The following is a 57,467-nucleotide window of genomic DNA, read 5'->3' on the forward strand; positions in this document are numbered from 1 at the left end:
GCGCTGCGCCGACGCCCTGCGCGTCCTCGGCCGGGCCGGCGAGGGCGCGGCGGCCGAGGACTTCGGTTTCCTCGGTCTGCTCCTTGCCGACGCGCGGGACGTCGACGGTTTCGTACGGAGCACGCTCGGGCCCGTCGCCGACTACGACGAACGGCGCGGGACCGGGCTGCTGCACACGCTGGACGCGTACTTCGAGAGCGGCATGAGCCCGGCCCGTACGAAGGACGAGCTGCACGTCCACGTCAACACCGTCGCGCAACGCCTCGACCGCGTCACCCGCCTGCTGGGCCCTGACTGGCAGACGCCCGGCCGCGCCCTGGAGCTCCAGCTCGCGCTGCGCCTGCGTCGGCTGTCGTCGTCACCTCGGCCAGATCGCGGCCCCGGGTCTCCTTCGCCAGGGACACCGCGACCAGCGTGATGACCACCGCCCCGAGGACGTAGAGCGAGACCGGCACCGAGCTGCCGTAGCCGGCCAGCAGCGCCGTCGCGATCAGCGGGGCCGGGGCGCCGGCGGCCACCGACGCGAACTGCGCGCCGATCGAGGCACCGGAGTAACGCATCCGGGTCGCGAACATCTCGGAGAAGAAGGCCGCCTGGGGCGCGTACATGGCTCCGTGGAAGACCAGGCCGACCGTCACGGCCAGCACCAGCGCCCCGAAGCTCTTGGTGTCGATGATCGCGAAGAACGGGAAGGCCCACAGCCCGACGCCCGCCGCGCCGATCAGATAGACCGGCTTGCGGCCGATACGGTCCGAGAGCGCGCCCCAGGCGGGGATCACCGCGAAGTGCACGGCCGAGGCGATCAGCACCGCGTTCAGCGCGGTCTGCTTGCCCAGGGCGGCGTGCTCGGTCGCGTACACGAGCACGAAGGCGGTGATGACGTAGTAGCTGATGTTCTCGGCCATCCGGGCGCCCATGGCGACCAGCACGTCCCGCCAGTGGTCGCGCAGCACGGCCAGCAGCGGCAGCCGTTCGACCGTGTCCGTCGTGGCCCTGCGCTCCTCGGCCTTGGCCAGCGCCGCCTTGAACACGGGCGACTCGTCGACCGACAGCCGGATCCACAGCCCGACCACCACCAGAACGCCCGACAGCAGGAACGGAATCCGCCACCCCCACGCCGTGAACTGCGCGTCCGACAGCAGCGCCGTCAGCGCCGACAGCACCCCCGTCGCCAGCAACTGCCCGGCCGGCGCTCCCGTCTGCGGCCATGACGCCCAGAAGCCGCGCCTGCGTGCGTCCCCGTGCTCGGACACCAGCAGCACCGCGCCGCCCCACTCGCCGCCGAGGGCGAAGCCCTGCACGAGCCGCAGAGTTGTCAGCAGCACCGGCGCGGCGGCGCCCACCGTGGCATGGGTGGGCAGCAGGCCGATGCAGAAGGTCGCGCCGCCCATCAGCAGCAGGCTCAGCACGAGCAGCCTCTTGCGGCCCAGCCGGTCGCCGAAGTGGCCGAAGACCAGCGCCCCGACGGGCCGCGCGGCGAAGCCGACCGCGTAGGTCAGGAAGGACAGCAGCGTCCCCACCAGCGGGTCCGAGTCCGGGAAGAACAGCTTGTTGAAGACGAGGGCGGCGGCGGACCCGTAGAGGAAGAAGTCGTACCACTCCACGGTGGTGCCGATGAGGCTTGCGGCGACAATGCGCCGTAGGGAGGCGGTGGTTGGGGGAGTACCGGTCGATGCTGTCATGGCGGTCACTTCCGGGCGGGGACGGATTCCTTGTGGGTGCTGCCACACCGTAGGAAGGTCCCGGTCGCTGACCCATGTGGTGAACCACCATATTTCGGGGCCGGGTTGTCCTCGCTGCCCCCAGGTGCGGCGGACATCGACGCGGGAGTGCGCAATCCCGGCGGATCTGTTCGGATCTGTCGGTAAGGACTCTTGACAGTTTATTGGTCTAGTCCAATCATGGGGGTCTCGCCGACCGCCATCAGGCGAGCCCTGCGTTTTCTGTCCTTGCCTGCGCTTTTCCCTGTGGGAGCCTTGATGAGACGATCCGTAACCCTCCGCGCGACGCTGGCCGCCGCGGTCGCCACCGCCGTATCCGCCGGGCTGGTCATGCTCGCCGGAGGCGGGGCGCACGCCGCGACGCCGGCGCACGCGCACCCCGTGAGACCCATGCCGGAGCATGTGGTGGCGCCGTACTTCGAGGCGTGGACCGGCGAGAGCCCGGCCGAGCTCGCCGCGCAGTCCGGCAACAAGTACCTGACGATGGCCTTTCTCCAGACGGCGGCGGCGGGTTCCTGTACCGCGTACTGGAACGGCGACGCCACGCAGCCCATCTCCCAGGGCACGTTCGGCGACGACATAGCTACCATCCAGGCCCGCGGCGGCAACGTCATACCGTCGTTCGGCGGCTACAGCGCGGACACCACCGGCACCGAGCTCGCCGACAGCTGCACGAGCGTCGACGCGATCGCGAAGGTCTACGAGAGCCTGGTCACGACCTATGGTGTGGCCCGGATCGACCTCGACATCGAGGCCGACTCCATCAACAACACCGCCGGCGTCGACCGCCGCAACAAGGCGATCGCGCAGGTGCAGCGCTGGGCCCACCACACCGGCCGCAAGGTCCAGTTCTCCTACACCCTGCCGACGTTCGCGACCGGCCTCGCCCCCAGCGGCGTGGCCCTGCTGCAGAACGCCGTCGACAACGGCGCCCAGGTGGACGTCGTCAACATCATGACCTTCGACTACTGGGACGGTGCCACCCACGACATGGCGGCCGACACCAAGACCGCCGCCACCGGGCTGCACGACCAACTGGCCGCGCTCTACCCGTCGCAGAGCTCCCAGCGGCTGTGGGGCAGGATCGGCGTCACCGAGATGCCCGGCATCGACGACTTCGGCCCGGAAGAGACCTTCACCACCCAGGACGCCGTCACGGTGGAGAAGTGGGCCGCCTCGCGGGGGATCGACACCCTCTCCTTCTGGGCCCTCCAGCGCGACAACGGAAGCTGCGTCGGCACCAAGGGCGCCGGCGCCTGCTCGGGCGTCGCGCAGGACACCTGGTACTTCAGCCACACCTTCGCGCCGTTCGGCCGCGGGCACCGCGGGTAACCCCACCGGTTGCGGGGCGAGGTGGCCTCTCGTTCCCTTGATGCAGACAGCGACTCCGCACCTGCGGCAGGTGCCGGCGCATTGAGGAGACACCGATGACCGCCCCGAGCAACCCCGTCGTCCGCGCTCTGGTGGATGCCGTCAACCACGGCGACCGCGCCGCCTTCATGGACCTGCTCGCGCCCGACGCGGTGCTCACCGACGACGGCAGCAGGCGGGCCCTGGAGGACTGGGTCGACCGGGAGATCTTCACCACGAACGGCCGTATGACCGTCCAGGGCGAGGACCCGGACGGCCTGAACCTGACCGTCCGGTACGGCAACGACACCTGGGGTGACATGAACACCCGCTGGCATTTCGAGGTCGCCGGAGGTCGTGTCAGCCGTATCGACACCGGCCAGGCCTGACCGTCCGGCCGTCCCCCCCGACCGCCCGGCTCCCGCCTCCGCCCCCTGCCCGGGGCGGGGGCGGATGTCCTTGGGTCAGGGCGTGGGAATGCCACCAGGGCGGACGGGGCGTCCGAAGCGAACGGGGACGCCGGGGGAGTACAGCACGCTCACGGGCTCGCCGGCCGGCGCGGGCAGGCCGGCCGCCGCGACGAGGTTCTCGTCGCACTCGACCAGAGAGGCCCGGTGAAGGGGCCAGCGCGGATGGGTGTTCGGCAGGTACATCGGCCGGCCGAAGAAGGTGTTGTGCATGCCCCAGCGGGCGGTCAGGAAGTGTTCCAGCTCGGTCGGATCGCCGACGCGCTCGCCCACCCGTACGGTGATCCGGCTGTACGCCCCGCGCGGCCCGGGCCGGCGTCGCGTGCTGGTGTACGTGATGGTGTCGTCGCCGCCGTTCCGGATGGCCATCCGGGACCACGCGTACGGCAGCCGGAAGGCGGCCCGGGCGACCGCCACCGGGATCAGCCGGGAGGCGTCGAGGGAGCGGAAGACGACACCACGCCGTCCGTGGGCGTCCACCGAGTAGAGGCGGACGTTGGTCTCGGGGAAGGTGCCCAGGTAGGGGACCCCGGGGAGGCGGAACCAGCCCACGCGGTGCATACGGAAGGCGACCAGCCCCACGTACGTGACCCCGTCGAGGGTGTCGGGCACGGCCCCGGGCGGCAGCAGCGGCGCCACGTCCGCCGGGTCGACGGCCCAGTGCAGGAAGGCCAGGTCGAGCCACGACTGGGTGAGCAGCGGGTTCGCCGTACGACCGGGTGGGTCGGCCGTTATCGGCTCCGGGGCGGGCGGCGTGCGGGTCACGCAGCCAGCATCGCAGACCCACCGCCGCCACCCCGGAGAGGGCCTATGCGGCCAGCGTCTCCACGGACACCGTCCACAGCCGCGCGGCCGCCTCGGGGTCGAGGGCGTACGCCGCGACTCCCCGACGGCGCAGGCCGGGCTCGGCCGGCTCCGCTTCCCGGCAGTCCTCGAAATAGCGGCCGTGGACGCCTTCGAGCAGCGGCGAGGTGGCGACCAGCACCGACGTGGCGGCGCCCTGCTCGGGCGTCTTCCACTGCATGCCGCCGCCGACTGCCTGGGCGCGCAGCCGGGCAAGCTCCTCCTCGCTGACGTACCGCTGAAGGTTGGTGCGGATCCCGCCGGGCATCAGCGCGTTGACGGTGATGCCGTCATCCGCCCAGCGCTTGCCGGCCTCGACCGCGAAGAGGACGTTGGCCGTCTTGGACTGCCCGTACGCGGCCCACGGCTCGTACGCGCGCTCGCGGAAGTGGATGTCCTCGAAGACAACCGGTGAGCGCAGGTGTGCGCTGGAGCTGACCGACACCACGCGGGCGCCACCCGCCGCCGCGAGGGCGGGGTGGAGGCCGGTGGCCAGGGCGAAGTGGCCGAGGTGGTTGGTGGCGAACTGGAGTTCCCAGCCCTGCGGCGTACGCATCTCGGGGGATGCCATCACGCCGGCGTTGTTGACCAGGATGTGCAGCGGGCCGTCCCACGCGGCGGTGAACGCCGCGACGGACGCCTGGTCGGCGAGGTCCAGCGGGGCGACCAGCACCTGCTTGTTGCCGGTGGTCGCGGTGATGTCCTCGGCGGTGCGGTGGCCCGCGTCGAGGTTGCGGACCGCCAGGGTGACCTCGGCGCCGGCCCCGGCGAGGGCGCGGGCGGTCTCGACACCGATGCCGGACGCGCCGCCGGTCACGATGACGCGGCGGCCGGTGAGGTCGATGCCGTCCACGACCTCGGCGGCGGTGGATTCGGCGGAGAAGGGGGTGGTGATGGGGGTGTGCGCGGTCATGAGTACTTTCCGTCCTCGCTCGGCGATGCGGAGCGGGAGGCCCGGCCGGTACGATACGAAACGGAGGAACCTCCACTACGGTGGAACTGTAACCGGAGGCTCCTCCGATTAGCAAGTCGTGACGGACGAAGGAGTCATCGTGTCGGCCCCCCGTGCCCGCCCGCTTCGCGCAGACGCGCAGCGCAACCGTGACCGGCTGCTCGCCGCCGCCGTGCGCGCGCTTTCCCAGGACGGCACGGACGTGACGCTCGAGGCGATCGCCAAGGACGCGGGTGTCGGCATCGGCACGCTCTACCGCCACTTCCCGACGCGCGAGGCACTCGTCGAGGCGACGTACCGCAACGAGCTCGCCAAGCTGTGCGACGCTGCCGACGACCTGTTGCGGGCCATGCCGCCCGACGAGGCGACGCGCGCCTGGATGGACCGGTTCGTCGACTACATGACGACCAAGCGCGACCTCGCCGACGCGCTGCGCGCGGTCATCGCCTCCGGCGGAAATCCGTTCGCGCACAGCCGCGACCGGCTGACCGCCGCGATCACCGCGCTGCTGCGGGCCGGCGCCGAGGCGGGGAGCATACGGGCGGACGTCGAGCCCGGCGACGTGCTCACCAGCCTCAGCGGTATCTCCCTCGCTGCCGGCGAGCCCACGCAGCGCGAGCAGGCCGGCCGACTTCTCGACCTGCTGATGGACGGCCTGCGCTATCGCGGGCTCGGTTAGCCTGAACGCACAATGAATCGTTTGACGACGTCAGCGGGTGCTTTCGAGCTCACCCGATTTCCCGAGGACCCCCGTGACAGGCTGCGCGCCTGGGACGCCGCCGACGAGTACCTGCTGCGGCACCTGGAGTCCGAACCCGCCGACCTGTCGGGCACCCTGGTCGTGGTGGGCGACCGCTGGGGCGCGCTGGCCACCGCGCTCGCCGCGCACCGGCCCGTACAGATCACCGACTCGTACCTCACCCAGCAGGCGACCCGCGCCAATCTGTGGCGGAGCGGGGCCGATCCGGACGCCGTACGGCTGCTGTCGGCCAGGGACGCGCCGCCCGACCGGATCGACGTGCTGCTGGTCCGCGTACCGAAGAGCCTCGCCCTGCTCGAGGACCAACTGCACCGCCTCGCGCCCGGGATCCACCCGGGCACGCTGGTGGTCGGCGCGGGCATGGTCAAGGAGATCCACACCTCGACGCTGAAGCTGTTCGAGCGGATCCTCGGCCCGACCCGGACCTCGCTGGCCGAGAAGAAGGCGCGGCTCGTCTTCTGCACGCCCGACCCCCGGCTCGCCCGGACCGGCAGCCCGTGGCCGCTCAGCTACGCGCTGCCCGACGGCATCGGCGCGGTCTCCGGCCGGACCGTCACCAACCACGCCGGCATCTTCTGCGCCGAACGCCTCGACATCGGCACCCGCTTCTTCCTGCGCCACCTGCCGGACCGCGAAGGCCCGGACCGCGTCGTCGACCTGGGCTGCGGCAACGGGGTGGTCGGCACGGCCGCCGCGCTGGCCAACCCGGAGGCGGAGGTGACCTTCGTCGACGAGTCGTACCAGGCGGTGGCATCCGCGGAGGCCACCTTCCGTACGAACGCCGGAGCCGGCGCCAAGGCCGAGTTCCTGGTCGGCGACGGCCTGTCCGGCGTCCCGGCCGGGACCGCGGACCTGGTGCTGAACAACCCGCCCTTCCACACCCACCAGGCCACCACCGACGCGACCGCCTGGCGCATGTTCACCGGCGCCCGCGACGCACTGCGCCCCGGCGGCGAACTCTGGGTCATCGGCAACCGGCACCTCGGCTACCACCTGAAGCTGCGCCGGCTCTTCGGCGGCTGCGAGGTCGTCGCGAGCGACCCGAAGTTCGTCATCCTGCGCGCCGTCAAGGCCTGACCGGCGGCGCCCCCACCGAGCGCTTGCCCGGCTTCCGCTCCGTGAGGGTAGGGATGCCCGCGCGGGCGGCGGCCTTGTCGAGGGAGCGCAGGGCCAGCAGAAGGAAGGCGATGTCGTCGATCAGGATCGGGTCCGGCAGCAGATCGACCGGGCAGACCAGATAGACGATCGCCGCCCAGAAGGCCAGCTTGCCCTGTGCCGGGACACCGGCATCGGTCAGCAAACGGCGGGTGCGGACCAGCCGTACGCACAGCCGCACTGCGACCACGACCATGACGGCGGCCACCACCGCGGCGAACGCGACGAGCAGCCAGACCTCATTGTTCCCGCCCATGTCCCCGAGCCCCGATCCCAGATTTCCGATTCCCGATCACGCCTTGCGGTAGGAGTACGCCTCTTCGGCGGCGGCCACCACCGCGTCCATCCCGGCCCCGGCCGAGGCGGTGACCAGGGCGGCCACCGCGCCCTCCACGAAGGGGGCGTCGACCAGCCGGGTGCCGGGCGGCAGTTCGTCCTCGTCGGACAGCAGGGCCTTGACCGTCAGGACCGAGCTGCCCAGGTCGGCCAGTACGGCCACCCCGTCGCCCCGGTCCACGGAGCGGGCGGCCTTGACGATCGCCTCGGCGTCCGTGCCGAGGCCGCCGTCCGGTGTGCCTCCGGCCGCCGCGACCGGGGCGACGTCGCCGCCGCCGGTGAGCCCGACCGCGAGCTGGGCGACCGACTCGGCGACGGCCGCGCTGTGCGACACCAGCACCACGCCGACCGTCATCCGGTGCCTCCCGCCGCGGACTCCTCCGCCGTGTCGGCCAGCACGCCGAGCAGCAGCGCGGACGAGGTCGCCCCCGGGTCCTGGTGCCCGATGCTGCGCTCGCCCAGATAGCTGGCCCGGCCCTTGCGGGCCTGGAGCGGTACGGTCGCCAGCGCGCCCTCCTGCGCGGCGATCCGGGCGGCGGCCAGCGCCTCGGTGAGCCCCGCGCCCTTGTCCAGGGCGAAGGACAGCGCCTCCACGGCCGGCACGAGCGCGTCCAGCATCGTCTTGTCGCCCGGCGCGGCACCGCCCAGCTGCGCGACCCCGTCGACGCCCGCCTTCAGGGCGTCCCGCAGCTGCTCGGGAGTGGCCCGGGCGGAGTCGCCGAGCGCCTTGCCGGCCCTGCGCAGCAGCGTTCCGTACAGCGGGCCGGAAGCGCCGCCGACGGTGCTGATGAGCTGCCGCCCGGTCTGGACGAGCACGTCACCGGGAGTCTCCGGCGGCTCCTTCTCGATGGCGCCGCGGGCGGCGGTGAAGCCGCGACGCATGTTGGCACCGTGGTCGGCGTCACCGATGGGGGAGTCGAGTTCGGTCAACTGGTCCGCCTCGCGGTCGATGACGGCGGCAGCGGCCGTGAGCCAGCGGCGGAAGAAGGCCGCGTCGATCACGGGGCCCGGTGACGGTTCTTCGCTCATGGATTGTTTCCTCTCCGGTTACGCTCCGGTCAGTCCGGGTCAGGCGCCCCAGCGCAGTCCGGCCGTGACGACCGGTGCGTCCCACAGCCGCAGCAGTTCCTCGTCGACCTGGCACAGCGTCACCGACGCGCCGGCCATGTCGAGCGAGGTGACGTAGTTGCCGACCAGCGTGCGGGCCACGGCGACATCGCGCTGCGCGAGCACCCGGTGCACCTCGGCCGCGAAGCCGTACAGCTCCAGCAGCGGGGTCGCCCCCATGCCGTTGACCAGCGCCAGTACGGGAAGCTGCGGCCGCAGATCCTCCAGGACGGCGTCGACCGCGACCTCGGCGATCTCGCCGGCCGTCATCATCGCCCGCCGCTCCCGGCCCGGCTCGCCGTGGATGCCGATCCCCAGCTCCAGCTCCCCGGCCGGCAGATCGAAGGTCGGGCTTCCCTTGGCCGGCGTACTGCTGGCGCTCAGCGCCACGCCGAAGCTGCGCGACGACTCGTTGACGTGCCGCGCGATCGACTGCACCCGCTCCAGCGGCGCGCCCTCCTCGGCGGCGGCACCTGCGAGCTTCTCCACGAACAGCGTGCCCCCGGTGCCGCGCCGGCCGGCCGTGTAGAGGCTGTCGGTCACCGCGACGTCGTCATTGACCAGGACCTTCGCGACCTGGATGCCCTCGTCCTCGGCCAGCTCGGCGGCCATGTCGAAGTTGAGGACGTCGCCGGTGTAGTTCTTCACGATGAACAGCACGCCCGCGCCGCTGTCCACGGCTGCCGCCGCCCGCACCATCTGATCCGGCACAGGAGAGGTGAAAACCTCGCCGGGGCACGCCGCGTCGAGCATCCCGCGCCCGACGAAACCGCCGTGCAACGGCTCATGCCCCGACCCGCCGCCCGACACGAGCCCGACCTTCCCCGGAACCGGCGCGTCCCTCCGTACGATCACCCGGTTCTCGACGTCCACCGTCAGCTCCGGATGGGCGACCGCCATACCCCGCAGAGCGTCGGCGACCACGGTTTCCGGCACATTGATCAACATCTTCATGAGGACCTCCGTCCGAGGTGGCGGCTGCCGTCCCGTACCTGTCATAGCCGAGCGTATGCCGCCGGAGGCTCGTGGACGACCCACACGGGGCGTCCCGGCTGTGGGCGTGGGGCGGCCCGGGCGCCGGACGGACCCGGAGAAGTGGATCGGGGAGTGGATCCGGGAGATATCTGCGCCGAAATCCTGGATAGGGGAATAATCACCATTCCGGGCGCCCGTCACTTCTGTCCCGCATTAACGTGCGGCAGACATCTACATTTAACATGCGCTCCGACGACGGGCTTTCGCGTGTCACGACCGTGATCACCGGATGAACTCTGCGGGCGATCTACCAAGGTGCGGTCTGTTTTGTCGTCGTGGTGCGCCGTGATCAGTATTGTTGGTTGTTTTCGGTCCGCCCGAAGCGCCGTCCGGACCGGGTGATACTGCCCTGCCGGCGTTCGTTCTGTATTCAACCAGGCCGGGGCCTGGTTGACCGGTGGGTAACTGCGTCGCTACTTTCGTGAACGCCGCTCTTTCGGAAATCGGTTCGATCGGGAATCCGGAGCGTTACATCGCTGTGGCGTGCCCGAATTTCTGCCTTCTGCGCCATTGATTCTCTCGGAGAGTACATGACGTCCGCTGCGGACTTACGCGAATTGGTCATCGGCATCAGCCCCTTCAATGAACCGGACGCCCGGCTCGCCTCGGCGGTAAGCCGTGCCGGAGGGTTCGGAGTGCTCGACCTGGGCACCGGGGACGGGCAGGCCCGGGAGGCGCTGGAGCACATGCGGCGCTGGGTCGCGGACGCGCCCTACGGAGTACGGGTGACCGCGGGCTGCCGGCTCGCGCCGGCCGACCTCGACGCGGGCACGCCCGCCGACGCCGGGAGCGGCCCGCACACCGTGGTGCTCGGAGCGGACGCGCCCTGGCAGGTCGGCGAAGTCGCCGACCGCTACCGGGTGCTGGCCGAGGCGACCGACCTGGACGAGGCGCTGGCCGCCATACGGGACGGGGCGCACGGCATCGTCGCCCGGGGCAGCGAGAGCGGGGGCCGGGTCGGTGAACTCGGCACCTTCGTCCTCCTCCAGCAGTTGCTTGCCGACCCCGGCGTATCCGTCCCGGTCTGGGCCTGCGGTGGCATCGGGCCGCATACGGCGGCCGCCGCCATCGCCGGCGGGGCGGCCGGGGTCGTCCTGGACACCCAACTGGCGCTGCTCGCCGAATCCGGGCTCCCGGAGGAGGCCGCCGCCGCGATCCGCTCCATGGACGGCTCGGAGACCGTCGTCATCGGCGGCCACCGCGTGCTGCACCGCCGCGGCCCCGGACCCGGCGCCGCGCTGCCGCCGGACCCGTCGCCGGACGCCGTCGCCGCGCTGCTGGGCGTACGTGACCTGCGCGCCCGGCTGCTGCCGGTGGGCCAGGACGGCTTCCTCGCCGCCCGGTTCGCCGAGCGCCTGCACGACGTCGGCGGGGTCGTGCGAGGCGTGACCGACGCCGTCCGGGAGGCGGTCCGGGACGACTCCGCCGCCTCGGCGCTGCTGCCCGGATCGGCGCTGAGCCGCGCCCTGGGCACCCGGCTGCCGGTCGCGCAGGGGCCGATGACCAGGGTCAGCGACCAGGCGGGGTTCGCCGCCGCGGTGGCCGAGGAGGGCGCGCTGCCGTTCATCGCCCTGGCGCTGGCCGGGCGGGAACAGGCGCGGGCCGTACTGGAGGAGACCGGGGCCGCGCTGGCCGGGCGGCCGTGGGGTGTCGGGGTGCTCGGCTTCGCGCCCGAGGAGATCAGGAACGACCAGCTCGAAGCCGTACGGGAACTCCGCCCCACCCACGCGATCATCGCGGGCGGACGGCCGTCGCAGGCCGAGGCGCTGGAGCGGGACGGGATCAGCACCTTCCTGCACGTCCCCTCGCCCGGGCTGCTCCGCCAGTTCCTTCAGGCCGGTGCCCGGCGGTTCGTCTTCGAGGGCTCCGAGTGCGGCGGACATGTCGGCCCGCGTGGCAGCTTCCCGCTCTGGGAGGCCCAACTCGCGGTGATCGAGGACTTCTTGGAGAGCGCGGAGGGCGGCAAGGACGACGACACGGCGGGCCGGATCGAGATCTTCTTCGCCGGCGGCGTCCATGACGAACGGTCCGCCGCGATGGTCGCCGCGCTCGCCGCACCGCTGACCCGGCGCGGCTGCGCCGTCGGCGTCCTGATGGGCACCGCCTACCTCTTCACCGAGGAGGCGGTGGAACGCGGCGCCGTACGGCCGCTCTTCCAGAGGCAGGTGCTGGCCGCGCGGCGCACCGCGCTGCTGGAGACCGCCCCCGGCCACGCCACCCGGTGCGTGCCCAGCCCCTTCACCGAAAGCTACCGGGCCACCAAGGAACGGCTCCGGGCCGAGGGAGTGCCGGACCGGCGGCTCTGGGAGGAACTGGAGCGGCTCAACGTCGGCCGGCTGCGGATCGCCAGCAAGGGCGTCGAGCGCGGAGCCGGCGGTGAGCTGCAGCCGGTTGGGGAGGAACGGCAGTTCGAGGTTGGCATGTTCATGGCTGGTGAGGTCGTGGTGCTGCGCTCGGCCACCACGACCATCGCCGCCCTGCACCACTGCGTCGCCCCCGCCGCCGCGGACTTCCTCGCCGCCCGCTCGGCCGAACTCCGCGAGCGGCTGGGAGCCGGCCCGGCCGCACGGTCCGCCGAGCCGCCGGCCCCCGAGCCGCTGGACGTGGCGGTGGTCGGCATGGCCTGCATGTTCCCGCAGGCGCCCGACCTCGCCTCCTTCTGGGCCAATGTGCTGGGCGGCGTCGACGCCGTCACGGAGGTCCCCGCAGCGCGATGGGATCCCGCCGTCCACTACACCCCGGACGCGGCGAACAGCGCCTCGGTCTCCAAGTGGGGCGGATTCCTGCCCGAAATCCCCTTCGACCCGCTGAGCTACGGCATCCCGCCCGCCTCACTCGGCAGCATCGAACCGGTGCAACTGCTCGCCCTGGAAGCCGCCCGCCGCGCCCTCGAGGACGCCGGGTACGGGGGCCACGGCGGTAGCGGCCCGGGCGGTGGCGGCAAGGGCGGTAGCGGCAGGGGCGGGAAGAGCTTCGACCGCTCCCGTACGTCCGTCGTCTTCGGCGCCGAGGCGGGCAGCGACCTGTCCAACGCCCAGACGCTGCGCGCCGTGCTGCCGTCCTACTTCGGGACCGTTCCGGAGGGCCTGGCGCAGCAGCTGCCCGCGCTCACCGAGGACTCCTTCCCCGGCATGCTCTCCAACGTCATCTCCGGCCGGATCGCCAACCGGCTCGACCTCGGCGGCGCCAACTACACCGTGGACGCCGCCTGCGCCTCGTCGCTGGCCGCGGTCGACGTGGCCTGCAAGGAACTGGTGACCGGCACCAGCGACCTCGTCCTGTGCGGCGGCGCCGACCTGCACAACGGGATCAACGACTACGTGCTCTTCTCCTCGGTCCACGCCCTCTCCCCGACCGGCCGGTCGCGCGCCTTCGACGGGTCGGCGGACGGCATCGCGCTCGGTGAGGGCGTCGCCTGCGTGGTGCTCAAGCGGCTCGCCGACGCCGAACGGGACGGCGACCGCATCTACGGCGTCATCAAGGGCGTGGGCAGCTCCAGCGACGGGCGGTCCCTCGGCCTGACCGCGCCGCGCCCCGAGGGCCAGCGGTCCGCCCTGGAGCGCGCCTACCGCAACGCCCGCGTCTCACCCGCCGACGTCGGCTTGGTCGAGGCACACGGCACCGGCACGGTCGTCGGCGACCGCACCGAACTGACCATCCTCAGCGAGACGTTCACCGCCGCCGGAGCCGAACCCGGCGGCTGCGCACTCGGCTCCGTCAAGTCCCAGATCGGGCACACCAAGTGCGCAGCGGGCCTGGCCGGCCTGGTCAAGACGGTGCTGGCGCTGTACACCGGGGTCAAGCCGCCGACCCTCCACCTCAAACTGCCGAACTCCGCCTGGAAGGCGGACAGCAGCCCCTTCGCCTTCCACTCCGAGGCCCGCCCCTGGGCGGCGCCGCCCGCCGAACGGATCGCCGGACTCAGCGCCTTCGGCTTCGGCGGCACCAACTTCCACCTGGTGGTGGCCGCCCACGACGGCGGCGCCCCGCCGGCCCAGGGCCTGGACGCCTGGCCCGCCGAACTGTTCACCTTCCGCGGCGCCAACCGCGCGGCAGCGGTGCGCGAGGTCGAGGAGACGCTCAAGCTGGCCGCGGCCAATGACGCCGCCGGGCGCCCCTGGCGACTGCGCGACCTGGCGCTGGCCGCCGCACGCCGCTCCGGCACCAGCCACGAGCCCGTGCGGGCAGCGGTCGTCGCCGAGGACCTGGGCTCCCTGACCGGACAGCTGCGCCGGGTGCTGGCGGGCGAGCACGATCCCACCGCAGGCATCCACCTCGCCGACGATTCTGACGAGACGTCACGTGCGGGCCAGGTCGCCTTCCTCTTCCCCGGCCAGGGCAGCCAACGCCCCGGCATGTTCGCGGACCTCTTCGTCGCCTTCCCCACCCTGCACCGCTATCTCGAACTCGGCGGCGACCACGCGGACACCCTCTACCCGCCGACCGCCTTCGACACCGACGGCAAGGCCGAACAGCAGGCCCGGATCACCGACACCCGGGTGGCCCAGCCCGCCCTCGGCATCGTCGGCATGGCCGCGCACACCCTGCTCACCGCCGCGGGCATACGCCCCGACATGGCCGCCGGACACAGCTACGGAGAACTCGTCGCGCTCTGCGCCGCCGGCGCCGTCGACCCCCGCACCCTGCTGGAACTCAGCACCGAGCGCGCGGCCGCGATCCTGGAGGCCGCCGCCACGGCCGGTACGGACCCGGGCACCATGGCCGCCGTCGCGGCCGCAGCCGAGGACGTCGAACGCGCCCTGCGGGACGCCGGACTCGACGGCCAGGTCGTCGTCGCCAACCGCAACTCGCCCAAGCAGACCGTCGTCTCCGGGCCCCTGGAGGCGGTGGAATCCGCCGTACGCATGCTGCGGGAATCCGGGTACGGCGCCAAACGGATCCCGGTGGCCTGCGCCTTCCACAGCCCCCTGGTCGCCGACGCGGGCGTCCGGTTCGCCAAGGCCCTGGCCGAACGCCCCGTCCGCACACCCGAGTTCCCCGTCTGGGCCAACCGCACCGCCGCCCCGTACGCCCCCGAACCGGACGGGCTGCGCACGGAGCTCGCCGCCCAGATCGGCGCACCCGTCCGGTTCATGGAGCAGATCGAGGCCATGTACGCGGCGGGCGCCCGGGTCTTCGTCGAGGTCGGCCCCGGCACGGTGCTCACCCGGCTGACCGAGGCGATCCTCGGCGACCGCCCGCACCGCGCGGTCGCCTTCGAGGGCCGCCGCCGGGACGGCGCCGGGGTGCCCGCCTTCCTCGACACCCTCGCCCAACTGGCCGTCGCCGGGCTGCCGGTGCGCACCGGCTGGCTGTTCCGTGGCCGCGACGCCGTGGACGTCGGCCGCACCGCACCGCCCAAGCGGGCCGGCTGGACGGTCGACGGCCAACTGGTCAGAACCGCTGCCGGTGAACTACTTCCCGGTGCGCTGGCACCGGCCCGACGTGTTGTGGAGGCGACTGTGACCGGTACCGTCAACAACCAGGACGCCTTGATCTCGGAGTTCCTGAGAACCAGCCGCGAGATGGTCGCCGCCCAACGCGACGTGCTCCTCAGCTACTTCGGCGGCGCGGTGGCCCCGGTCTCGCCGCAGGCGCTGCCCGCACCGGTGCCGACAGACGTAGCCGCCATCGCGCAGGTTCCCGCGGCGCCCCTGCCGGTCGCCGCGCCTGTTGCTCTGCCGGTCGCTGCGCCGGTCGCCGCGCCGGCGGCGGTCACCGGGGACGACGTGCTGTTGATGGTGTCGCAGATCATCAGTGAACGTACGGGCTATCCGGTCGACATGATCGAGCCGGATCTCGATCTCGAGGCGGATCTGAGTATCGACTCGATCAAGCGGGCCGAGATCGCCGGTGAGTTGGCGCAACGACTGGGCATTGCCGGTGGCGCGGCGGCCCTGGCCGACGAGGAGCTGGAGGAGCTCGCCAAGGCCCGAACGGCCGCGGCCGTCACCGCCTGGCTGACCGGACGGATCGCGCCCACCGAGGCACCGGTCGCCCAGGCCGTCCCGGCCGACCCGGCGGCGACAGCGACCGTCCGGCAGCAGCCGGTCGTCGTGACCGGTGTGGCCCCGAAACGGCTTCAGCTGCGGCCGGTACCGCTCGGCGAGCCGGACACCGCCGACCCGTCGGCCGTGCTGGCGGGCAAGCGCATCGCCCTCCTCGGAGACGCGGACGGCGCCGTCGCAGCCCTGTCGGCCCGGCTCGCCGGACACGGCGCCGAGACCGTGGCCCTGGGCGCAGGGCACCGGCTGGCCGAGGGGGACGGCCCGGTGGACGGGGTGATCCTGCTCGATCCGCTGGCCGGTTCCGGCGACCGCGTGCTGCCGGCTGCCTTTCCCGTGCTCCAGGCCGCCCTGGGCCGCGCCCCGCGCTGGCTGCTGGCGGCACGGCGCAGCGACCCGCTCGACGCCCGCCCGGCGGGGCTGCATGGGCTGTTCCGTACGGTGGCCAGGGAGTACCCGGAGACCGTGGCGCGGGTCGTGGACTTCGCCGTAGCGGAGGCCGGTGACGCGGACGCCGTCGCCGAGGCACTGGTCGGTGAGCTGCTCGCCCCGGACGCCGCCCCCGTGGTGCTGCGTACCGCGGCCGGCCGGCAGGGGCTGGACCTGGTGGAGGCGGCGCTCGGGGGCCTCGCCGCCTCGGGTGCGGGGCCGGCGGGCGACGGTGCGGCGGAGGCCGCCGCCATCGGCCTCGACCGGGACTCCGTGGTCGTCCTGGTCGGCGGGGCGCGGGGCATCACCGCGCGGTTCGCCGGCGCGCTCGCCTCGGCCGCCCGCTGCCGCATCGAACTGCTCGGCCGAACCCCCGAGGCCGACGGACCGGAGGACCCGGCCACCGCCGCGGCGCAGGACGAGACGGCCCTGCGCGCCGCGCTCGCCGCCCGCGGCGGCCGCACGCCCGCAGAGATCCAGCGGGAGACGGCCCTGATCCTGGCGCAGCGCGAAGTGGCCACCACCATCGAGCGGTTGACCGGTCTCGGCAGCCAGGTGCGCTACCGCTCGGTCGACTTCCGCGAGCCCGACGCGGTGCTCCAGGCGGTGAAGGAGATCCACGCCGAGCACGGGCGGCTGGACGGCGTCGTCTACGCGGCGGGCGTCATCGAGGACCGCCTGATCCAGGAGAAGTCGACCGAGTCCTTCCAGCGGGTCTTCGGTACGAAGGCGGACGGCGCGAGCGCCCTGCTGGACGCCCTGGAAGAGCTGGAACTGCCCGGTGGCCCCGGCTTCGCCGTCCTCTTCGGCAGCATCTCCGCCGTGCTCGGCAACCGCGGCCAGTCCGACTACGCCTCGGCCAACGACGCGCTCGAAGTCCTCGGCGCGCGCTGGCAGGCCCGCACCGGCCGCCGGGCCCTCACCGTGCACTGGGGCCCCTGGGCGCCGACCGGGACGTATGGCGGCGGCATGGTCACCCCGGAGCTCGGCCGCGAGTACGCCCGGCGCGGCATCAAGCTCATCGACCCCGAGGAGGGCACCCTCGCCCTGCTGCGCGAACTCGCGTACGGCGACGAGTCGGCAGGCGCCGTTGTCTACACGGCCTCGGGCTGGTGACCGCGCCCGTGACCGCTACCGGCGGACAGCAGTCTCCGGTCGCCATCGTCGGGATGGCCGTGCTGCTGCCCGGCGCTCCCGGACTGGAGGCCTACTGGCGGAACCTGACGGCCGGTACGGACGCCGTCACCGACGTCCCGGCGGGGCGGTGGGACGCCGACTACTACCACCCCCGGCCGGACGGCGCCGGCGGTCCGGCCGCCCCCGACCGGGTGTACTGCCGGCGGGGCGGATTCGTCGACGAGCTCGCCGAGGTGGACGTCACCCGGTACGGAATCATGCCCTCCTCGGTGTCCGGCACCGAGCCCGACCAGCTGATCGCCCTCAAGGTGGCCGCCGCCGCCATCGCCGACGCGGGCGGCGAGGAACGGCTGCCCGACCGGCACCGGGTCGGCGTCGTCCTGGGCCGGGGCGGCTACCTCACCCCCGGGCTCGTACGGCTCGACCAGCGGGTCCGTACCGCCCACCAACTCGTCCGCACCCTGGGCGAACTGCTGCCCGACCTCGGCGCCGACCAACTGGACCGAGTCCGGGCCGCCTTCACCGACCGGCTCGGCCCCGACCGCCCCGAGACGGCCATCGGGCTGGTGCCCAACCTCGCCGCCTCACGGGTGGCCAACCGGCTCGACCTGCGCGGCCCCGCCTACACCGTGGACGCCGCCTGCGCGTCGTCACTCGTCGCCGTCGACCAGGCGGTCGCGGAACTGGCCTCGGGCCGCTGCGACCTGATGCTCGCGGGCGGGGTGCACCACTGCCACGACATCACCCTGTGGAGCGTCTTCTCGCAGCTCGGCGCGCTGTCCCCGAGCCAGCGCATCCGGCCCTTCCACCGGCACGCGGACGGCATCCTGATCGGCGAGGGCACCGGCGTCGTGGCGCTCAAACGGCTGGCCGACGCCGAGCGCGACGAGGACCGGATCTACGCCGTCATCCGTGGCACCGGCGTGGCCAGCGACGGCCGCACCGCCGCCCTGGCCAGCCCGGACCCCGGGGGCCAGACCCGCGCCGTACGACAGGCGTGGCAGGCGGCCGGCCTCGACCCGCGTGAACCCGGGTCGATCGGGCTGCTGGAGGCCCACGGCACCGCCACCCCCGCCGGTGACACGGCCGAACTGGCTACCCTGGCCGAGGTGTTCGGTTCCGCCGGTGACGCCGTCGTCGGGTCCGTCAAATCCATGATCGGCCACACCATGCCGACCGCGGGCGTGGCCGGGCTGGTCAAGGCCGCCCTGGCGGTCCACCACGGCATACTGCTGCCCACCCTCCACTGCGACGACCCGCACCCGGCGCTGGCGGCGACCCGGTTCCGTACGATCGACCAGGCGGCGCCCTGGGACGGGCCGGTGCGCCGGGCGGCGGTGAACGCCTTCGGTTTCGGCGGCATCAACGCCCATGTGGTGCTGGAGCAGGCGCCGTCGGCGGTTCCGGCCGTGCGCAGAGCCACGGTGACCGAGCCGGAACGCGTCCTGGCCCTGGCCGCCGACACCCCGGAGCGGCTCGCCGAACTGCTCGCGGCGGACGACTCCGAGGTGCTGGCCAGGGCGACCGGCGGCACCAACGGCACCGGCCGCACCCGGCTCGGCATCGTCGACCCGACGGCGAAGCGACTGGCGCTGGCCCGGCGCATGGTGGCCAAGGGCCGTCCGTGGCGCGGCCGGAACGACATCTGGTTCGCGCCCACCCCCCTACTGGGCGGGGTCTCCCCGGGGAAGGTGGCCTTCGTCTTCCCGGGCCTGGAGGGCGAGTTCGAGCCCCGGACCGACGGGATCGCCGAGTACTTCGGGCTGGCCCGGCCCACCGGTGAGACGGCGCGGGTCGGCGACGTCGGCCGGCACGGTGTCAGCGTCTTCGGCATCGGCCGGCTCCTGGACGCCGCGCTGCGGCGCATGGGGATCGCGCCGGACGCGGTGGCCGGGCACAGCCTCGGCGAGTGGACCGCGATGGCGGCGGGCGGCCTCTACTCCGCAGCCGACACCGACGACTTCCTCGACTCCTTCGACCCGGACGCGCTACGCGTCCCCGGCCTGGCCTTCGCCGTGCTCGGCGCCTCCGCCGAGCGGGTGCAGGCCGCGCTGGAGGAGCGTACGGACGACCGGGTCGTCCTCTCCCACGACAACGCGCCGAACCAGTCGATGGTGTGCGGACCGCAGGCGCTGGTCGAGGAGTTCGTACGGTCCCTGCGCGCCGAGGGCGTGATCGGGCAGGTTCTGCCGTTCCAATCCGGTTTCCACACCCCGATGCTGGCCCCCTACCTGGGCCCGATCCGAGCCGCCGCCGACCGGTTCGAGCTGCAGTCACCCAGCGTCCCCGTCTGGTCGGGGACCACCGCTGCCCCGTTCCCGGCGGACCAGGACGGGGTGCGGGAGCTGTTCGTCCGGCACCTGCTGGAGCCGGTGCGGTTCCGGCTGCTGACGGAGGCCATGTACGAGGCGGGCTTCCGGGCGTTCGTCCAGGTCGGCACCGGACAGTTGGCCTCCCTCATCGGCGACACCCTGCACGACAGGGAGCACCTCGCCGTGGCCGCCAACTCCCCGCACCACGACGGCATCGCCCAGCTGCGCCGGGTCGCCACCGCCCTGTGGGCCGACGGTGCCGAGGTGGACCCGACGCTGCCCCGCCCGACGGCCGCCAGGGCCACGGCCGGCACGGCCACAGCCACGGCCGGCGCCCATCCGCCGGTGCGGCTCGACCTCGGCGGCGCACTGGTCTCCCTGGACGTACGGGACCTGGCCGGCCTGCGCCGCGAACTGGCCCCCCGCAACCTGGCGCCGGCCGAGCCGGGATCGGCGGAATCGGCGGGATCGGCCCTCGAAGCCATGGCCACGCGCTTCCCGGTGGCCGCCGAACTCGACGCGCTGCTACGGGAGACGGCCGGTACCGCCGCGCAGCTCATCGCGGCAGGCAGCGGCGGCCGGTCCGCGACCCCGACCCCACCGGCGCGCCCAACTCCCGTACCGGCACGTCCACAGGGCGACCACCGCGGCACCCTGCGCGTCTCCACCGACGCCATGCCGTATCTGCTCGACCACTGCTTCTTCCCGCAGCGGCCCGGCTGGCCCGATGAGGTGGACCGGTGGCCGGTGGTGCCGGCCACGACCATCGTGGGGCACCTCATGGACGCGGCGGAGCAGGCCGCACCCGGAACGCGGGCCGTCGCGGTGCACGGGGCCCGGTTCGACCAGTGGGTGACCGCCGCCCCCGCGGTCGAGGTGCCGGTCACCGCGGTGCCGTCCGCCGACCACCCGGACCGGTTCGCCGTCACCTTCGGCCGAGCCGCCCGCGCCACGGTGGAACTCGCCGCCCGTTTCCCGGCCGTGCGCCCCGCACCCTGGCGTACGGACCCCGCCACCGAGCGCACGCCCGGCCACACCGCGGCCGAGCTCTACAGCGAGCGCTGGATGTTCCACGGCCCGGCGTTCCAGGGCATCAGTGAGATCACCGCGATCGGTGAGACGCACATCCGCGGCACGATCACCACACCGGCCGCCCCCGGAGCGTTGCTGGACAACGTCGGCCAGCTGCTCGGCTACTGGATCATGGCCACCCGCACCGAACGGACCGTGGTCTTTCCCGTCGGCATGCGGCAGATGCGCTTCTTCGGGCCGCACCCGCCCCCCGGCACCGACCTGGAGTGTCTGGTCAGGATCGTGTCGCTGACCGACGCCGTGCTCGAAGCCGACGTACAGCTCGTCGCGGACGGCGAGGTGTGGGCGGAGATCGGCGGCTGGCAGGACCGGCGCTTCGACAACCACCCCGAGACCAAGCCGGTCGAGCGCTTCCCGCAGCGCAACACCCTCTCCCGGCCGCAGCCCGGCGGCTGGGTCCTGCTCCACGAACGGTGGCCGGACCTGGCCTCCCGCGACCTCATCATGCGCAACCATCTGGCCGGCGCCGAGCGAGCCGAGTACGAGAGCCGTCCGCCCCGGGGCCGCAGACAGTGGCTGCTCGGCCGGATCGCCGCCAAGGACGCCGTACGGCAGTGGCTCTGGGAGCGCGGCGAGGGCCCGGTGTTCCCCGCCGAGATCCAGGTGCCGGCCGACGAACACGGCCGCCCGTACGCCGCCGGGCTGTACGGCCGCACCCTGCCGGACCTGGACCTCTCGCTGGCCCACCGGGCGGAGGCCGCCGTCGCGTTGGTGACGGCCCGTACCGAGGGCGGCAGCCCCGGCATCGACATCGAGGAGATCATCGACCGCGACGAGGGGACCCTCGCGGTCGCCTTCGGGACGGCGGAACGGCGGCTCCTCGCCGAGGTGTGCGCCGCCACCGGCGAGCCCGAGGCACTGTGGGCCACCACCTTCTGGGCCGCGAAGGAAGCCGTGGCGAAGGCCGAGGGCACCGGATTCCTCGGCCGCCCACGGGACTTCGCCGTGGTCGACGCGGAACCGGGCGCGCTGGTGGTCGAGGTGGCGGCCGCCCCCGGCCGTACCGCACGCCGCTACCCGGTGCGCAGCACGCGTACGGCCAACCCGCCCGGGCTGCCGGAACGTGACTACGCCGTGGCCTGGACGACCGGCCCGGCGCACAAGGACATGGACATGGACATGGGCAACGGCATGGGCAAGGACATGGACAAGGACAAGGACGAGGAGACCGATCAGTGACGGTGACCATCAGTGAGCAGACCGTTTTGGCGGAGATCGCCGGGATGCTCCGGGCGATGCTCGACGAATACGGCCTGGACGACACCGAGATCACCCTGGAGACCCGCTTCACCGAGGACCTGGAGCTGGAGAGCATCGACCTGGTCACCCTGGCGGGCAGCCTGGAGGCGCGGTGGGGCCGGCAGGTCAACTTCGCCGAGTTCGTAGCCGGTCTCGACCTCGACGAGATCATCGACCTCAGCGTGGGCCGCCTCGTCGAGTACGTCGCCGGGTGCCTCAGGACCGCTGAGGGGAGCTGACCCATGGCGATGATCCAGACGGACGCCATCCGGCTTCACACGCAGCGGCTCGCCCCCGCGGACGGCCGCCCGGCCACCGCCACCGCCGTACTCCTGCACGGCCTCCTCACCGACAGTCTGGCCAGCTACTACTTCACTGTGGCCCACGGCCTCGCCGCCGCCGGCATCGACGTGGTCATGTACGACCTGCGGGGCCACGGGCGCAGCGAGCGCCCGGCGACCGGTTACCACCTCGACACCTTCGTCTCCGATCTCGAAGGGCTGCTCGCCGGCCTGGAGATCACCGGCCCGGTCCACCTGGTCGGCAACTCCTTCGGCGGGACCATCGCCTTCGGATACGCCGACCGCCACCCGGAGCGCGTGGCCGGGCTCACCCTGCTCGAATCGGAGCCCCCCACCGTGTCCTGGGCGGCCAAGCTCGGCCGGATCCTCGGGCGCACCGCCGCCGAACTGGACAAGCACGAGGCGGACGCGCTGGCCTGGATCAGCACGCACCGCGGCGCGCACACCGCCCGGCTCGCCAAGTCGGCGGCGCGGCTGGTGCGTACGACCACCATCACCCAGGACATCCCGGCCAGCCGGGTGATGAGCGAGGACCGGATCCGCGAGCTGCGCTTCCCGGTGACCGCCGTCTACGGCGGCGACTCGGACCTCGCCGCCCAGGCGGTCTGGCTGGAGTCGCTGCTGCCGCACTGCCGGACGGTCGTCGTTCCGGGCCACGAGCACTCCATCCTGGTCGAGGTTCCCGCGCTGATCCTCGACGTCGTCCTGTCCTGCGTCCGGCAGCACACCGAACTCGCGGAGGCCGACGCCCGGTGAGCCGCTTCCTGTTCGTGGTGCCCCCGCTCGTCGGGCACATCAATCCGGCCGTCGGCGTCGCGGCCCAACTCGCCACCCGCGGCCACCAGGTGGCCTGGGCGGGGATGCCCGAGGTCGTCACGCCGCTCGCCGGGGACGCGGCGGTGGTCTTCCGCTGCGCCGGACCAAGGCCGGGCGAGGACGGCGCCGTCCGCCCGCCCGAGCTGCGGGGCGCGGGCGCCCTCAAGCTGCTCTACGAGGGCTTTCTCGCACCGCTCGCCGAGCAGATGGCCCCGGGCGTACGGGCTGCCGCCGAGGAGTTCCGCCCGGATGTGATCGTCGCCGACCAGCAGGCCGTCGCCGGGGGCCTGACCGCCGAGCGGCTGGGCATACGGTGGGCCACCTCGGCCACCACGTCGGCCGAGTTCACCGGTGCGCTCGCCGGCATGCCGATGGTCGACGCCTGGGTCGACGGGCTCATGGCCGAATTGCGGAACCGTATCGGTGACCCGGCCGGCACGGCGGACCCCCGGTTCTCCCCGCACCTGGTTCTCGCCTTCACGACGGAGGAGCTCGCCGGGCGGCCCTCGCGGGCGGGCGACCGGATCCGCTACGTCGGCCCGTCGATCGCCGCCCGCCCCTCCGCGCCGGACTTCCCCTGGGACTGGCTCGACCCGCAGCGCCCCGCCGTCCTGGTCAGCCTCGGCACCGCCAACGCCGACGCCGGGGCCCGTTTCCTGCGCGAGTGCCGCGAGGCCGGGCGCAGCCGCGCCGACCGGCTCCAGATGGTGATCGCCGACCCGGCGGGTTCGCTCGGCCCGCGCGCCGCCGGCGATGACCACGACAAGGACGTGCTGGTCCTCCCGCACGTCCCCCAACTGCCCCTGCTGGAGCGGGTGGGCGCGGTCGTCTGCCACGCCGGGCACAACACCGTGTGCGAGGCCCTCTGGCACGGCGTCCCCCTCGTCGTGGCCCCGATCCGCGACGACCAGCCCGTGGTGGCCGGGCAGGTGGTGGTCGCCGGGGCGGGAATCCGGGTCAGGTTCGGCAGGGTCACCGCGCCCAAGCTCGGGGAAGCGCTCGACGCCGTACTGCATGAGCCGGACTACCGGGCCGCGGCCGCCCGTGTCGGGGCGTCCTTCCGCGCGGCGGGCGGCGCCGTGGCGGCCGCCGCCCACCTCGAACAGCTGGCCATCAAGGAGAAGCAATGAGCGGTTCCACCGAAAGCCCCGAGCAGCAGCCCGCGAAACCCGGCCGCGCCGAAGCCGTCGCCGCGCTGCGTCCGCGCTATCAGGCCGACCTGGCCCAGGGCACCGAGCGGTTCTTCGAGCCGCGCCGGAACGACTGCACGTGGTGCGGCTCGGACCGCCTGGAGGAGCGGCTGCGTACGGTCGACCGCTTCCAGCACAAGCCCGGCCGCTTCCTCCTCGACCGGTGCGAGGACTGCGGCCACACCTTCCAGAACCCCAGGCTGAGCCCGGAGGGCCTGGAGTTCTACTACCGGGACTTCTACGACGGGCTGGGGGAGAAGAGCCTCGGCGGGCTCTTCGCCGGCCGGCAGGAGATGTACCGGCAGCGCGCCGCCTCCATGACATCGCATGCGGACGCCCCGAAGAACTGGCTCGATGTCGGTACCGGCCACGGCCACTTCTGCGAGGCAGCCCGCACCGTCTTCCCCGGCACCACCTTCGACGGCCTCGACATCACCGAGGGCGTCGAACTGGCCGAGCGGGAAGGCCGGGTGGAGCGGGGATACCGCGGCAGCTTCGTCGAGCTCGCGCAGGACATGGCCGAGGGCTACGACGTGGTCAGCATGTTCCACTACCTGGAACACAGCACCGAGCCCCGCAGCGAACTGCGCGCGGCATGGCAGGCGATCCGCCCCGGCGGCCACCTGCTGATCGAGGTGCCCGACCCCGAGAGCCGCTACGCCCGTCTGCTCGGCCGCTGGTGGCTGCCCTGGCTCCAGCCCCAGCACCTCCACTTCGTTCCGGTGGCCAACCTCCGTCGGGAGCTGGCGAACCTCGGCTTCACCGTCGTCGCCGAGCAGCACGCCGAACCGCACGACCCCGTCGACCTGCTCGCCGCCGTATGGCTGCTCCTCAACGCGATCGCCCCGCCCGACGACGCCCCCTGGCTGGCCGAGCCGCCCAACCGGCTCCGCCGCGTACTGCGCCCCGCCGTCCTGCTGGCCGGCGTCCCCGCGCTCATCGCCGGCACCCTCCTGGACCGGCTGCTGGTGAAGCCGATGGCAGGCCGGTGGAGGCTGGCCAACGCCTACCGGGTGCTCGCCCGGCGGGACTGACGGGCTTCGTTGCCGCGGGCCCGAGGACGCCCTCTGGCAGTTACCTCTGACTCAGAGGTAAAGTCGGGGCATGACCGATCCCGACTTCCCCGATGACCTCGGCGAGGTGCTGGCCGGTATTCAGCGACTGGTGCGCCGCAGGCTGCGCGGCGGGCTGTCCGGTCCGCGGTTGCGCGGTGCGCAGGTCGAGCTGCTGAGGCTGGTTCGGGACCGACCGGGGATCGGCGTCTCCGCGGCGGCCAAGGAGCTCTATCTGGCGGGCAACACCGTATCGACGCTGGTCAACCAGCTGGTGACGGCGGGATTGCTGCGCCGGGAGTCCGCTGCCGACGACCGCCGCGCCGCGCTGCTGCACCCCACCCCCGAGGCGGTGCGGCGGCTCAAGGACTGGGAGGAACGCCGCAGCGCACTGCTCAGGGAGCAGGTCGAGCTGCTCGGTGAGCAGGACCGTACGGCACTGGCCGCGGCGCTTCCTGCGCTGCGCAGGCTCGCTGAGGGCCTGCAGGACGAGACAGGACCAGGAGGCGGCGCATGAACAGTGCCGAAGAGGCCGTGGTGTGCACGGGCCTTGAGTACGCGTTCGGTGACACACGGGCGGTGGACGGGCTGGACCTGTCCGTCGGCTCCGGTGAGGTGTTCGGACTGCTGGGCCCGAACGGGGCGGGGAAGACCACGGCGATCCGTGCCATGACGACGCTGCTCCCGGTGCCGTCCGGCATGGTGCGGGTGTTCGGGCAGGACGTCGCCCGGCAGAAGATGGCGGTACGGCGCCTGCTCGGCTACGTACCCCAGGCGCTGTCCGCCGACGCGGGACTGACGGGCCGGGAGAACGTGGCGCTGTTCGCCCGGGTCTTCGACGTGTCCCGGCGCGAACGTACCGCGCGGGTTGCCGCGGCCCTGGACGCGGTCGGGCTCGGTGACGCGGCCGACCGGCTGGCCGGGACGTACTCCGGGGGGATGGTGCGGCGGCTGGAGCTGGCACAGGCGCTCGTGAGCGCGCCGCGGCTGCTCGTACTGGACGAGCCGACCATCGGCCTCGACCCGATCGCGCGGACCAGCGTGTGGGAGCGGATAGGCGAGATACGCGCCGCCACCGGCATGACGGTGCTGGTGACCACGCACTACATGGACGAGGCCGACCAGTACTGCGATCGCGTCGCCCTGATGCACAGGGGCAGGATCCGCGGGCTCGGCACACCGGAGCAGCTCAAGGCCGAAGTGGACGCCGAGCGCCGGGAATCCGCCTCCGCCTCCGTGTCCGGTGAGCCCGAGCCGGCGCCACCGACGCTGGAGGACGTCTTCCGGCACTTCTCCGGTGACGGAATGGCCGGTGGCCCCGACGACCAGACAGAGAGGTTCCGCGATGTCCGCCGTACCCGCCGTACCGCCTCCCGTGTCGGCTGAGGCCGACGGGCTGCGGCTGCTGCTCACGCCGCCGAACGCCCGCAAGGGGTGGCGGATCGTGCCCGCCCGGGTGGCCGCGATGTGCGTGGTGGAGCTGCAGAAGCTGCGCCACGACCGCAGCGAGCTGTACACCCGGGCCATCCAGCCGGCGCTGTGGCTGCTGATCTTCGGGGAGACCTTCACCCGGATCCGGGCCATCCCGACCGGCAACATCCCGTATCTGGACTACCTGGCGCCGGGGATCATCGCCCAGTCTGCCATGTTCATCGCGATCTTCTACGGCATCCAGATCATCTGGGAGCGGGACTCCGGCGTCCTCACCAAGCTGTTGGTCACCCCGACACCCCGGGCCGCGCTGGTCATGGGGAAGGCCTTCGCCTCGGGCGTGAAGGCGGTCATCCAGGCCGTGGTGGTGATCGTCATCGCCGCACTGCTCGGGGTCGCCCTGACCTGGAACCCGCTCCGGCTGCTCGGGGTCGCCGCGGCGGTGGTCCTCGGCTCGGCGTTCTTCTCCTGCCTGTCCGTGACCATCGCCGGGATCGTGCTCACCCGCGACCGGCTGATGGGCATCGGCCAGGCCATCACCATGCCGCTGTTCTTCGCCTCCAACGCCCTCTACCCGGTCGCGCTGATGCCGGGCTGGCTCAAGGCCATCAGCACCGTCAACCCGCTCAGCTACCAGGTCGACGCCCTGCGCGGCCTGCTGCTGGGCACCTCGGACCACCTCGCGCTGGACTTCGGCGTCCTGGTGCTCGCCGCCGCCCTCGCCATCGCCGCGGCCTCGTCGCTGCTCGGACGACTGGCCCGGTAGCCCGCCCGCCGGCCCCGCGCCTTCCGGCCGCTCCAGTGCCATGCTGGAGATGAAACACGGAGGTCACGATGGGTTTCTATGCCGAACGAATCGTGCCCCGGATCGTCGACGTCGCCTGCGGGATGAAGACAGCCGAACCGCTACGACGCCGAGTCTGCGAGGGCCTGGAAGGCGAGATCATCGAGATCGGATTCGGTTCCGGGCACAATGTGCCCTTCTACCCGGCGGCCGTCACCGGCGTGGCCGCGGTCGACCCTTCCGATCTCGGATGGAAACTCGCCGAGGAACGGATCAGGGCGTCGAACATCCCGGTGCGGCGCGCCGCGCCGGACGGCCAGTCGCTGCCGTTCGAGGACGACACCTTTGACGCCGCCCTGTCCACCTGGACGCTGTGCACCATCCCCGATGCCGGGGCCGCCCTGCGCGAGGTGCGGCGCGTCCTCAAGCCCGGAGGGACCCTGCACTTCCTCGAGCACGGACTGGCCCCGGAAGCGGACGAGGGCGTACGCCGCTGGCAACGGCGACTCGATCCCTTGGAGCAGCGGCTCTTCGACGGCTGCCACCTCACCCGGCCGATCGTCGACCTGCTGACCAGCGCCGGCTTCACCGTCACCGACCTCGACGTGTTCTACGAGAAGGGCGCGCCGAAGCCGATGGGTGCCGACTCCCTCGGCGTGGCCCTGCCGTCGTAGGTGTTCTGTCCTGGTGCGAAATCACCACCGACCCGCAGAGGGCGTCAGCGGAGGCTGCCCATGAGGACGCCACTGCGCCAGTATCGCTGCAGGGAGATCATGAAGAGCGCGAGCGGGATGACCGAAAGCAGCGAGCCGGTGATGACGAGGTTGGTCATGTCCTGCGACTGGAGCACCTGACGGTTCCAGTCGTAGAGGCCGAGGATCACCGGGAAGGACCGCTCGCCGTTGAGCATGAACAGCGGCAGGAAGAAGTTGTTCCAGATGGCGATGAAGTCCAGCATGAAGATCGTGACGGCACCGGTGGTCATCAGCCGCAGCGAGATGGACGTGAAGATCCGCAGCTCGCCCGCGCCGTCGATGCGCGCGGCCTCCAGCAGCTCGTCGGGGATCGAGCTCTCCGCGTACACCCGTCCCAGATAGACGCAGAACGGATTGACGAAGTACGGGATCAGCAGCGACCAGATGGAGCCGACCAGACCGATCCGGCTGAACAGCAGGTACAGCGGAAGCGCCAGCAGCGCCCCGGGCAGCAGCGAGGAGCCGATGGTCACCGCGAAGAGCGCCCCGCGGCCGGCGAAGCGGAACTTCGCGAGGCCGTAGCCGGCCGCGACGGACACCAGGGTGGCGCCGGCCGCGCCGAGCCCCGAGTAGAGGACCGAGTTCCAGACCCAGCGCAGGAAGACGTGGTCGTGGTAGCTGAGCGTCTTGTTGAGGTTCTCCGGGAGGTTCCAGCGGGCGAAGCTGAGTCCGAAGGTGTTGTAGAGGTCGCTGAGGTTCTTGGTGCTGGAGACGAGCAGCCACCACACGGGAAGCAGCGAGTAGAGCAGGAAGACGGTCATCAGCGCCATGGTCAGGACGACCGACCTGCGCGAGACCCGTACCGTGCCGGCCTGGAGAGTCATGATGCCGTCCGCCTGTTCGTGACGCGGTAGAAGATGAACGCGAGGATGCCGGTGACCACGGCCAGTACGGTCGAGAGCGCGGCGGCGTAGTGGTAGTTGCTGGTCGAGAAGGCCGTGACGTAAATGGTCTGCATGGGCGTGAAGTTGACGCCGATCGGCCCCGGAGCTTCCTGACGGATGATCAGCGGTTCGGTGAACAGCTGCAGCGCGGCGATGATCGAGAACATGCCGGTCAGCACCAGCACCGGGCGGATCGACGGGATCTTCACCGACCAGGCGATGCGCTGTTCGGTGGCGCCGTCCAGCCTGGCGGCCTCGTACAGCTCCTTGGGAATGGCCTGCAGGGAGGCGGAGATGAGGATCATGTTGAACCCGATCTGCTCCCAGACCAGCACATTGCCCAGGGAGAGATACGTGTTGACCGGGGTGAAGAAGTCCAGGCTCCCGCCGAGCCGCCCGACGGCGCTGCTGATCGGGCTGATGGTCGGGCTGTACAGGTACAGCCACAGCAGCGCCGACACCACCCCCGGGACGACGTACGGCGTCAGGTAGGCCAGCCGGAAGAACCTGACTCCCCGGGCCGCGATTCCGTCCAGCAGTAGCGCCATCAGCAGGGCCAGGCCGAGCATGACCGGGATCTCCACGGCCCCGAAGAGGGCCACCCGCAGCATGCTGCGCCAGAAGACGCCGTCCGCGAAGGCGTCACGGTAGTTGGCCAGGCCGGCGAAGACGGTGGTGGGGGCGCCGAAGCCGAGCGCCGACCGCTTCTCCTGGTGGACGCTCTGGTAGAGGGCGTAGCCGACCGGCGCGACGTAGACGGCCAGGAAGCCCACCACGTAGGGGATGGTGAAGGCGAAGCCCTTGGCCGCGCCGGTACGGGCCTGCCGGCCGCGACGCCGGCCGGAGCGGCGCGCGGCGCCGTCGGCCTCGGGCGGGCCGGTGCGGGCGAGCTGAGGTTCCACCTCGGTGCTCATGGAGATCTCCGTTGGGTGGTCTGATCGGGGTACGGAAGGTGCGGCGGATCAGCCCGCGGACGCGGAGATGCCCTGGCTCTTGAGGTCCTTCAGGACGAACGCCTGCATGGTCTTCAGCAGGTCGACGGCGCTCATCTTCCCGGCCAGTACCTGCGGCCAGTAGCTCGCCATCTTCGTGTACATCGTCGCGTAGTCCGGGCCGAACTCCCAGGTGGTGTTGACCTCGGCGGCGGCCTTGGTCACGACCTGGGTGGCGGCGGTGCTGTCCGGGATCATCTTCTTGGGGGTGATGCCCGTGAGGTACGGCGACACGTCCCTGAGGGCGGGGAACCAGCCCGCGCCGTTCACGGGGTCGGCGAGCAGCTTCAGCGCGGTCGGGCTGGTGCCCATCCAGCCTCCGAACTCGGCTGCCTGCTGGGGGTACTTGCAGCCCTTCATTACGCCGACGGTGTTGTAGCCGCTGTCGGTGGAGGCCTGGCCGGCCGCGTACTGGGGGACGGGGATGATGGCCCAGTTGCCGTCGGACTTGGGGAAGACCTTGGAGTAGATGGGCAGTTGCCAGGTCGAGGTGGTCATGGAGAGAGTGCCGCCGTCGTCCCAGGTCTTCCAGATGCCGGGGTCGGTGTAGGAGACCGAGGAGAGCATCTTGCTGTCCACCATCTTCTGCAGGACGCCGGCCGCCTTGAGCGACTCCGGCGACAGGAAGTCGATCTTCCAGCCGTTGCTCTCCTGCTTGTACCAGGTCGCGCCCGCCTCCCAGTTGAGGCCGACGAAGCCGCTGGGGTCCTCGGGCGCGTAGTTCATCAGCTTCAGCTTGGGATTGGCCTTCACCAGCTTCTGGCCGGCGGCGATGAACTCGTCCCAGGTCGTCGGGACGGTCAGCCCGTACTTCTTGAACAGGTCGGTGCGGTACGCGAAGAAGTTCGGCGAGGCGCTCTCCGGGACCGCGTAGGTGCGGCCGCCGGGACTGGCCGCCTTCCACGCGGCCTCGGTGAACTTGTCCTTGTAGGTGCCGACGTACTGGGTGACGTCCTGCACCATGCCCTGGGCGGCGTAGGTGACGACCTGCTGGGCGTTGAGCTCGGCGGTGCAGGGGCCGTTGCCGGCCTTCACGGCGGCGGTGATCTTCTGGTAGCCGGTGTCGCCGAGGGTGACTTTGGTGAACTTCACCTGGATGTCGGGATGGGTCTTGTTCCAGGCGGCGACCGCCTGGGGCATGCCGTTCTCCTGACCCCAGAACGTGAGGGTGACCTTGCCGGTGGGCTTGGCGGCGGAGTCGCCGTTCCCGCTGCCGCCTCCGCAGGCCGCGACCGCGGTCAGCGCCGAGACGGCAGTGGCGACGGCGACGGTTCTGCGCAGACGTCCCGGGGCGTTTCTGTCCATGGCGTGCCTCATCCTTGGGGCGTAGAAATCGTTTGCGGTGGAACGTACGTCCAACTCTCGCCGTTCGACAAGGGGTTGCGCCGGGGTTGTTGCGCCCGTTTTTCCCCGAGGTGGTGCGGTGGCGCTGTCCGACGCTCCATCACTGCAGGTGGAGGCGACAGCTCTTGGGCTCGTTCGTGTCCTCAGGCAGATCCATTGACCGGGGCGGGGGTGCTCGCTACGTTAGAAATCGTTTTCCGAATACAGGTAGTCGACCCTGCCCGAACCCCGAACTCCCCAGGAGCGCCATCCGATGGCCGACCGACCCACCGCGCTCTTCGCCATGGACCCCCGGCATTTGCCCGGGCTCTTCCCGCCCCACGTGCTGAGCCGCCTGCGGGCCGTGGTGGACGTCGACCCGGCGCTGGTCGTCCAGGACTTCGGCGATCCGGCCCTGGCGGCGGTGCTGGCCGACACCGAGGTCCTCGTCACGGGGTGGGGATGCCCGCCCCTGGACTCGGGCCTCCTGGCCGCCGCACCCCGGCTGCGGGCCGTGATCCACGCGGCAGGCAGCGTCCGCGGGCTGGTCACGGACGACTGCTGGCAGCGCGGCCTGCTGGTCTCCTCCGCCGCCGAGGCCAACGCGGTGCCGGTCGCCGAATACACCCTGGCCGCCATCCTGCTGGCCGGAAAGGACGCCTTCGGCTGGCGCGAGCGCTACCGGGCCGGCCACCGTCACCCGGTCCCCGCCGACGTCGCCGGTATCGGCAACCTCGGCCGCCGGGTGGGCATCATCGGCGCCTCCCGGGTCGGCCGACGGGTCCTGGAGCTGCTGCAGCCCCTGGACCTCTCACCCGTCCTGTTCGATCCCTGGGCGGACGGCGAGGCCGCGGCCCGGCTGGGCGCGGAGCCGCTTCCCCTCGACGACCTGCTCAGCAGCTGCGGCATCGTCAGCCTGCACGCCCCCGACCTGCCCGCCACCCGTCACATGCTGGACCGCCGCCGCCTCGCGCTCATCCCCGACGGGGGCGTGCTCATCAACACCTCGCGGGGCGGCCTGATCGACCAGCAGGCGCTCACCGACGAACTGGTCAGCGGCCGGATCAGCGCGATCCTTGACGTGACCGAGCCCGAACCGCTGCCGCCGTCCTCCCCGTTGTACCGGCTGCCCAACGTCTTCCTCACCCCGCACATCGCGGGATCCCTCGGCAACGAGCTGGAACGGCTCGGCCGCACCGCCGTGGAGGAGCTGGAACGCCTGTGCGGCGGCCTTCCGCTGGCCCATCAGGTCACCCGCGCCGACCTGACCCGGGTCGCCTGACCATGCCTCACCGCCCGAGGCCGCCGGTCCGTCCACATAGCATGGCCCCCGAGCGGGACCCGAGCGCCGACGACGGCGCGCGGCCGCCGCACCAGGACGGACCGCACACAGGAGAGAGCCGCATGCCCAAGCGCGCCCCCCGCCACGGCGACGCGACCGGTGCGGCTGATCCCGGGCCCTCCGCATCCGCATCCGCATCTGCTTCCGCATCCGAAAGCGGAAACGGTGGCGGTGGCCGTGGCGGCAGGATCAAGCGCGGCACCATCAAGGAAGTGGCGGCCCGCGCCGGCGTTTCCCCCGCCACGGTCTCCCGGGTCATGGGCGGCACCTACCCCGTCGCTCCCGCCACCCGTAAACGCGTCCAGCGCGCGATGCACGAGCTGGACTACGTGGTCAACGCCTACGCCCGCGCCCTGGTGGCCGAGACGTCCAACACGGTCGCCTTCGTCCTGGACGACGTCACAGGACCGTTCTTCGCCCACATCGCGCGGGGAGTCGAGCAGCAGGCGTCCGCGGAAGGGCGGGTCTGCCTGGTCTGCGCCACGCACGGCGACCCGGACCGCGAACTGGCGGTGATCAACCTCATGCGCCAGCAGCGCGCCGAGGCGGTGATCCTGGTCGGCGGAGCCCGATCCGCCCCGGACTACACCGAGCGCATGGTGCGCCTGGCCCGCTCCCTGGACGCCGCGGGCTCCCGCCTGGTGCTGTGCGGCCGTCCGTCGCTCGGCGAGGACGTGCCGGAGACGGTCGTGGAGTACGACAACGAGGGCGGCGCCTTCGCCATGACCAGCTATCTGCTGTCGGCGGGCCACGAGCGGATCGTCCTGCTCGGCACCCTCGAAGGGCTGTCCACCTCGAACGAGCGCGTGGCCGGGTACGAGCGTGCGCTCCGCAGCCGGGGCGTTCCCGTCGATCCCGAGCTGATCGTCCCCGGCGACTTCAACCGCGAGGTCGGCCGCCGGGCCACCCTGGAACTGATAGCACGCGGCGTGGACTTCACGGCGATCTTCGCCATGACCGACATGGTGGCGGCCGGTGTCCTCCAGGCGCTGCGCGAGTCGGGGCTGCGGGTGCCGCAGGACGTGTCGGTCGTCGGCTACGACGACATCCCCCTGTCGATGGACCTCGTCCCGGCCCTCACCACCGTCCACATCCCGCACGAGGAGTTGGGCCGTACGGCCGTGCGCCTGGCCCTGCGCCGCGAGGAGTACGCCGGCGGCCAGCGGGTGAAGCTCGGCACGCACGTGGTCGTACGCGACTCGGCAGCCCCGGTCCACGGCTGAGGGCACCGCTTGCTGAGCGCTGAAGGCCGGCACGACTGTTCGCGGCCGCGCCGGTCCGGAACTCGGGCCACTGGTGTACTGCCTCGAACGGGCCGAGGGCGTGCGGCCGCTCCGCTCGGTCGGAGAGCCGGTCGAACTGTCTGCATTTCCCTACTTCGCCTGGGCCAACGGGGGCCCCTGCGCGATGCGTGTGTGGGTGAGGATGTGAGCATGGCCGAGAATGCGTGATGGCCCTGCTCATACGGACACGGAGGAGTCGGACATGGTGCACGAACGGGCGGGACAGCCGGCGCGGCCGGAGGATCTGATCGACGTCGCCCGGCTGGTGACCGCGTATTACACCCTGCACCCGGATCCCGCGGAGCCGGGCCAGCGGGTGGCCTTCGGCACGTCCGGGCACCGGGGCAGCTCGCTCGCCACGGCCTTCAACGAGGACCACATCAGCGCGACGAGCCAGGCGATCTGCGACTACCGCGCCGCCCAGGGCACGGACGGGCCGCTCTTCCTGGGCGCCGACACCCACGCGCTCTCCGAGCCCGCCCGCGCGACGGCGCTGGAGGTCTTCGCGGGCAACGGGGTGACCCTGCTGATCGACAGCGCGGACGGCTACACGCCCACCCCGGCCGTCTCGCACGCCATCCTCACCCACAACCGCGGCCGCAGCCACGCCGGCGGCCTCGCGGACGGCGTGGTCGTCACGCCCTCCCACAATCCGCCGGCCGACGGCGGCTTCAAGTACAACCCGCCCAACGGCGGCCCGGCCGCCTCCGACGCCACCGGCTGGATTCAGGACCGGGCCAACGAGCTGATCGCCGCCGGCCTCGCCGGCGTGCGCCGGATCCCGTACACCCGGGCGCTGTCCGCGGAGACCACCGGCCGCTACGACTTCACCGGCCGGTACGTGGAGGACCTGCCCGCCGTCCTCGACCTGGACGCCGTCCGCTCGGCGGGCGTACGGATCGGGGCCGACCCGCTGGGCGGCGCGTCGGTGGCGTACTGGGGGCGCATCGCGGAGCAGCACCGGCTGGACCTGACGGTGGTCAACCCGCTGGCCGACCCGACGTGGCGGTTCATGACGCTGGACTGGGACGGGAAGATCCGGATGGACTGCTCGTCGCCGTACGCGATGGCCTCGCTGATCGCGCAGCGCGACGCGTACCAGATCGCGACGGGCAACGACGCCGACGCCGACCGGCACGGCATCGTCACGCCCGACGCGGGGCTGATGAACCCCAACCACTATCTGGCAGTCGCCATTTCGTACCTCTACGCCAACCGCGAGGGCTGGCCGTCGGATGCCGGGGTCGGCAAGACGCTGGTGTCGTCGAGCATGATCGACCGGGTGGCGGGGGAGCTGGGGCGGAAGCTGGTGGAGGTGCCGGTGGGCTTCAAGTGGTTCGTGGACGGGCTGCTGGACGGTTCGCTCGGCTTCGGGGGGGAGGAATCGGCCGGGGCGTCCTTCCTGCGCCGGGACGGGTCGGTGTGGACGACCGACAAGGACGGCATTGTGCTTGCGCTGCTCGCCTCCGAGATCATCGCGGTGACCGACAGCTCGCCCTCCGAGCACTACGCCGCTCTCACCGCCAAGTTCGGCGAGCCTGCCTACGCCCGGATCGACGCGCCCGCCACGCGGGAGCAGAAGGCGGTGCTCGCCAAGCTCACTCCGGACCAGGTCGCTGCCGGTGAGCTGGCGGGGGAGCGGGTCACCGGCGTGCTGACCGAGGCGCCCGGCAACGGTGCGTCGATCGGCGGCCTGAAGGTGCAGACGGAGAACGCCTGGTTCGCGGCACGGCCGTCGGGGACGGAGGACGTTTACAAGATCTACGCCGAGTCGTTCCGGGGCGCAGACCATCTGGCGCTGGTCCAGGAGGAAGCCAAAGCGGTCGTTGCGGCGGCGCTGGGCGGCTAGCTCGGGTCGGCTCGGGTCGGGTCGGTGCGGTGCGTGGTGCCGGTCCGGGGCCTCCGGGGCTGGGGGTCCTGGACCGACATATTTACGTGCGTGACGGGTCCTCCGTTGCCTTGCCCGGCATGCCGCACACAAATATGCGGAGCGTCCAGAACCCCCACCCCTGCGACCCCGGACCTCCCCGCCGCTGTTGCCCGGCGGGTGGGTGGGTGAGTGGGCGGGTGGGTGTTGGGTGGGTGGGTGCGACTCCGGCCCGGGCCCTGCCCGTCGCTGTTGCCTGCCGGGCGGACGGGTGGCTCCGGCCCCGGCCCTCCCGCCGTCCCTCTTCCGCTCCCCCGGCGCACACCGCATGACCAACCCCGGCCAACCACCGGGGAAGGTGCAGGCGGTGGCTCGGTACGGCGGGCAGAGTCGGGGGGTGCGTGGGTCTTCCGGATTTCTGTAACGCGTTCTAGTCTGTGCGGCGCAGACCCGGACGGACCTCTGGAGGGGCCGTGCACCTGGACTACACGCCTGAGCAGCAGCGACTGCGCACCGAACTGCGTTCCTACTTCGCCGCCCTCGTTCCCGAGAACGCCTACGCCCGCCATTCCGATCCCGCGGCCCAGAAGCGCTTCTATCGGGACACCGTCCGGCGGCTCGGCGCCGACGGGCGGCTCGGCGCGGGCTGGCCCGAGGAGTACGGCGGGCAGGGCCTGACCCCGATGGAGCAGTTCATCTTCTTCGATGAGGCGGCCCAGGCCGGGGTGCCGCTTCCGCTGATGGCGCTCAACACCGTCGGGCCGACGATCATGCAGTTCGGGACGGAGGAGCAGAAGGCGTACTTCCTGCCCCGGATCCTCTCGGGCGAACTCGACTTCGCCATCGGCTACTCCGAGCCCGACGCGGGGACCGACCTCGCCGCGCTGAAGACCCGGGCGGTGCGGGACGGGGACTCGTACATCGTCAACGGCCAGAAGATCTGGACCACGAACGGCGACACCGCCGACTGGGTCTGGCTCGCCGTGCGGACGGATCCCGACGCTCCGCCGCACAAGGGCATCAGCATCCTGCTGGTGCCGACCACCGACCCCGGCTACTCGTGCACCGTCATCAACACCCTCGCCTCGCACGACACGACCGCCAGCTACTACGAGGACGTACGCGTCCCGGTCACCCGGCGGGTCGGCGAGGAGAACCACGGCTGGCGGCTGATCACCACTCAGCTCAACCACGAACGCGTCACCCTCGCCGCGCACGGCACGATGGCGATCCGCGCCTATCACGACGTACGCCGCTGGGCCGCCGCCACCAAGCTCGCCGACGGCCGCCGCGTCATCGACCTCGCCTGGGTCCGGGCGCGGCTCGCCCGCACCCATGCCCGGCTGGACGCCATGAAACTCCTCAACTGGCAGATGGTCGACGCCCTCCAGCGAGGCCTACTGACCCCGCACGACGCCTCCGCCGTCAAGGTCTACGGCTCCGAAGCCCGCCGCGACGCCTTCGCCTGGCTCATGGAGATCGTCGGCGCCGCCGCCCCCCTCAAGGAGGGCTCCGCCGGCACCGTGCTCCATGGCGAGCTGGAGCGGGGCTACCGCAGCGCCGTCATCTTCACGTTCGGCGGCGGCAACAACGAGATCCAGCGCGAGATCATCTCCTGGATCGGGCTGGGAATGCCCCGCGTCCGCCGTTGAGGGGCGTCTGACCTCCCAGCCCGGCGTTCGCCCGCAGCCACGCGGTCAGCGCCTCGGTCATCCCGGCCTCGGATGCGGTGGGCTCCTCGCCCTTGCGGACGGACGTGATCCGCTCGACGACGCGCCGGTGGTAGTCGCGGACCACGGTGGCCGCGGCGGCCGGATCGCGGGTGGCGATGGTGTCCACGATCCGTACCCGGTCCGGCTGGAGGGCGCCTGCGATCTGCCCCCAGCTCCCGGTCTCGCCGCGGGACAGCTTGACGGCGAGCCCGATCTGGAGCTCGGCGATGAACCGGCAGAGCGCGGCGAGCAGCGGGTTGTGGGAGATCTCGGAGAGGGTGACGAAGAAGTCCCGGAGCGCGGCTGCGGACTGCTCCACGCTCTCGGTGTTGTCGGTGCCGGCGGTCCGCCCGGACGCGTCCCGCAGGCGGGTGATCTCCTCGTCGGAGGCGTGCTCGGCGGCGAGTTCGGCGGCGTATGCGGTGAGCGCTCCCAGCAGGCCCAGCACCTCCCGGGCGCCGACCTTCTCGACCTGGACGACGGAGGCGATGGACAGGGCGAGCAGGGTGTCTCCCTGTGCGGTGACCGTCGCTCTGCTGCCGTTTCTGGTGTTGACCAGGCCCATCGCGGTCAGGACGCGGATCGCCTCGCGGATGGTGGGGCCGCTGACGTCGTAGTGCGCGGCGAGTTCACGCTCGGAGGGCAGCCGGGAGCCGTCGGGGAGCCCGCCGCTGAGGATCTGTTCGCGCAGGTCCTCGACGATCTGGTCGGCCACCCGGCCGCGGTAGAGCTTCGCGGGGGTGTGAGGCACGGACATGTCACTCCCAAGGGTCTCCTGGGTCCATATGACCCGTCCAAGAGGACGATAATCTACCTAGTAGGTTTAATCTTGTTCAACGCTCCGACTCGCTGGGACGGATGAGCAACTCGCTCACCGCCGCATGGGCGGGGCGTGTCACGACGTACTCGACGGCGTCGGCGACGTCCATAGCGCTGAGGCGTTCGTAGGGGCGCGTCCCAGCGGTCATCGCCTCCCGGATCTGCCGTGGGAACAGTTCGGTCGTCACGGCTGCGGGTTCGAGGAGTGAGACGCGAACGCGCCGGCCGGCCACCTCCTGGCGCAGCGACTCGCTGTAGGCGTTGAGTGCGTGCTTGGTCGCGCTGTACACGCCGGAGTTCTTGAGGGCGATGCGCCCCGACAGCGAGCTGACGTTGACCAGGTCGGCGACGTGCCGGGGGTCGCTCTCGGCCGCGCGGATCAGGTGCGGCAGGGCGGCGTGCGCGCAGTACAGGGTGCCGAGCAGGTTCACCCGCACCATGTGCTCCCAGTCCGCGACCGACGCGTCCACCATCGGGGCGTGCTGGGCCACGCCTGCGTTGTTCACGAGGATGTCCAGTCGTCCCCAGGTGTCGACGGCCTGTTCCACCGCCGCGCGGGCCTGATCCGCGTCGGCCACGTCGGCCGGCACCGGCAGCGCCCTCCCGCCCGCCGCCGTCAGCTGCTCGGCCAGCGCCGTGAGCCGGTCCTCGCGCCGGGCCACCAGCGCGACGGCCGATCCCCGTGCCGCAAGGACCTGCGCCACGGCGGCGCCTATCCCGCTGGATGCACCGGTCACCAGGGTGACGGTCCCCTTCAGATCCACCTCGGTCATGGCCGTACTCCTCGGGACTCGGTTCCTTGAGGTTCGTGAGAACCTCATTGCCTACCTTGACACAAGCCTACCAAGAAGGTTTGGTGGTTACAGCGACGACCGGATGCCATCGGGAAGGGCGTGCCGCAGCAGGACCCGCGGGAGCGCAGCCCCGGCCGGTCGTGACAGTCAGTACGCCCCGCCGCGCGAAGACCGACCTGGATGCGTCGGCGACGCAGGGGCAAGCACCGGACAACGGAGGACAGCGATGAAGATCGCCCCATACGACGAGAACGCGTTCCGCATGGACCACCCCAGGGGAACGGTGTCGTTCAACTACCTGCTCATGGGCGACAGGAACAAGCCGCTCGAGAACTACCGCTACATCCTGGGGCGCCAGGAGGCCGACTTCCTGATGCCCCGGCACTGCCACACCTTCGAGCAGATCCGTCTGCCGCTGGTGGGTGACATGAACCTCGGCGAGCAGGGCATCCTGCGCGAGGGCGAGGTCGGTTACTTCCCCGAGGGCCAGACCTACGGGCCGCAGGACGACCCGATCGGTGACCCCAAGCAGCTGCAGCTCGTCTTGCAGTTCGCCGGCGCCTCAGGGCTCGGCATGGGAGCCGGCCGTGGCCGTGGCCCGGACAACAAGGAGGCACAGGCCGAGCGGCGGGCGCGCCGGGAGGTCAAGTTCCCGCGGCCGCGCTACAACGGCGTGGTCATCAGCAACCCGACACACTTCAGCTATCTGCCCGTGCCCGGGTGGCCCGGAGTTGAGCGCAAGCGCATCGGCGCGTACACCGAGCGGCAGTTCTGGATCGAGTTCATCAAGATCGAAGCCGGGGCCGAATGGATCTCCACCAGGGAGGAAGCGCGCCGGCTGACCGTGGTCCTCTCGGGGGCCGGAACGGTCGAGGACACCGAGATCGGCAGGCTCGGCGCGGTGGAGGCCGACCCCGGGGAGAAGGCGCGCTTCGTCGCGACCGACGAGTTGGTCCTGTACACCGTCGGCCTGCCCCCGATCGAGCTGCCGGCCGTGCCCTCCGACCAGTTCGACCTCGTCACCACCGACGGTGGGATCAGGTTCGAGAACGCCAAGGACGCCGACACCGCCTGACCCCGGCTGCGTACCGGCGCGGACTCACCCCGGCTCGCAGCCGGCCGGCCCTCCGGCAGGCGGCGGCTCGGGACGGCGCGGCCCTCCCGAGCTCCCGTCGGCCGATTCATCCGCACGCACCCTCACGGAAAGCACCCAACTCCCCGTGAAAATCGCCTCTCGGCGGACCCCCTTCGGCGACCGGCTCTGCTTCCCCGAAGTCGTTCCGCACCACCTCATCGACATCCAGGCCGCGTTCGTACGCCGCCTCGAGACCGGCGGCGTCCACCGGGACGACGCCCTGGCCCGGGCCCGGCTCGCCGTTCCCGGTGACCTGCCCGCACTCCTGCAGGCGGATCCCCAACTCGACGCCGTACGGCGGGTGTTCGACTGGGCCGTCGAGCACGCCGACACCGGCGAACTGCACGAGGACTGCCTCTGGTCCGACGATCCCGGACGGCTCGGCCCGCCGGTCGGGCGGCCGCAGACCATCTGGTGCATGCTGGCCAACTACCCCCGCCAGCGGCCCGCTTCCGCGCCGCAGCAGCCGCGGCGAGGGCTCCAGGGATGCCTGAAGGCCGCCGGCTCCCTGGCGGGACCGTACGACGAGCTCCGGCATCCGGCCATCAGCCGGCAGGTCGACCCGGAGATGGAGCTGGCCGTCGTCATCGGCACCCGGTCCCGCTTCCTCACCCCCGACACCGCCCTACAGGCGGTGGCCGGCTACGTCGGCTTCTGCGACACCGGCTCGCGGGACGTCTCCGAGCTGGACAACAACCGCATGGACCGCGGCAAGGGCTTCGACACCTACGGGATCACCGGCCCCTGGTTCGTCACCGCCGACGAGATCCCCGACCCGCACCGACTGCGCATCCGCTCCTGGGTCAACGGTGAGCTGCGGCAGGACGGCAGCACCGCCGAGATGTTCCATTCCATTCCCGAGCAGCTGGCCTGGCTCACCGCCGCGCTCACCCTGGCGCCCGGTGACGTGCTCTCGACCGGGACGCCGCCCGGCCACGGCAACGTGCGGCCGGGGGATGTGGTCCGCGGCGAGATCGAGGGGCTCGGAGTCGTCGAGAACAAAGTCGTCCTCGACGACTGAGCAACCGGAGGTCGGTCATGTCCGCACCACAGCTGCAGATCATCGTCGGCAGCACCCGCCCCGGCCGGCGCGGCCTCGCCGTCGCCACCTGGATCCACGACCTGGCGGTCCAGCACGCGGGCTTCGACGTACGCCTCGTCGACCTCGCCGAGGTCGGCCTGCCACTGCTGGACGAACCACGCCCCCCGCAGCGCGGCCAGTACGACCACGAGCACACCCGGCGCTGGAGCGCGACCGTGCGCTCCGCCGACGCGTACGTGTTCGTGGTCCCGGAGTACAACCACAGCTACAACGCGGCCACCAAGAATGCCCTGGACTACCTGGCCAAGGAGTGGGCCGGCAAGCCGGTCGCCTTCGTCGGCTACGGCGGGGTCGCCGCGGGCGCCAGAGCCGTACAGGCGCTGCTGCCCGTGGTCTCCGCGCTCGGCATGGTGCCGCTCGCGCACTCCGTGAACATCCCGTTCATCCGCCAGACGGTGAACTCCGACGGGGTGTTCGAGCCCGCCTCCGGTCTCGACGAGAACGCGACGGGCGTGATCGACGAACTGATCCGGCTGACCACCGTGCTCTCCGCGGCCCGGCTCGCCGCCCCGGCCGGGTGAGCGGGGGAACCCGGTCGCGGTGTCCGCCGGTGGCGCGCTCCACCCCCTTCCTCACCCACTACCGAGATAACAGAGGAGCGACAAAAATGAGTGGACTGACCCTGGCTCAGGCGTCCGAGATCGTGGACGCCGCGCTGAGCCACGCGCGCGAACTGGGACTGCGACCCCTGACGATCACCGTGCTCGACCCGGGTGGCCATCCGCAGGTCGTCAAGCGCGAGGACGGCGCGGGCATCCTCCGCCCACAGATCGCCCACGCCAAGGCATGGGGCTGCCTCGGCACCGGCTCGGGGGGTGCCGCCGGGGCGCGGCACGCCACCCGCGACCCCGCCTTCTTCGCAGCGCTGGCCGCGATCTCCGAGGGACGGGTCGCCTCCTCCCGGGGCGGCGTGCTCGTCCGGGACCAGGACGGCGAACTGCTCGGCTCGGTGGGCGTCAGCGGTGAGCGCCCCGAGAACGACGAAACGGTCGCCGTCTTCGGGGTGGAGAAGGCCGGCCTGGTCGCCGACGTGGGCTGACCGCAGCCTCTGTGGCCGGGACCGGCGCTCAGGACGGTCCCGGCCACCACCACCCCAAGCGGATGTGCAGCTCAACGGTGTGAGCCGCAGTCCCCGGCGGGGCGCCCCCTCCCCGCGCCCCCCACGGCATCCGACTCTTCGCGCAGATGGCCGATGGGAAACAGAGGTGCACCATGGCAAAGACGCCTGACAGCCTCAGCTTCACGAACCCACCTGAACCCCTCCGAGCACCACAGACGCCCGGGGAACCGGGAACACCCGACCCGCTCCAACTGACCACCAGGCGACGCGCGCAGGCCCTGGCCATCTGCATCGCCGCCGCGTTCCTGACGCTGCTCGACGTGAGTATCGTGACCGTGGCGCTGCCCTCCATGGGCCACCAACTGAGCCTGACGTCCGCCGACGCGACCTGGTCCATCGCCGGATACACGCTGACCTTCGGCCTGGTGCTGGTCCCGAGCGGGCGACTCGGGGACGAGTTCGGCCGCAGGAAGGTATTCCTCACCGGAATGGTGCTGTTCATCGCCACGGGCGTGCTGTGCGGGGCCGCACCCGACGCAACGTGGCTGGTCGCGGCCCGGCTCGCCAGGGGGATCTCGGCCGGCCTGGTCGCCCCCCAGGTCGTCGGACTGATGCACCAGATGTACCCGCCGCGCGAACGAGGCCGGGCGTTCGGCTACTACGGCGCGACGGTGGCCCTGTCCACGGCCATCGGCCCACTGTTCGGCGGCCTCATCCTCCAGTCGTTCGGCACGGCCGACGGCTGGCGGTGGATCTTCTACCTGTTCATACCGCTGGACGTGCTCGCCCTCTTCCTCGGCATGCGCATACTGCCGGAGGGGCGGCGCAGCGAGCGGCGCAGCAGCCTCGACCTGGTCGGCATCCTCGTGCTCGGACTCGCCGTCACGGCGGTCATGCTGCCCCTGCTGCAGAGCGGCGGCTGGGGGGACGGCCAGTGGTTGCTGCTGTCGGCCGGCATCGCACTGCTGGTCGTCTTCGTCCTGCGGGAGCGCGGTCTCCCGAGCCGCGGCCGGCAGCCGCTGGTCGATCTGAGTCTGTTCCGCGTGCGCAACTACTGGGTCGGCTCGCTGGTCGCCGCGTCCCTGTACGGCGGGTTCACGGGCATCTTCATCGTCCTTACCCTGTTCCTCCAGAGCGGCCTCCACTACACGGCGCTTCAGGCATCACTGTGCACCGTGGTCTTCACCGTCGGGTCGGCGGTCTGCGGGATCATCAGCGGCCGTGTCGTGCACCGCGTCGGCCATCGGCTGGTGATCGGCGGCACCGCTGCCACCGCCCTCGGGCTCGCCGCCACGGCCCTGGTGGTGGGCACCTCCTCCGGCGTCACCATGGGACTGGCCCTGGCCGTGCCGCTGCTGGTGGCCGGCTGCGGCGCCGGCTGCGTCATCGCCGCCAACCAGACGCTCGCCCTGCACCGCGTACCCCGCAAGGAAGGCAGCACCGCGGCCGGCGTCTATCAGACCGGCATGAAGATCGGCACTTCGCTCGGTGTCGCCCTGTCCAGCTCCCTGTACTTCAGCGAACTCGCCGCCTCGCACGGCGACTTCGCCGCCGCGGCGCAGATCGGCCTCGCAGCCGCGGCCGCACTGGCCGCGGCCGCCTTCCTCATCGCGCTGCCGGGCTTCACACTCCGCGTACGTCACACCTCCGCGCCCATCGTGGCGGTGGAGGAGGTGGAGCCGGCCAGGTGAGGCCGCACATGCGGCGTCGTGGTGAGCCGAAGGGGTTCAGCCGGTCGGTGGCGATGTCAGGACGTTGCGCGGCTCGGCGTGGCCGGTGTGGCTGGTGTGGCTTCCAGCAGCCGTTGGCGTATCTGCTTCTCCTGGGCTCGGCGTGCGGTGACGTCCCGGATGACTGCCCCGACGTGGCCCGCGCTGCCGTCAGGACCGGTCAGCAGCACCACGCTGAACTCGATCGACACGGTCCCGCCGTCCGCGGTCAGGGCGGGAACGGCCAGGAGGTCGTCATCTCCGTACTTGGAGGACCCGGCTGCCATGGCCGCCACGAAGCCGTCCCAGTGACGCTGCCTGTGCTTCTGGGGGACGATCACATCCAGATTGCGCCCCGCGACCTCGGCCGCCGAGTACCCGAAGATCCGCTCCGCTCCGCGGTTCCAGTAGCGGATCAGTCCTTCACGATCGATGATCACTATGCCGTCGGGTGCCTGGTCCGCCATCGCCAGGACTACGTCAGTGGCCAAGTCTTCCATGTCGCCTCCGAGGTGGGACGATCCCGCGCCGTCACCGTACAGATCCTGGGGCGAGTGTATACAGTAGACAGTGGCTCGTCACAGTGATCGCGCGATGAGTTCCTTCATGACCTCGTTGGCCCCGGCCAGGATGCGCAGGACCCGGTTGTCCGCGTACATGCCGGCGATGGGGTACTCCAGGCAGTAGCCGTAGCCGCCGAAGAGCTGCTGGCAACGGTCGACGACCTCGCCGGTGCGGTCGGTGATCCAGTACTTGGCCATCGAGGCGGTGGTGGCGTCGAGCTCGCCGCGCAGGTGCCGCTCGATGCAGTCGTCGAGGAACACGCCGTTGATGCGCGCGATGGTGGCGCATTCGGCGAGCTCGAAGCGCGTGTTCTGCAGGCTGAACAGGGGGCGGCCGAAGGCCTGGCGTTCCTTGGTGTAGTCGATCGTGACGGCCACGGCGGCCTCGGTGAGCGCCTGCGCGATGACCGCGGTGATCAGGCGCTCCTGTGGCAGCTGCTCCATCAACTGATAGAAGCCCAGGCCTTCTTGGCCGCCGAGCACGTGGGTGGCGGGAATGCGCAGCTCGTCGAAGAACAGCTCGGTGGTGTCCTGGCCCTTCTGGCCGATCTTCTTCAGCAGCCGTCCGCGGGTGAAACCGGGGGTGTCGTCGCCGACTTCGGCGACCAGCAGGGATACGCCGGCAGCGCCTTGTGAGGGGTCGGTCTTGGCGGCGATGATCAACAGGTCGCACAGGCGGCCGTTGGAGATGAAGGTCTTGGCGCCGCTGACGACATACTCGCCACCCACTCGTTCCGCGCGGGTGGCGATCGCCTGCAGGTCCGAGCCGGTGCCGGGTTCGGTCATGGCGATCGATCCGACCCACTCGCCGCTGCACATCTTCGGCAGCCAGCGCTGCTTCTGTTCCTCGGTGGCGTAGGCGAGCAGATAGTGCGCGACGATGCCCTCGCTCACGGCGAAGCCCAAGCTTCCGGCGCCGCTGCGGAGTTGCTGCTGGATCAGTACGGCCAGATGCGCGAAGGAGCCACCGCCGCCGCCGTACTCCTCGGGGATGGACATGCCGAGCAGCCCCAACCGTCCCGCGCGGGCGTAGAGCGCCTTGTCCGGATACCCCTGGGTGGCGTGCTTCTCCTCATTGGGCACGACCTCCTTCTCGAAATAGGTGCGCGCCAGGTCCCGCACCGCTTCGAGTTCGTCGTCGCTCCAACGGGCACGTACGGCCGTCATGCTTCCTCCGGGGATTCGGTACGGGTGCCGGTGCGCCAGGGCAGGAAATCCGGCTGGTCCTCGCTGACGTGGCCCTTGAATGCGGGCGGGCGGCGCTCCAGGAAGGACATGACGCCCTCCACGGCATCGGCGCTGTGCGCGCAGCTGGCGATGAGCTGTGAGTCCAGGGCGAAAGCCGGCTCGGGCGAGTCGAGGGCGCTCATCCGGTAGAGGGCCTGCCGAATGACGGCGGTCGACACCGGTGCGGTCTTCGCGACAAGGTCGCGCGCCAGCACGTAGGCCTGGTCGAGAACGTCCGCAGACTGGTGCACGGCGGTCACGAGCCCCGCTTCGAGGGCTTCGCCGGCAGAGATGAGCCGGCCGCTGATCATCCAGTCCAGTGCACGGCCCAAGCCGACGAGCCGGGGCAGGAACCAGGTGGATCCGCCCTCGGGATAGATGCCGCGGCGGGAGAAGACGAAGCCGAACCTGCTGTCGGCCGCGGCGATCCGGTAGTCGGCCGGCAGGATCATCGTCGAGCCGACGCCGACCGCCGCACCGCGAATCGCTGCGATGACCGGCTTCTCGCAGCGGTAGAGCAGCCGGGTGACCCGGGTGGCGGGCTCGATCCACGTCGGTGTGGACGACGGGTCCCCGCTCTCCGTGACGCCGAGATCGCCGCCGCTGAGGTCCGCCCCGACGCAGAAGTCGTCGCCAGCGCCGGTGAGCACGATGACGCGCACTTCGTCGTCGGCCATTGCGGACCGTAGCGCGTGGGCGGCCTCGTCGGCCATGCGGATCGTGTAGCCGTTGCGGGCCCGGGGCCGGTTGAGCGTCACCGTCGCGATGCGCTCGTGCACCTCGTATGCGATCTGGGTGTACTCCATTGCACTCCTCCGCGGGGCTTGTGCGGATCAGCATGGCGAAGCTATTGGCAGAGTGTCAATAGTGCTGTCCAGGGCCGGCCCGGGGAGGTGGTGCGTGATCCGTCAGGCGGCGGCGTTCACTGCCCCTCGCGGGAGGTGCGCAGCGCCGGGAAGGTGACGTGGAGCAGGTGCAGCAGGGTGTCGGTCAGGAGTACGTGCAGGTCGCCGCGGCTCAGCGTGCCTCGCACGAGCCACTCCCTGGAGGCCGCCCGGACCATGCTGCCGAACGACCGGACCACCGCCCTGAGCTCCTCCCGATCGTCACTGACATCGGCGAGCCGGGCGGCCTGGAGCACCCAGTCCGTGGCGATCTCGTCGCCTTCGAAGAGGATCCGGTCGATCTCGGGGTCGCTGCCGACGGCTTCGCTGCCGATGAACATGAGTCGCCACATGGGAGCGTTGCGTTCGACCACGTCGAGCCAGCGGTCGATGATGACCGTGATGCGCCGCTCGACCGTGGAGTTGGGCAGGTTGTCGGCAACCGGCGACGGTGCGGTCACCAGCTGGCGGACGACGGCGAGGTAGAGCCCCCGCTTGCTCTCGAAGTAGTGGTTGATCAGCCCGCGCGCGACCTGGGCCTCCCGTGCGATGTCCGTGGTGGAGACCGCGTCGTAGGAGTGCTCGCCGAACAGCCGGCGGGCCACCGCCAGGATCTGCGCCTTGCGCTGGTCCGGCTCGAGCCTCTGTCGCAGCCGTGGCTCGGCGCTCATGTCAGTCCTTACTGCCTTGGGTGTCAACAGGGCGGGCTCCGGTGTGCTGGGGGTCAGTGTAGACAGAGCACTCTGATGAACTTATTGCCAGTGTGTCAATAACTTGCCCCCAACCCCTTGACAGTCGTCAATTAAATCCTTCAGGTTGAAGACCGTGAGGTCGTTCCGGCCTGACGGAAGGGGCGGGCCGGTGGCCGTGTGCCTGTCGGCCCGTGAAGAGAGGAACGTCTTCCTTGACCACTGAAGCCTTCGTTTACGACGCGATCCGGACGCCCCGTGGCCGGGGCAAGAAGACCGGCTCGCTGCACGGAATCAAACCCATATCCCTGGTCGTAGGCCTGATCGACGAGATACGGCGGCGCAACCCTGCCCTGGACCCGGAGCTGATCGAGGACGTCGTCCTCGGCGTCGTGAGCCCCGTGGGTGACCAGGGCTGCGACATCGCCAAGACGGCCGCCCTGGTGGCAGGGCTGCCCGACACCACCGCGGGCCTGCAGGTCAACCGGTTCTGCGCCTCCGGCCTGGAGGCCGTGAACCTCGCCGCGCAGAAGGTGCGCTCGGGTTCCGAGGACCTGGTGCTCGCCGGCGGCGTCGAGTCCATGTCCCGGGTGCCCCTGGGCTCCGACGGCGGAGCCTGGCCGCTGGACCCGGCGACCTCGTACGACACCTACTTCGTGCCCCAGGGCGTCAGTGCCGACCTGATCGCGACCATCGAGGGCTTTTCCCGCGAGGACGTCGACCGTTTCGCACTGCGGTCCCAGCAGCGCGCAGCGGCGGCGCAGGCGGAGGGGCGCTTCAAGGGCTCGGTCGTGCCGGTGCGGGATGTGAGCGGCCTGACGGTCCTGGACCGCGACGAGTTCCTGCGCCCCGACACCACGCTGGAGGGGCTCGCCACGCTCACGCCCTCGTTCGCGGCGATGGGCGAGGCGGGCGGCTTCGACGCGGTGGCGCTGCAGAAGTACCACCAGGTGGAGAAGATCGACCACGTGCACCACGCCGGCAACTCCTCCGGCATCGTCGACGGCGCCGCGCTCCTGCTCATCGGCAGCGAGCAGGCCGGCCGTGCGGCCGGACTCACCCCCCGGGCGCGCATCGTGGCGACCGCTCTGTCCGGCTCCGATCCGACGATCATGCTCACCGGTCCCGTGCCCGCCACTCGCAAGGCGCTGGCCAAGGCGGGTATGACCATCGACGACATCGACCTGATCGAGGTCAACGAGGCCTTCGCCGCCGTGGTCCTGCGCTTCGCCAAGGACATGGACGTCTCCCTGGACAGGATCAACGTCAACGGCGGAGCGATCGCGCTGGGCCATCCGCTGGGCGCGACCGGCGCCATGCTCGTCGGCACCGTGATCGACGAGCTGGAGCGACGCGGTCAGCGCTACGGACTGTGCACCCTGTGCGTCGGCGGCGGCATGGGCATCGCCACCGTCATCGAGCGCCTCTGACTCCGCGTTACGACCGCCGACCCCGCGATACGACCACGACCAACGAGACGAGAGACAGCAGCAATGACCGAGCAGAACCAGCTCCGCTGGGAACAGGACGCGGACGGAATCGTCGTCCTCACCATGGACGCCCCCGAGCAGTCGGCCAACACCATGAACCGGGCGTTCATCGACGCCCTCGCCGCGGTCGTCGACCGCCTCGAGGCCGAGAAGGACTCCCTGTCCGGTGTGGTGATCACCTCCGCGAAGAAGACCTTCTTCGCCGGCGGCGACCTGACCGAACTCATCAAGGCGGGTCCCGAGGACGCCGCCGAGTCGCTTGCCTTCGTCACCCGTATCAAGGCCCTGTTGCGCAGGCTGGAAACCCTCGGCAGGCCCGTCGTCGCGGCCATCAACGGCGCCGCGCTGGGCGGCGGACTGGAGATCGCCCTGTCCTGCCACCACCGCATCGCCCTGGACGCCAAGGGCTCGCAGATCGGCATGCCCGAGGTCACCCTCGGCCTGCTGCCCGGCGCGGGCGGTGTCGTACGCACCGTACGGCTGCTGGGCATCACCGACGCCCTGCTCAACGTGCTGCTGCAAGGGCAGCGGCACAAGGTGCGCAAGGCCCTGGACCTCGGGCTGCTGGACGAGGTCGTCGACACCCCCGAGGAGCTCCTCGACCGCGCCAAGGCCTGGATCGCCGAGCACCCCGACGCCGTACAGCCCTGGGACACCAAGGGCTACCGGATCCCCGGCGGCACCCCCTCGAACCCGAAGTTCGCCGCCAACCTCCCGGCCTTCCCGGCCAACTTGCGCAAGCAGCTGCGCGGCGCCGACTACCCTGCGCCGCGCAGCATCATGGCGGCGGCCGTCGAGGGCGCCCAGGTCGACCTGGAGACCGCCTTCCTCATCGAGAGCCGCTACTTCGTCCAGCTGGTCACCGGCCGGATATCGAAGAACATGACGCAGGCCTTCTTCTTCGACCTCCAGCACATCAACAACGGCGGCAGCCGGCCCGCAGGTCACGACACCTGGCGGGCGACGAAGGTCGGCGTGCTCGGCGCCGGAATGATGGGCGCGGGCATCGCGTACGTCTGCGCTCGCGGCGGCATGGAGGTGGTCCTGAAGGACGTCTCCCTCGAAGCCGCCGAAAAGGGCAGGGCCTACTCGGCCGGCCTGTTCGACAAGGCCGTCAGCCGTGGGAGGACGACCCGCGAGCAGGCCGACGAGGTGCTCGCGCGCATCACGCCGACGGCCACGGCCACGGACCTGCGCGGGTGCGATCTGGTCATCGAAGCGGTCTTCGAGAGCCCCGAGTTGAAGAAGAAGGTCTTCCAGGAGATCGAGGACCTCGTCGAGCCCGGTGCCCTGCTCGGCTCCAACACCTCCACGCTGCCCATCACCCAGCTGTCCGAGGGGGTGAAGGACCAGGAGAACTTCATCGGCCTGCACTTCTTCTCCCCGGTCGACAAGATGCCCCTGCTGGAGATCGTCGTCGGCGAGAAGACCTCCGATGCCACGCTCGCCCGGGCCCTCGACGTCGCCCGCCAGATCAACAAGACGCCGATCGTCGTCAACGACAGCCGCGGCTTCTTCACCAGCCGGGTGATCGGCAAGTTCCTGGACGAGGCCGTGGCCATGGTCGGCGAGGGCCTGCACCCCGCCTCGATCGAACAGGCCGCACTCCAGGCGGGCTATCCGGCCCCGGCCCTCCAGCTGATGGACGAGCTGACCCTGACCCTGCCGCGCAAGATCCGCCAGGAAACGGCCGCCGCCACCGAAGCCGAAGGAGGTACCTGGCCGACGCACGGCTCCGAGGCGGTCATCGACCGGATGATCGACGACTTCGACCGCAAGGGCCGCTCCACCGGCGCCGGGTTCTACACCTACCAGGACGGCAAACGGACCGGCCTGTGGCCCGGCCTGACCGAGCACTTCACCAAGCCGGGCCACGAAATCCCCTTCGAGGACATGAAGGAGCGGATGCTCTTCGCCGAGGCCGTCGACACGGTCCGCTGCTTCGACGAAGGCGTGCTCCGATCCGTCCCCGAGGCCAACATCGGGTCGATCTTCGGTATCGGATTCCCCGGCTGGACCGGCGGCGTCATCCAGTACATCAACCAGTACGAGGGCGGCCCCGCCGGCTTCGTCGCCCGAGCGCGTGAACTCGCGGACCGCTACGGCGACCGCTTCGTACCCCCGGCCTCGCTGGTCGAGAAGGCCGAGAAGGGCGATGTGTTCGCCTGAGCAGGCGACCTGCGTCGTCACAGAAACCCGCACGCAAGGAAGGCCGTTGTCCTGTGAACCCTGACCACGTCACCTCGCTCTGGCCGCCGTACGACAAGCCCGGCGACCTTGCCGTGATCGAGTCCATGCCGCTGGTGTGGCGAGGGCTGCCCGCGACCACGTACGACACCCTCCTGCGGGCCGCGCGGCAGTGGCCCGACCGGCCGGCGCTCACCGTGCTGCCCAGCGCGGAGCGGTGGCTGCGGGCCGCCACGATCACCTTTGCCGAGCTGCGCGACCAGGTGCACCGCTTCGCCAATCTCTTCCACGAGTACGGAGTGGGCCGCGGCACCCCGGTCGGGCTGCTCTCGCCCAACACCGGTCTGCTGCCCGCAGCCGTACTCGCGGCGCAGACCGCCGGTGTCGCCGCCCCGGTCAACCCGGGGCTCGGCGCCGAGCACGTCGAACGGCTGCTGCGCCTCGGCGGCGCCCGGGTGCTGGTCGCCGCCGGCCCCGAACTCGACGCCGAGGCCTGGCGTACGGCGCGTGCGGTGGCGCGGTCGCTCGACCTGACAGCGCTGTTCGCCCTGCGCCCCACGGCGGCCGCCGACCCGGCACCGGCCCTGGAACCGATCGAGGGCATCACGGTCGCCTACCTCAGTGAGGCCGCCGCCGCGCACCGAGCCGACCGGTTCGACGGCACCGCACCGCAGGCCGGCGACCTGGCGGCGTACTTCCACACCGGCGGGACGACCGGCACACCCAAACTCGCCGCGCACACGCACACCAACGAGGTCACCGACGCCTGGATGGTCGCGGCCAACACCCTCCTCGACGAGGAGTCGGTGGTGTTCGGCGCGCTTCCCCTCTTCCACGTGAACGCGCTCATCGTGACGATTCTCGGCCCAATGCTGCGCGGCCAGCACGTGGTGTGGGCCGGTCCGCTGGGCTATCGCGAACCGGCTCTGTACGGCGTCATCTGGAAGATCTTCGAGCACTACCGGATCGCTGTGCTGTCCGCCGTGCCGACCGTCTACTCCATCCTGTCCCAGATGCCGGTGGACGCCGACATCTCCGCGCTGCGCATCGCCGCGGTCGGCGCCTCGGCCCTCCCGCTCGCCGTACGTGAAGCGTTCGAGGACCACACCGGAGTCAGCCTCTGCGAGGGCTACGGGCTCACCGAGGCCACCTGCGCGAGCGCCCGCAGTTTCCTCGGCGAGGAGAATCGCACGGGCTCCGTCGGGCAGCGCCTGCCGTACCAGCGGGTGAAGACCGTCCGGATCGACGCCGAGGGTGAGTGGCACGACCTGCCCCCCGGAGAAAGCGGGACGCTGGCCATCGCGGGGCCGACCGTCTTCCCCGGCTACGTCACCGGGTACGGCCCCGACGGACCGGTCCTCGACAGCCTCGGCACAGTCCGCGACGGCTGGCTCAACACCGGTGACCTCGCCCGGGTCGACGCGGACGGCTTCGTCCACCTCACCGGCCGCGCCAAGGACCTCATCATCCGAGGCGGCCACAACATCGACCCCGTCGTCATCGAGGACGCCCTCCTCGCCCACCCCGCCGTCACCGCCGCGAGCGCGGTCGGCCGCCCCGACCCGCACTCCGGAGAGGTCCCCGTCGTGTACGTGACCCTCGCGGCCGGATCCGACGTCACGCCCAAGGAACTGCTCGACTTCGCGGCGGACCGGGTTCCGGAGCGCGCCGCCGCACCCAAGGACATCGTCGTGTACGAGGGAGCCCTACCGGTGACCGATGTGGGCAAGCCCGCCAAGATCCCGCTCCGGCTGGACGCCATCCGACGCGCCGTCGCGGCCGAACTGGCGGACGCAGGGCTTGAGCTGGCCTCGGATATGACTGTCCGTCAACTGACCGACGGCCGCCCCCTCGTGTCCCTGCCGCCCCTCGGTGACCCCGAACTGCGGCTGCGGGTGGCGACCGCGCTCGACCGGTACGCATTCCGCTGGGAGTTCACCGAATAGAACCGGGGGTGTGCGCACAAGCGTTGTGACTGCCCCCAGCCGCCAGAGCCCTCTCCTCGCCACTCCTCGCCCGTGTCCTCTCACCGCCGGCCGTACGAAGGAGTACTGCGCATGCGCGATATCGCTAGTCGCCTGCCGTGTAGAGCCTCTCGATCTCGTCGGCGTATTTGGCGTTGATGGAGCGGCGCTTGAGCTTCAGGGTGGGGGTCAGCTCGTCGCCACCGGCTTCCCAGGTGTGGGGCAGGATCGTCCATGAGCGGATGTGCTCGACACGGGACAGGCGAGCGTTGGCGGCGTCAAGGCCCAGCTGCACGGCGGCTTTGAGGACCGGGGACGCTGCGAGCGCGGCAAGGGACGTATCGGTCAGGCCATGCTGAACGGCGAAGGCATGGACAGCGTCGGCGTCGAGTGTGATGAGCGCACTGATGTAGGGACGGCGGTCCCCGATCGCGATGGCGGCGGAGATGAGGGGGCAGGCGGTCTTGAGCGTGTTCTCGATGTTGGCGGGCGACATGTTCTTGCCCGAGGCGTTGATCAGAAGATCTTTCTTGCGGTCGACGATGCTCACGTAACCGTCGGCATCGATGCGGCCGACGTCTCCGGTGTGGATCCAGCCGTCGTCGTCGATGGTCTCGGAAGTCCTGGCGGGGTCGCCCCGGTAGCCCTTCATGAGCGCGGCGCTGCGGACCAGGAGTTCGCCATCGTCAGCCGTACGGATTTCCGTACCCGGCAGGGGAGTGCCGACGGTGCCGAGGCGCGGCCTGGACGCGGTGTTGAGCGTCGTGACACCGGTGGTCTCGGACATGCCCCAGGCCTCGCTCACCGGCAGGCCCAGTGCGAGAAGGAAGAGCATCGCGTCCTGATCCAGCGGGGCCGCACCGGTGACGGTGCTGCGGGCCTGGTCCAGGCCGATCTGCCGGCGAATCCTGGTCAGAACGAGGCGCTCCGCGACCCGCTCCAGAAGCCGGAGCCGGAGCGGGCGCCTGCTCCCCAGGGAGGACGCCTGCGCCCTGGCCCGGCCGGTCCGCAGGGCCCAGCGGGCGAGAGCACCCTTGGCACCTCGCTGCTGCTCAAGACCGACGTGGATCGACCCCATGATGCGGTACCAGACCATCGGTACGGCGACGAACTGGGTCGGACGCACGTGGAGCAGGACCTCGAGGAGACGCTTGGGCTGGTTGAGAGTGACCGTGGTGGAGTGGTACGCCATCGGTGCGTAGTGGGCGATGAAGCGATTGACGACGTGCGCGTCCGGCAGGTACGAGATGACACGGCCGCCGGAGGAATCGCCCAGCACCCGGGTTGTCTCGGTCAGCACATAGGTGAGGTTGGCGTGTGTCAGTTCAACACCCTTGGGCGGTCCGGTGGTGCCCGACGTGTAGATCAGAGTGAGTACGTCTTCGGGGGACACACTGCGCCATGCGGCATCGAAGTCGAATTCGGCCGTGCCTGAGGCCTCGAGCTCGGCCAGCGGCAGGACGAGGTCGTCGTGACGGTCGGCGGCGTCGATGCACACGATCGTTTCGACGGACGAGTTCTCGGCGGCCGCCCGAAGGGTTGTCAGGAACTGCTCCTCGCACACCACCAGGCTGTTGCCGGCATTGGCGAACAGGTAGGAGATCTGCTCCGCGCTGCTGGTGTTGTAGATCGAGTAGGGGATGGCACCCAGGTGCATGACGGCTGCGTCGACGATGTGAAACTCGGGCCGGTTGGTGAGCATCAACGCGACCGTGTCACCGCGCTCGACGCCACGGGCGGCCAGTCCGCGCGCAACGCTTTCGACGCGTTCCCCGTATTCGCGCCAGGTCACAACCACTTCATCGTCGGCGTCCCGCAGCGCCACCTCGTTCCCATGCTCGGAGATGGTCTGCTGCATCAGTGTGCACAGCGTTGTGTTCTCCATGCCGGTTCCCTTCCTCCCCTACGCCCGTCGGAGGCCGCCGAAGAAGTCGGCCATCTCATCCGCCGTCTTCTCCGGATACTCGAAGGGCACCATGTGCCCGCATGCGGGGAGGACGTGGCACCGCTCGGGGGTCAACAGGGCTTTGACCTCGGGAAGCTTGCTGATCGGAGTGACCTGGTCCTCCTCACCCCAAAGGAGCAGGGTGGGCGTGCCGAGGCGGCCCGCCTGCCGGTAGACGTCCTGCTGGCGATGGAAGTGGTAGTCGCGCAGAGTGGCCAGTAGGGCGTACATCGAGCCCTCGCAGCGGTACGTGTCGCAGACCATGTCGGTGAGCGCTCTGACCTGATCGGGGGTCCGGACGTTGTGGGACAGGTGCGAGCGCAGCAGGAGTTGGCCCAGGTGTTTGCCGAGGAACGGGCCGATGGTGGGCATCGTGGCCAGCCGTACGGGCGGGGCGTCGGTCTCGGTGAATCCCGCCGGGCCCAACAGGGTCAGGGACTTCGTCCGGTGATGGCTGCGCAGCAGCAGGCCCAGGGCGGTCAGCGCTCCCATCGAGGATCCCACGGTGTGCCAGGGCTGCGGGATGTCGAGGGCCTCGACCAGTTCGTGTGCCTGGCGCACGAACAGTTCACTGTCGTACGGGCCGGCCACGCGGTCCGAATAACCGCGGCCGTATGCGCTGTAGGTCAGGGTGCGCAGGCCATGGCCGTGGAGTTGGGCCACGACACCGTCCCAGTAGAACAGCGGGACGGTCAGTCCTCCCAGGAGGAAGACCGGTTCACCGTCTTCGGGTCCGGTGAGTTCGTAGTGCGTGATGCCGTCGGACAGTTCGATGAAGTTCCCCCGCAGCCGGCTGCGGGTGTCCGGGTTCAGAGGGAGGTTCTCGCCCCGGGCACGGTAGTACGTGGGCATGGTGGCACTCATTTCCGAGGGGCTGAGGACTCCCGAGAGGCGGGAAGCCCGAGATGCGACCGAATGGCTTCGCAGACTTCGGTGGGGGCCTCTTCGGGCATGAAGTGCCCGATACCGACGAGGACCACGTCGCGGGTACCGGGGATGTCCCGGCAGAAGTGCTGGCCGTCGATCAGATCGCCGCGCAGGACCAGCGTCGGGACGGCGATCTCCGTAATCCGGCCGGAGCGGTCGGGCTGGTCGGTGTTGGCGAAGTCGATGAAGGCGGACCGGTTGCCCGGCCGGTTCATCATCGCCGTGACCCGGTCGACCAGCGCCTGGTCCACCTGCATACGGGGACCGACCGAGGAACGCAGACTCTGCTCGGCCGCCCCGCTCGGTGCCCACCGGCGAAGCAGCGGACGCAGCAGCGGATTGCGGGCCATCCGCAACGCCTTCGGCAAGGACTTCTCGGGGTATCCCGTGGCGTTCATCAAGATCAGCTTCCGTACCCGCTGCGGGTACTCGACCGCCAGGTTCCAGGCGATGTTCCCGCCCAGCGAGTTGCCGGCCACGCTCACCTTGTCGAGGCCCAGGCCGGAGAGGAACTCCGCCACGAAGTCCACATAGGCTTCGACGCGGTAATCGCGGTCCGGGCGCGGACCGGTCAGACCGAAGCCCGGCAGATCGAGCCGGATGACTTCGCAGGCGGTCTTGAGGTCGTCGGCGACGGAGTCGAAGGCCTGAAGCGAGGACCCGCTGCCGTGCAGCAGCAGAAGCGGGGGACCGCTGCCTTCTCGCTTGAAGTGCACCCGCACCCCGTTGACCCAGGTGAAGCGGGAATCCTCGTCGATGTAGGCGTCGGAAGTCGTCATGCGTGGGCTCCGTCGAACATGCGCATCACCGTGGTGCGCTCGAGTCGGGCAGGCAGGCAGCGCAGCACGGCGTCCCGTACGGTGCCGAGCGGCCCTGAGGGCACGGAAGCGAGCTGATTCATGCGGACCGCCTGGCGCTGGATCCACCGGACCCGTGCGCGACGCTCCTGTTCGAAGGCCCGGAAGGCATCGGCAACCGATGCGGCCCCGTCCAAGCGGCGTGCCAGTACCGCGGCATCCTCGATGGCCTGGCCGGCTCCCTGCCCGAGGTTGGGCAGCATCGGATGTGCGGCATCCCCCAGGAGGGTCACGGCACCCGAACCGCCGCGCCACGGCCGGTGGCGCAACTCGACCTCGATGGTGTTCCCCGGCTCTGTGGCGGCCAGCAAATCCCTCACCTGAGTGGGGAATTCGCGGTAGAGCCGTTGATAGAACGTGAGCCGGTCCACCGGATCCCGCACAGGACGAGGCGGCGTGGGGATCAGGGCAAACCAGGAGCTGCGTCCGTCAGGCAGGGGAA

General features: G+C 71.1%; 47 protein-coding genes and 1 pseudogene (1 of these 48 running past the window's edge). 28 read left to right on the forward strand and 20 right to left on the reverse strand.

The window, feature by feature from the left end; translation table 11 throughout:
- Positions 1-367, forward strand: a pseudogene (locus tag ACFXJ5_RS34190) (PucR family transcriptional regulator); the annotation flags it as partial.
- On the opposite strand, the gene ACFXJ5_RS34195 reads toward ACFXJ5_RS34190, so the two are convergent.
- A complete protein-coding gene (locus ACFXJ5_RS34195; RefSeq protein ID WP_384639996.1) occupies positions 273-1,682 on the reverse strand; it encodes an MFS transporter in 1,410 nt (469 codons plus the stop codon). The pseudogene ACFXJ5_RS34190 and the gene ACFXJ5_RS34195 overlap by 95 nt on opposite strands.
- A gap of 297 nt (positions 1,683-1,979) precedes the next feature.
- Here ACFXJ5_RS34195 and ACFXJ5_RS34200 point away from each other — a divergent pair, with 297 nt between their 5' ends.
- Together ACFXJ5_RS34200 and ACFXJ5_RS34205 are read left to right on the forward strand one after the other, a co-directional pair.
- Positions 1,980-3,053: a chitinase gene (locus tag ACFXJ5_RS34200; RefSeq protein WP_384639999.1), complete on the forward strand. Its 1,074-nt coding sequence runs from the start codon at positions 1,980-1,982 to the stop codon at positions 3,051-3,053.
- Positions 3,054-3,148: 95 nt separating this feature from the next.
- Entirely contained in the window at positions 3,149-3,460 is a 312-nt protein-coding gene (locus tag ACFXJ5_RS34205) for a nuclear transport factor 2 family protein (protein ID WP_384640002.1), read from the forward strand.
- Positions 3,461-3,535: 75 nt separating this feature from the next.
- Here ACFXJ5_RS34205 and ACFXJ5_RS34210 read toward each other — a convergent pair whose 3' ends face one another.
- A complete protein-coding gene (locus ACFXJ5_RS34210) occupies positions 3,536-4,303 on the reverse strand; it encodes a YqjF family protein (protein ID WP_384640005.1) in 768 nt (255 codons plus the stop codon).
- Between the two features lie 43 nt (positions 4,304-4,346).
- Positions 4,347-5,294 (reverse strand): SDR family NAD(P)-dependent oxidoreductase, encoded by a 948-nt coding sequence (locus ACFXJ5_RS34215; RefSeq protein ID WP_384640008.1) that lies wholly within the window; start codon positions 5,292-5,294, stop codon positions 4,347-4,349.
- 139 nt (positions 5,295-5,433) lie between these two features.
- On the opposite strand from ACFXJ5_RS34215, the gene ACFXJ5_RS34220 reads away from it, so the two are divergent.
- Entirely contained in the window at positions 5,434-6,012 is a 579-nt protein-coding gene (locus ACFXJ5_RS34220) for a TetR/AcrR family transcriptional regulator (RefSeq protein ID WP_384640011.1), read from the forward strand.
- A gap of 12 nt (positions 6,013-6,024) precedes the next feature.
- On the forward strand, positions 6,025-7,170 hold the full coding sequence (locus ACFXJ5_RS34225) for a methyltransferase (RefSeq protein WP_384640014.1): 1,146 nt from the start codon (positions 6,025-6,027) through the stop codon (positions 7,168-7,170).
- On the opposite strand, the gene ACFXJ5_RS34230 is transcribed toward ACFXJ5_RS34225, so the two are convergent.
- The 4 genes from ACFXJ5_RS34230 to dhaK all read right to left on the reverse strand — a co-directional run bounded on the left by ACFXJ5_RS34230 (position 7,160) and on the right by dhaK (position 9,645).
- Entirely contained in the window at positions 7,160-7,504 is a 345-nt protein-coding gene (locus ACFXJ5_RS34230; RefSeq protein ID WP_384640017.1) for a YkvA family protein, read from the reverse strand. The genes ACFXJ5_RS34225 and ACFXJ5_RS34230 overlap by 11 nt on opposite strands.
- Before the next feature lie 36 nt (positions 7,505-7,540).
- A complete protein-coding gene (locus ACFXJ5_RS34235) occupies positions 7,541-7,939 on the reverse strand; it encodes a PTS-dependent dihydroxyacetone kinase phosphotransferase subunit DhaM (RefSeq protein ID WP_384640020.1) in 399 nt (132 codons plus the stop codon).
- Positions 7,936-8,586, reverse strand: coding sequence for a dihydroxyacetone kinase subunit DhaL (gene dhaL / locus ACFXJ5_RS34240; protein WP_384640134.1), 651 nt, complete (start codon positions 8,584-8,586; stop codon positions 7,936-7,938). Before dhaL ends, ACFXJ5_RS34235 begins: the two co-directional genes overlap by 4 nt.
- 66 nt (positions 8,587-8,652) lie before the next feature.
- Entirely contained in the window at positions 8,653-9,645 is a 993-nt protein-coding gene (dhaK, locus tag ACFXJ5_RS34245) for a dihydroxyacetone kinase subunit DhaK (protein ID WP_384640022.1), read from the reverse strand.
- A 611-nt stretch (positions 9,646-10,256) separates the two neighbouring features.
- Between dhaK and ACFXJ5_RS34250 the strand changes: the two genes are divergently transcribed.
- The 10 genes from ACFXJ5_RS34250 to ACFXJ5_RS34295 all read left to right on the forward strand — a co-directional run bounded on the left by ACFXJ5_RS34250 (position 10,257) and on the right by ACFXJ5_RS34295 (position 28,189).
- The gene (locus ACFXJ5_RS34250; RefSeq protein WP_384640025.1) at positions 10,257-17,276 is read left to right on the forward strand and encodes an SDR family NAD(P)-dependent oxidoreductase; all 7,020 of its coding nucleotides are present in this window, start codon (positions 10,257-10,259) and stop codon (positions 17,274-17,276) included.
- On the forward strand, positions 17,273-21,880 hold the full coding sequence (locus tag ACFXJ5_RS34255; RefSeq protein WP_384640028.1) for a beta-ketoacyl synthase N-terminal-like domain-containing protein: 4,608 nt from the start codon (positions 17,273-17,275) through the stop codon (positions 21,878-21,880). Before ACFXJ5_RS34250 ends, ACFXJ5_RS34255 begins: the two co-directional genes overlap by 4 nt.
- A gap of 44 nt (positions 21,881-21,924) precedes the next feature.
- Positions 21,925-22,179, forward strand: a complete 255-nt coding sequence (locus ACFXJ5_RS34260) for a phosphopantetheine-binding protein (RefSeq protein WP_384640137.1) — start codon at positions 21,925-21,927, stop codon at positions 22,177-22,179.
- 3 nt (positions 22,180-22,182) lie between these two features.
- Positions 22,183-22,998, forward strand: a complete 816-nt coding sequence (locus tag ACFXJ5_RS34265) for an alpha/beta fold hydrolase (protein WP_384640034.1) — start codon at positions 22,183-22,185, stop codon at positions 22,996-22,998.
- A complete protein-coding gene (locus ACFXJ5_RS34270) occupies positions 22,995-24,188 on the forward strand; it encodes a glycosyltransferase (RefSeq protein WP_384640036.1) in 1,194 nt (397 codons plus the stop codon). The genes ACFXJ5_RS34265 and ACFXJ5_RS34270 overlap by 4 nt, the downstream gene beginning before the upstream one ends.
- Positions 24,185-25,282, forward strand: coding sequence for a class I SAM-dependent methyltransferase (locus tag ACFXJ5_RS34275; RefSeq protein WP_384640038.1), 1,098 nt, complete (start codon positions 24,185-24,187; stop codon positions 25,280-25,282). Before ACFXJ5_RS34270 ends, ACFXJ5_RS34275 begins: the two co-directional genes overlap by 4 nt.
- A gap of 70 nt (positions 25,283-25,352) precedes the next feature.
- Positions 25,353-25,817, forward strand: coding sequence for a MarR family winged helix-turn-helix transcriptional regulator (locus ACFXJ5_RS34280; protein ID WP_384640040.1), 465 nt, complete (start codon positions 25,353-25,355; stop codon positions 25,815-25,817).
- Entirely contained in the window at positions 25,814-26,686 is an 873-nt protein-coding gene (locus ACFXJ5_RS34285; RefSeq protein WP_384640043.1) for an ABC transporter ATP-binding protein, read from the forward strand. The genes ACFXJ5_RS34280 and ACFXJ5_RS34285 overlap by 4 nt, the downstream gene beginning before the upstream one ends.
- A complete protein-coding gene (locus tag ACFXJ5_RS34290) occupies positions 26,646-27,497 on the forward strand; it encodes an ABC transporter permease (RefSeq protein ID WP_384640046.1) in 852 nt (283 codons plus the stop codon). The genes ACFXJ5_RS34285 and ACFXJ5_RS34290 overlap by 41 nt, the downstream gene beginning before the upstream one ends.
- Before the next feature lie 68 nt (positions 27,498-27,565).
- Positions 27,566-28,189, forward strand: coding sequence for a class I SAM-dependent methyltransferase (locus tag ACFXJ5_RS34295; protein WP_384640049.1), 624 nt, complete (start codon positions 27,566-27,568; stop codon positions 28,187-28,189).
- A 44-nt stretch (positions 28,190-28,233) separates the two neighbouring features.
- Here the strand turns inward: ACFXJ5_RS34295 and ACFXJ5_RS34300 are convergent, their stop codons facing one another.
- From ACFXJ5_RS34300 to ACFXJ5_RS34310, 3 genes are read right to left on the reverse strand one after another with little or no spacing between them, the layout of a single operon-like run.
- The gene (locus ACFXJ5_RS34300) at positions 28,234-29,094 is read right to left on the reverse strand and encodes a carbohydrate ABC transporter permease (RefSeq protein WP_384640053.1); all 861 of its coding nucleotides are present in this window, start codon (positions 29,092-29,094) and stop codon (positions 28,234-28,236) included.
- A complete protein-coding gene (locus ACFXJ5_RS34305; RefSeq protein ID WP_384640056.1) occupies positions 29,091-30,068 on the reverse strand; it encodes a carbohydrate ABC transporter permease in 978 nt (325 codons plus the stop codon). Before ACFXJ5_RS34305 ends, ACFXJ5_RS34300 begins: the two co-directional genes overlap by 4 nt.
- A gap of 48 nt (positions 30,069-30,116) precedes the next feature.
- Positions 30,117-31,451, reverse strand: a complete 1,335-nt coding sequence (locus tag ACFXJ5_RS34310) for an ABC transporter substrate-binding protein (protein WP_384640060.1) — start codon at positions 31,449-31,451, stop codon at positions 30,117-30,119.
- Between the two features lie 292 nt (positions 31,452-31,743).
- On the opposite strand from ACFXJ5_RS34310, the gene ACFXJ5_RS34315 reads away from it, so the two are divergent.
- From ACFXJ5_RS34315 to ACFXJ5_RS34335, 5 genes are all read left to right on the forward strand, one after another.
- Entirely contained in the window at positions 31,744-32,751 is a 1,008-nt protein-coding gene (locus tag ACFXJ5_RS34315) for a hydroxyacid dehydrogenase (protein WP_384640063.1), read from the forward strand.
- Between the two features lie 122 nt (positions 32,752-32,873).
- Entirely contained in the window at positions 32,874-34,034 is a 1,161-nt protein-coding gene (locus tag ACFXJ5_RS34320; RefSeq protein ID WP_384640065.1) for a LacI family DNA-binding transcriptional regulator, read from the forward strand.
- 19 nt (positions 34,035-34,053) lie between these two features.
- The gene (locus ACFXJ5_RS34325) at positions 34,054-34,242 is read left to right on the forward strand and encodes a hypothetical protein (RefSeq protein WP_384640140.1); all 189 of its coding nucleotides are present in this window, start codon (positions 34,054-34,056) and stop codon (positions 34,240-34,242) included.
- 54 nt (positions 34,243-34,296) lie between these two features.
- Positions 34,297-35,943 (forward strand): phosphoglucomutase (alpha-D-glucose-1,6-bisphosphate-dependent), encoded by a 1,647-nt coding sequence (gene pgm, locus ACFXJ5_RS34330; protein WP_384640068.1) that lies wholly within the window; start codon positions 34,297-34,299, stop codon positions 35,941-35,943.
- Positions 35,944-36,434: 491 nt separating this feature from the next.
- Positions 36,435-37,613 carry an acyl-CoA dehydrogenase family protein gene (locus ACFXJ5_RS34335; RefSeq protein ID WP_384640070.1) on the forward strand — a complete coding sequence of 393 codons (1,179 nt, stop codon included), beginning with the start codon at positions 36,435-36,437 and terminating at the stop codon, positions 37,611-37,613.
- Here ACFXJ5_RS34335 and ACFXJ5_RS34340 read toward each other — a convergent pair.
- On the reverse strand, positions 37,570-38,430 hold the full coding sequence (locus tag ACFXJ5_RS34340) for a FadR/GntR family transcriptional regulator (protein WP_384640072.1): 861 nt from the start codon (positions 38,428-38,430) through the stop codon (positions 37,570-37,572). The genes ACFXJ5_RS34335 and ACFXJ5_RS34340 overlap by 44 nt on opposite strands.
- Positions 38,431-38,506: 76 nt before the next feature.
- Positions 38,507-39,265 carry an SDR family NAD(P)-dependent oxidoreductase gene (locus ACFXJ5_RS34345; protein WP_384640075.1) on the reverse strand — a complete coding sequence of 253 codons (759 nt, stop codon included), beginning with the start codon at positions 39,263-39,265 and terminating at the stop codon, positions 38,507-38,509.
- 247 nt (positions 39,266-39,512) lie between these two features.
- Between ACFXJ5_RS34345 and ACFXJ5_RS34350 the strand changes: the two genes are divergently transcribed.
- The 5 genes from ACFXJ5_RS34350 (at position 39,513) to ACFXJ5_RS34370 (ending at position 44,274) form a co-directional block, all read left to right on the forward strand.
- Positions 39,513-40,361 carry a hypothetical protein gene (locus tag ACFXJ5_RS34350; RefSeq protein WP_384640078.1) on the forward strand — a complete coding sequence of 283 codons (849 nt, stop codon included), beginning with the start codon at positions 39,513-39,515 and terminating at the stop codon, positions 40,359-40,361.
- Positions 40,362-40,506: 145 nt separating this feature from the next.
- Positions 40,507-41,442, forward strand: coding sequence for a fumarylacetoacetate hydrolase family protein (locus ACFXJ5_RS34355; RefSeq protein WP_384640081.1), 936 nt, complete (start codon positions 40,507-40,509; stop codon positions 41,440-41,442).
- Between the two features lie 17 nt (positions 41,443-41,459).
- A complete protein-coding gene (locus ACFXJ5_RS34360) occupies positions 41,460-42,044 on the forward strand; it encodes an NADPH-dependent FMN reductase (protein ID WP_384640084.1) in 585 nt (194 codons plus the stop codon).
- 86 nt (positions 42,045-42,130) lie between these two features.
- The gene (locus ACFXJ5_RS34365) at positions 42,131-42,562 is read left to right on the forward strand and encodes a GlcG/HbpS family heme-binding protein (protein ID WP_136722979.1); all 432 of its coding nucleotides are present in this window, start codon (positions 42,131-42,133) and stop codon (positions 42,560-42,562) included.
- A gap of 299 nt (positions 42,563-42,861) precedes the next feature.
- Positions 42,862-44,274 carry an MFS transporter gene (locus tag ACFXJ5_RS34370; protein WP_384640143.1) on the forward strand — a complete coding sequence of 471 codons (1,413 nt, stop codon included), beginning with the start codon at positions 42,862-42,864 and terminating at the stop codon, positions 44,272-44,274.
- A 56-nt stretch (positions 44,275-44,330) separates the two neighbouring features.
- On the opposite strand, the gene ACFXJ5_RS34375 is transcribed toward ACFXJ5_RS34370, so the two are convergent.
- The 4 genes from ACFXJ5_RS34375 to ACFXJ5_RS34390 form a co-directional block, all read right to left on the reverse strand.
- On the reverse strand, positions 44,331-44,792 hold the full coding sequence (locus ACFXJ5_RS34375) for a PAS domain-containing protein (RefSeq protein WP_384640088.1): 462 nt from the start codon (positions 44,790-44,792) through the stop codon (positions 44,331-44,333).
- Positions 44,793-44,870: 78 nt separating this feature from the next.
- Complete coding sequence (locus ACFXJ5_RS34380; RefSeq protein WP_384640091.1) at positions 44,871-46,022, reverse strand: acyl-CoA dehydrogenase family protein; 1,152 nt, start codon at positions 46,020-46,022, stop codon at positions 44,871-44,873.
- Positions 46,019-46,888, reverse strand: a complete 870-nt coding sequence (locus ACFXJ5_RS34385) for an enoyl-CoA hydratase-related protein (RefSeq protein WP_384640094.1) — start codon at positions 46,886-46,888, stop codon at positions 46,019-46,021. Before ACFXJ5_RS34385 ends, ACFXJ5_RS34380 begins: the two co-directional genes overlap by 4 nt.
- A gap of 116 nt (positions 46,889-47,004) precedes the next feature.
- Complete coding sequence (locus tag ACFXJ5_RS34390; RefSeq protein ID WP_384640097.1) at positions 47,005-47,637, reverse strand: TetR/AcrR family transcriptional regulator; 633 nt, start codon at positions 47,635-47,637, stop codon at positions 47,005-47,007.
- Between the two features lie 233 nt (positions 47,638-47,870).
- On the opposite strand from ACFXJ5_RS34390, the gene ACFXJ5_RS34395 reads away from it, so the two are divergent.
- The 3 genes from ACFXJ5_RS34395 (at position 47,871) to ACFXJ5_RS34405 (ending at position 53,278) form a co-directional block, all read left to right on the forward strand.
- Complete coding sequence (locus ACFXJ5_RS34395; RefSeq protein ID WP_384640100.1) at positions 47,871-49,085, forward strand: acetyl-CoA C-acetyltransferase; 1,215 nt, start codon at positions 47,871-47,873, stop codon at positions 49,083-49,085.
- A gap of 63 nt (positions 49,086-49,148) precedes the next feature.
- Positions 49,149-51,314: a 3-hydroxyacyl-CoA dehydrogenase NAD-binding domain-containing protein gene (locus tag ACFXJ5_RS34400; RefSeq protein WP_384640102.1), complete on the forward strand. Its 2,166-nt coding sequence runs from the start codon at positions 49,149-49,151 to the stop codon at positions 51,312-51,314.
- A gap of 53 nt (positions 51,315-51,367) precedes the next feature.
- The gene (locus tag ACFXJ5_RS34405) at positions 51,368-53,278 is read left to right on the forward strand and encodes an acyl-CoA synthetase (RefSeq protein WP_384640105.1); all 1,911 of its coding nucleotides are present in this window, start codon (positions 51,368-51,370) and stop codon (positions 53,276-53,278) included.
- Between the two features lie 124 nt (positions 53,279-53,402).
- On the opposite strand, the gene ACFXJ5_RS34410 is transcribed toward ACFXJ5_RS34405, so the two are convergent.
- The 4 genes in view from ACFXJ5_RS34410 to ACFXJ5_RS34425 are tightly spaced (at most 18 nt apart) and all read right to left on the reverse strand, a layout consistent with a single transcriptional unit that may run on beyond the window.
- The gene (locus tag ACFXJ5_RS34410; protein ID WP_384640107.1) at positions 53,403-55,181 is read right to left on the reverse strand and encodes an AMP-dependent synthetase/ligase; all 1,779 of its coding nucleotides are present in this window, start codon (positions 55,179-55,181) and stop codon (positions 53,403-53,405) included.
- A gap of 18 nt (positions 55,182-55,199) precedes the next feature.
- A complete protein-coding gene (locus ACFXJ5_RS34415; RefSeq protein WP_384640110.1) occupies positions 55,200-56,093 on the reverse strand; it encodes an alpha/beta fold hydrolase in 894 nt (297 codons plus the stop codon).
- Between the two features lie 8 nt (positions 56,094-56,101).
- Positions 56,102-56,947: an alpha/beta fold hydrolase gene (locus tag ACFXJ5_RS34420; protein WP_384640113.1), complete on the reverse strand. Its 846-nt coding sequence runs from the start codon at positions 56,945-56,947 to the stop codon at positions 56,102-56,104.
- Positions 56,944-57,467 carry the 3' end of an FAD-dependent monooxygenase gene (locus ACFXJ5_RS34425; RefSeq protein ID WP_384640116.1) on the reverse strand. The gene runs 676 nt beyond the window's last position, so only the last 524 of its 1,200 coding nucleotides appear in the window; its start codon lies off the right edge, out of view; it ends in the stop codon at positions 56,944-56,946. The genes ACFXJ5_RS34420 and ACFXJ5_RS34425 overlap by 4 nt, the downstream gene beginning before the upstream one ends.

Source organism: Streptomyces sp. NPDC059373 (assembly GCF_042751495.1).
In the GTDB taxonomy this organism is placed as follows: domain Bacteria; phylum Actinomycetota; class Actinomycetes; order Streptomycetales; family Streptomycetaceae; genus Actinacidiphila.

Coding starts and splice junctions, on each gene's coding strand:
- dhaK (WP_384640022.1), bottom strand. CDS start 9,645: ATGAAGATGTTGATCAATGTGCCGGAAACCGTGGTCGCCGACGCTCTG.
- pgm (WP_384640068.1), top strand. CDS start 34,297: ATGGTGCACGAACGGGCGGGACAGCCGGCGCGGCCGGAGGATCTGATC.
- ACFXJ5_RS34315 (WP_384640063.1), top strand. CDS start 31,744: ATGGCCGACCGACCCACCGCGCTCTTCGCCATGGACCCCCGGCATTTG.
- ACFXJ5_RS34350 (WP_384640078.1), top strand. CDS start 39,513: ATGAAGATCGCCCCATACGACGAGAACGCGTTCCGCATGGACCACCCC.
- ACFXJ5_RS34305 (WP_384640056.1), bottom strand. CDS start 30,068: ATGAGCACCGAGGTGGAACCTCAGCTCGCCCGCACCGGCCCGCCCGAG.
- ACFXJ5_RS34365 (WP_136722979.1), top strand. CDS start 42,131: ATGAGTGGACTGACCCTGGCTCAGGCGTCCGAGATCGTGGACGCCGCG.
- ACFXJ5_RS34390 (WP_384640097.1), bottom strand. CDS start 47,637: ATGAGCGCCGAGCCACGGCTGCGACAGAGGCTCGAGCCGGACCAGCGC.
- ACFXJ5_RS34195 (WP_384639996.1), bottom strand. CDS start 1,682: ATGACAGCATCGACCGGTACTCCCCCAACCACCGCCTCCCTACGGCGC.
- ACFXJ5_RS34275 (WP_384640038.1), top strand. CDS start 24,185: ATGAGCGGTTCCACCGAAAGCCCCGAGCAGCAGCCCGCGAAACCCGGC.
- ACFXJ5_RS34295 (WP_384640049.1), top strand. CDS start 27,566: ATGGGTTTCTATGCCGAACGAATCGTGCCCCGGATCGTCGACGTCGCC.
- ACFXJ5_RS34235 (WP_384640020.1), bottom strand. CDS start 7,939: ATGACGGTCGGCGTGGTGCTGGTGTCGCACAGCGCGGCCGTCGCCGAG.
- ACFXJ5_RS34290 (WP_384640046.1), top strand. CDS start 26,646: ATGTCCGCCGTACCCGCCGTACCGCCTCCCGTGTCGGCTGAGGCCGAC.
- ACFXJ5_RS34360 (WP_384640084.1), top strand. CDS start 41,460: ATGTCCGCACCACAGCTGCAGATCATCGTCGGCAGCACCCGCCCCGGC.
- ACFXJ5_RS34265 (WP_384640034.1), top strand. CDS start 22,183: ATGGCGATGATCCAGACGGACGCCATCCGGCTTCACACGCAGCGGCTC.
- ACFXJ5_RS34280 (WP_384640040.1), top strand. CDS start 25,353: ATGACCGATCCCGACTTCCCCGATGACCTCGGCGAGGTGCTGGCCGGT.
- ACFXJ5_RS34260 (WP_384640137.1), top strand. CDS start 21,925: ATGCTCCGGGCGATGCTCGACGAATACGGCCTGGACGACACCGAGATC.
- ACFXJ5_RS34285 (WP_384640043.1), top strand. CDS start 25,814: ATGAACAGTGCCGAAGAGGCCGTGGTGTGCACGGGCCTTGAGTACGCG.
- ACFXJ5_RS34215 (WP_384640008.1), bottom strand. CDS start 5,294: ATGACCGCGCACACCCCCATCACCACCCCCTTCTCCGCCGAATCCACC.
- ACFXJ5_RS34420 (WP_384640113.1), bottom strand. CDS start 56,947: ATGACGACTTCCGACGCCTACATCGACGAGGATTCCCGCTTCACCTGG.
- ACFXJ5_RS34250 (WP_384640025.1), top strand. CDS start 10,257: ATGACGTCCGCTGCGGACTTACGCGAATTGGTCATCGGCATCAGCCCC.
- ACFXJ5_RS34205 (WP_384640002.1), top strand. CDS start 3,149: ATGACCGCCCCGAGCAACCCCGTCGTCCGCGCTCTGGTGGATGCCGTC.
- ACFXJ5_RS34400 (WP_384640102.1), top strand. CDS start 49,149: ATGACCGAGCAGAACCAGCTCCGCTGGGAACAGGACGCGGACGGAATC.
- ACFXJ5_RS34415 (WP_384640110.1), bottom strand. CDS start 56,093: ATGCCCACGTACTACCGTGCCCGGGGCGAGAACCTCCCTCTGAACCCG.
- ACFXJ5_RS34345 (WP_384640075.1), bottom strand. CDS start 39,265: ATGACCGAGGTGGATCTGAAGGGGACCGTCACCCTGGTGACCGGTGCA.
- ACFXJ5_RS34225 (WP_384640014.1), top strand. CDS start 6,025: ATGAATCGTTTGACGACGTCAGCGGGTGCTTTCGAGCTCACCCGATTT.
- ACFXJ5_RS34200 (WP_384639999.1), top strand. CDS start 1,980: ATGAGACGATCCGTAACCCTCCGCGCGACGCTGGCCGCCGCGGTCGCC.
- ACFXJ5_RS34230 (WP_384640017.1), bottom strand. CDS start 7,504: ATGGGCGGGAACAATGAGGTCTGGCTGCTCGTCGCGTTCGCCGCGGTG.
- ACFXJ5_RS34380 (WP_384640091.1), bottom strand. CDS start 46,022: ATGACGGCCGTACGTGCCCGTTGGAGCGACGACGAACTCGAAGCGGTG.
- ACFXJ5_RS34320 (WP_384640065.1), top strand. CDS start 32,874: ATGCCCAAGCGCGCCCCCCGCCACGGCGACGCGACCGGTGCGGCTGAT.
- ACFXJ5_RS34310 (WP_384640060.1), bottom strand. CDS start 31,451: ATGGACAGAAACGCCCCGGGACGTCTGCGCAGAACCGTCGCCGTCGCC.
- ACFXJ5_RS34300 (WP_384640053.1), bottom strand. CDS start 29,094: ATGACTCTCCAGGCCGGCACGGTACGGGTCTCGCGCAGGTCGGTCGTC.
- ACFXJ5_RS34340 (WP_384640072.1), bottom strand. CDS start 38,430: ATGTCCGTGCCTCACACCCCCGCGAAGCTCTACCGCGGCCGGGTGGCC.
- ACFXJ5_RS34410 (WP_384640107.1), bottom strand. CDS start 55,181: ATGGAGAACACAACGCTGTGCACACTGATGCAGCAGACCATCTCCGAG.
- ACFXJ5_RS34375 (WP_384640088.1), bottom strand. CDS start 44,792: ATGGAAGACTTGGCCACTGACGTAGTCCTGGCGATGGCGGACCAGGCA.
- ACFXJ5_RS34385 (WP_384640094.1), bottom strand. CDS start 46,888: ATGGAGTACACCCAGATCGCATACGAGGTGCACGAGCGCATCGCGACG.